The sequence below is a fragment of the Streptomyces sp. AC558_RSS880 genome (assembly GCF_019049255.1).
Lineage (GTDB): Bacteria > Actinomycetota > Actinomycetes > Streptomycetales > Streptomycetaceae > Streptomyces.
In genome coordinates this window covers 1-55,262 of record NZ_JAGMUJ010000020.1, presented here as the reverse complement: position 1 = coordinate 55,262, position 55,262 = coordinate 1, and the positions used below count along the sequence as shown (strand labels likewise).

Sequence of the window (55,262 nt, the reverse complement as noted above, 5' to 3'; positions counted from 1 at the left end):
GGATCGCGGCCTCCTGCCGCGCCAGGTCCTCGTCCAGCTCCGTCAGCACCTCGACGAGGTCCTTCCCCGCCTCGTCCGCGAGCACGTCCCGCACCTCGGTGAGCCCCAGCCCCAGCTCGGTCAGCCGCCTGATCCGCGCCAGCACGACGGCGTGCCGCAGGGTGTAGTCCCGGTACCCGTTGCCCAGCCGCTCCGGCTCCGGCAACAGGCCCAGCTGGTGGTAGTGCCGCACCGCCCGCGTGGTGACACCGACGGCCGCGGCGAGTTCTCCGATCCGCATGACCCCAGTAGAAACGTTGACGCCGCGACAGGGTCAAGCGAACCCCGTCGAGTGAACGACTTCCGTCCGTCCCCGAAGCGAGCCCTCCCTGCGCCAGTCTGACCGGCGACCGAAAGCGAGGCACAGCAGCGTGATCACATACGACCCGATCTCCGAGAACCTCCTCCTGGACTGGTTCACCGGTCTGAACACCCCGGAGGGCTTCCGGGCGGAACTCATCGAAGGAGAGTTCCTCCTCAGGCCACTGCCGGACGGATCGCACGAGCACTGCCTCAGCCGGATCGCGAGCCGGATCCACACCGGCTCCCGCACCGCCATGGCCTTCTCCGGGAACAAGGGCCTGAAGCTGAAGAGCGCGCACGCCTGCCCGCAGGACCATGCGATCCCGGACGGCACCCTCGCCCCCAGGGACCTACGGCTCTACAGGGGAGCCGGTCCCTGGATGCCCTGTGCGGGTGTCGCCATGGTGGTGGAGGTGACCGATGCCAGACCCGAGACCGACCGCGAGACCAAGCCGCGCTGCTACGCCCGCGGCGACATTCCCCTCTACCTGCTCGTCGACCGCGAAGCCTCCGCGATCACGCTGTTCAGCGCCCCGGAAGGGGACGAGTACCACGAGCGCCGCACCCGCCCCCTGGGGAAACCGCTGCCCCTCCCCGCCCCTTTCGGATTCGACCTGGACACCGCCGACTTCCTCTGATCCCCTGTGGGGCGGGGGTGCGCGGTGACGGACGTACGGGAACAGGCTCGCTGGACCAGGGCGCGGCTCGGCCGGTGCGGTCCTCCCCTCGACCTCCTGACCGCCCGCTTCAACCGGCACGAGTACGCCCCCCACGCCCACGACGAGTTCACGGTCGGCGTCACCGTCGGCGGCCTGGAGACCATCGCCTACCGCGGCGGACGCATCGTGTCCGGACCGGGCTCGATCGTCGTCCTGGAACCCGGCGAGACGCACACCGGCGGCCCCGCCGCCCCCGACGGCTACTCCTACCGCGCCCTCTACGCCGCCCCCGCCCTCCTCACCGACGGCACCCTCGGCGGCGGCCTCCCGCACTTCCGCGAGCCCGTCCTCGACGACCCCGAACTGGCCGCCGCCCTGTGCCGTGCCCACACGGACGTGAGCTCCCGCCCGGACCCCCTGGAGGCGGAGTCCCGTATCCCCTGGCTGCTCACCGCCCTCGCCCGCCGCCACTCCACGGCCCGCGCGGACGACACGGCGGTCCCCGGCGCCGGCACCGTCGCCCTCGCCGTCCGCGACCGCCTCGCCGACGAACTCCTCGCCCCGCCCTCCCTCGCCGCCCTCGCCGCCGACTTCGGCCTCTCCCGCTACCAGCTCCTCCGCGCCTTCCGTACGGAGATGGGGATGCCCCCGTACGCCTGGCTCGCCCAGTACCGGGTGACCCGGGCCCGCGCGCTGCTGGAGGCCGGAGCACGCCCCGCCGAGGTGGCCGGACTCGTCGGCTTCGCCGACCAGGCCCACCTGACCCGCTGGTTCCGCCGCGTCCTGGGGGTGACACCGGCGGCGTACCGCAACAGTGTTCAAGACGGCGCCCGCTGACCCGGCCGACAATCACCGCATGACTGCACGCGGTTGGGCCCTGTTCTCCCTGATGGGAGTGGTCTGGGGCATCCCCTATCTGATGATCAAGGTGGCGGTGGACGAGGTGTCCCCGTCGGCGGTGGTGTTCACGCGCTGCGCGATCGGCGCCGTCCTCCTGCTCCCCTTCGCCCTGCGCCAGCCGGGTCTGGCCCGTAACGTGCGGGCGCACTGGAAACCGATGCTGGCGTTCGCGGTCATCGAGATCGTCGGCCCCTGGTACACCCTGACCGACGCCGAACGCCACCTGTCCAGCTCCACGGCGGGCCTGCTGATCGCGGGCGTGCCGATCGTCGGCGTCCTGCTGGCCCGCTTCTTCGGCACGGCGGAGTCGCTGGGCGTCCGCCGGATCACGGGCCTGGCGCTCGGTCTCGGCGGCGTCGGCGTCCTCACCGTCCCCCACCTGACCGGCGGCGACGCCCTGTCCCTGGCGGAGGTCCTGGTGACGGTGGTCGGCTATGCCACGGCCCCCCTGATCGCCGACCGCCACCTCAAGGACGTCCCGACGCTGCACCTCATCACGCCCTGCCTGGCCCTGGCCGCCCTGGTCTACGCCCCCGCGGCGGTCGCGACCCGCCCGGCTGCCCTGCCCTCGGCCGAGAGCATCGCCGCCCTGGCCGCCCTCGGCGTCGTCTGCACGGCGATCGCCTTCGTCGCCTTCCTGGAACTGATCAAGGAGGCCGGCCCCCTCCGCGCGTCGGTGATCACGTACGTCAACCCGGCGATCGCGGTGGCCGCCGGCGCGCTCTTCCTGGACGAACCCCTGACCGCCCCCGTCCTGGCCGCCTTCGCCCTGATCCTCACCGGCTCGGTCCTGGCGACGGCCGCCGCACCGAAGCCCCGCCCGCGCCCGGTACCATGGTCGGCACGGCAGACGAGCCGGGCGGGCGGCCGCGTGGAGTCCCTCACGGGACTTCCCGAGGAACGTCCGGGCTCCACAGGGCAGGGTGGTGGCTAACGGCCACCCGGGGTGACCCGCGGGACAGTGCCACAGAAAACAGACCGCCCGGCGCTCAGGCGCCGGGTAAGGGTGAAACGGTGGTGTAAGAGACCACCAGCGCCTGAGGTGACTCAGGCGGCTAGGTAAACCCCACCCGGAGCAAGGTCAAGAGGAGACGCCTCTTCGGAAGAGAAGGCGTCTCTGCGCGGACGTTCGAGGGCTGCCCGCCCGAGTCCGCGGGTAGACCGCACGAGGCCGGTGGCAACGCCGGCCCTAGATGGATGGCCGTCGCCGGCGGGCCCGCGAGGACCCGCCGGAACAGAACCCGGCGTACAGCCCGACTCGTCTGCCGCTCTCCGCGGTCCGCTCTCTGCGGTCCGCTCCCCGCTTTCCGCTCCCCGCTTTCCGCTCCCCGCTTTCCGCTCCCCGCTTTCCGCTCCCCGCTTTCCGCTCCCCGCTTTCCGCGGTCCGCTCTCCGTGATCACGGAAACTTCACGATCAGCGGCATTCCCACACTTCGGCGCCTCGGCCATCACGACGCCCTGGGAGCGAAAGGGACCCGGCGCTCGCATAGTTGGCCGAAATTAGTTAGCTCGTTCGAGTGATGGGGTCGGTGGAGCCCCACGGTCGAGGCGGTGTGACGTCGCGTCGGTGCCCGCCCTGTCCGTGTTCCCGGCCCTCCGGCCGGGCCCGCCGGTGTCATCCCGACTACCACAGAGGGACGCACGAGCGATGGGTTCCCGACGAACTCGGATTGCTGACGGACTGTGCAACAAGCGGGGCCTCCTCGTGCGTCCGGGTGATTAGCATGAGCCGTACGTGGTCGGAAGATCGCCTTCCTGTTGGCTGACCTCCTTTCCGACCTGCGGCTGCGTCGTGCCGCCGCCCCGATTCCCCTGCTCTCACGACCGAGGGACCGCTCCATGCCAGTGCCTGCCTCGCCCAGCCAGCACCGACCGGTGGGGGCGCCGCGCACCTCGTTCGCCCCACGGTCGGCCGTGCTGGTGACGAGCGCCGCCGCCGGCGGCGCGGCGGTCGCCCTGGCACCGTCCGACGCCTCCACATGGGCCCTGGCCGTGGTGGTGGCCGGCTGGGTGTGCGTGGCCGTCACCGTCCTCGTCGACCACCGGCTCGTCCACCGGGCCCGCCGCGCGGCCGCCGAGCGGGAGTCGGAGAACAGCCGCCTCAAGGCGGAAGCGGCCCGGCTGTCGGCCGAGATCTCGCACCTGGCCGGTGTGACGCTGCCCGCCGTGGCCCAGCGGCTGCGGGAGGGCGCGGGCGCGGCCGACGTGCTGGGCAGCGTGCCGCCGTCGTCCGACCCGCAACTGCAGCGGATCACGCACACCTTCGCCGCCACCGTCGAGGAGGACGTGCGGCGGGCGGTCGCCCTGGACGGCGAATACCGCAGGATGCGGGACGAAGTGGAGCAGGCGGCGGCCGAGTACGAGCGCTTCGTGAGGGAGACGCTGCCCGCCGCGGTCGCCCGGCTGCGCGACGGCCGGTCCGCCGACACCGTGCTCGCCGAAGCCGACCTGCCCCAACTGCCGGCGTTGCGCACCCCGGCCGAATCGTTCATCCGCGAACTCGCCCACAGTGAGCGGCGCGCCGCCGCGGCACAGGCCGCCTCCGCCAAGGCGCTCAGCCGCGTCCAGGCCAAGGCCGTGCGGATGCTCGCCGACCTGCGGGAGATGCAGGAGCGGCACGGCGAGGAGGTCTTCGGCGACCTGCTGAAGCTGGACCACAGCACCTCCCAGCTCGGCCTGATGACCGACCGGCTGGCGCTGCTCATGGGCGGCAGGTCCAGCCGCGCCTGGAACAAGCCGATCGTGATGGAGAGCATCCTGCGCGGCGCCGTCGGCCGCATCGCCGCCTACCAGCGGGTACGCCTGCACTGCTCCACCCGCGCCGCGGTCTCCGGCTTCGCCGCCGAGGGCGTGATGCACCTGCTCGCCGAGCTGATGGACAACGCCGCGAACTTCTCCCCGCCCATCGACGAAGTGCACGTCTACGTCGAGGACCGCAGCGCCGGCATCGTCGTCACCATCGAGGACAGTGGCCTGAAGATGGCCGACGCGGCGATGCGCCGCGCCGAGGAGGCCGTCAGCGGCCGCGTCACCGACCTCGCGTCGCTGCAGGGCACCCGGCTCGGCCTGGCCGTGGTGGGACGGCTCGCGGTGAAGTACGGCATCAGCGTCAACTACCGCCCCTCCTCCCGCGGCGGCACCGGCGTCGTCGTCCTGCTGCCCCTGGACCTGCTCGCCCAGCAGCGCGACCTGGTCCCGCACGAGACGGCCCCCCGGCCCGACGCGGTGCCCGCCGCCCTCGCGCCCGCCCCGCTGCCCGACGCCACCGTCCGTCCCGCGGCCGCGGCACTGCCCCCGGCCATCGAGCACTCCGCCGCACGGCCCGAACTGCCCGACGCCACCGTCCGTCCCGCGGCCGCGGCACTGCCCCCGGCCACCGGGCGCCCCGCCGCACGGCCCGAGCTGCCCGAACCGGGCCGGCACCGGCGTCCCGACGGCACCACGCCGAACGGTCTGCCGGTCCGCGCTCCCGGCCGCACCATGGCCGAGGCGGAACGCGAACGCGAACAGCGCCAGTCGACGTCCGCCCAGGCCGGTGACACGGCGTCGACGCGGCGCCCGGCACGCGACGCGGGCTCGCGGTTCGGCGCCTTCCACCGCGCACGGCAGTCCGGAGACGGCACCGCCGGCCCGGGTGCCCGGCCCGGGTCGCAGCCGCCTGCGGCCCCGTAGTCCCACCCCTTCCCGTACGGCGTCGGTCCCCCTTCCCGTACGGCGTCCGGGGCGACGGCGCCCCTTCCCGCTCGAGCTCGTGAGATAGGAGGAACGGGCCGGTGACCGGTCAGCCGGACACCACCGTCCCATCACCCACCATGCAGACCACCGACAACAGCCTCACCTGGCTCCTGCAGGGCCTCTTGGAACAGACCCCCGGCGCACGTCACGCCCTGGTCCTGTCCCGGGACGGCCTGAAACTCTGCTGGAGCGAGCACCTGACGCTCGACCGGGCCGACCAGCTGTCGGCGATCTGCTCCGGCATCCAGGCCCTCGCCCAAGGGGCCTCCATGGAGTTCGGCGACGGCACCGGCGGCGTCCGGCAGTCGATGACCGAGTTCCACGGCGGCCTGCTGTTCATCGTGGAGGCCGGCGAGGGGGCGCACCTCGCCGTCGTCGCCCGGGAGGACGCCGATCCCGGAGTGATCGGCCACCAGATGACGGAGCTGGTCGAGCAGCTCGGCGAGCACCTGCGGGCCGAGCCGCGGGACCAGTCCAGGGGGAGCGGCACGTCGTGATGCGCAAACCCGTCGACACGGGTGATCCGGACCGGCTCTACACCGTCACCGGCGGACGCAGCCGCGCCGACGAGTCCTTCGACCTGGTCACCCTCATCGTCAGCGAGAGCGGGCCGGTGCCGGGGATGCAGTCGGAGCACGCCCGGATCCTGGAGCTGTGCCGGCACCCCATCGCCGTCGTCGAGATCGCCGCGGAGCTCGGGCTGCCGGTCACGGTGGTGCGGATCCTGCTCGGCGACCTGCTGGACACGGGCCGCATCACCGCCCGCCATCCGCGCGCGGCGCCGTCCGTCGCCTCCCTGCCTGATTCCGCCCTACTCCAAGAGGTGCTCCATGGGCTCCGCAACCTCTGAGCTGCCCTCCCACCGCACACCGCTGAACGACACCGCGGAGACCGGTCTGAAGATCGTCGTCGTGGGCGGGTTCGGCGTCGGCAAGACGACCCTGGTCCGCTCCGTGAGCGAGATCCGGCCGCTCAACACCGAGGAGGTGATGACCCAGGCGGGCGTGGGCGTCGACGAGACCGGCGCGGTGACGTCGAAGACCACCACGACGGTCGCGTTCGACTTCGGGCGGATCAGCCTCAACGACCGCATGGTGCTGTACCTGTTCGGAGCGCCCGGCCAGGAGCGCTTCTGGTTCCTGTGGGACCGGCTGTTCTCGGGGACGCTGGGCGCCGTGGTCCTCGTGGACACGCGCCGGATGGACGACTCCTGGTACGCGATCGACCGGCTGGAGCACCACCGCACGCCCTTCGTGGTCGCCGTGAACCGGTTCGACGACGACACCGACCGGTACTCCCTGGACGAGATCCGCCAGGCGCTCGCCCTGCCCGCCCACGTGCCGATGGTCGACTGCGACGCCCGGGTCCGGCACTCCGGCAAGGACGTGCTGATCACCCTCGTGAACCACCTCCACGCCATGGCCATCGCCGAGGAGGCGACACTGTGACCGACCCAGGCGCCCCCCTCGCGCACCCGGCGCCCCCGGGGTGCCCCGCCCACTCCGGCGCGGTGAGCCTGACGGGGCTCGAGTACCAGCAGACGCCGTCGCAGCTCTACCGCGCGATGCGCCGGGAGCACGGTCCCGTCGCGCCCGTGGTGCTCGACGGCGGCATCCCGGCCTGGCTGGTGCTGGGCTACTCCGAGGTCACGTACGTGACCGGCCACGACGAGCTGTTCGCACGGGACTCGCGGCGCTGGAACCAGTGGGAGAACATCCCGCCGGACTGGCCGCTGCTGCCCTTCGTCGGGTACCAGCCGTCGGTGCTGTTCACCGAGGGCGAGGATCACCGGCGACGGGCCGGGGTGATCACCGAGGCGCTGGAGGGGGTCGACCAGTTCGAGCTGTCCCACGACTGCCTGCTGATCGCCGACGACCTCATCGCCCGGTTCGCCGGCAGCGGCCAGGCGGAGCTGATGGCCGACTACGCGCACGCCCTGCCGATGCGCACCGTGGTGCAGCTGTGCGGGATGCCCACCTCGGGCGAGGACACCCACCGGCTCGTCGACGACCTGCGGATCTCCCTGGACGCGGGCGAGGGCGACGACCCGGTGGCGGCGTACGGGCGCGTGGGCGAGCGGCTGCGGCAGCTGGTGAAGGACAAGCGGGCCGCCCCCGGCCCGGACATCACCTCCCGCATGCTGACCCACCCGGCCGGTCTGACGGACGAGGAGGTCGTCCAGGACCTGATCTCCGTGATCGCGGCGGCGCAGCAGCCGACGGCGAACTGGATCTGCAACACGCTGCGCCTGCTGCTGACGGACGAGCGGTTCGCCGTGAACGTGTCGGGCGGCCGGCTCAGCGTGGGTGAGGCGCTCAACGAGGTGCTGTGGCTGGACACGCCGACGCAGAACTTCATCGGGCGGTGGGCGGTGCGGGACGTCCAGCTGGGCGGCCGGCAGATCCGGGCCGGCGACTGCCTGGTGCTGGGGCTGGCCGCGGCCAACACCGACCCGCAGATCTGGCCGGAGGGGCACGTGGGCGCGGAGAACGCCGCGCACCTGTCGTTCAGCAACGGCGAGCACCAGTGCCCGTACCCGGCTCCGCTGCTGGCGGACGTGATGGCCCGGACGGCGGTCGAGACGCTGCTGGAACGGCTGCCCGACCTGGTGCTGGCGGTGGACCCGCAGGAACTGACCTGGCGGCCGTCGATCTGGATGCGGGGGCTGTCGGCGCTTCCGGTGCGGTTCACCCCGGTGGTGCGGTAGCACGGGTGTCCGGGCCCACGGCTATGGGCCCGGATTCCGGCGAGCGGGCGGAGGTGCGTACCGGCCGGTACGGGTCAGCCGCCCACGGGCGTGAACCGCACCGGCAGGCTCTGCGGTCCGCGGGTGAACACGCCCTGCTCGGCCGGTTCGAACCCGTCGGCGAGACGTACGTCGGGCATGGCGTCGAGGAGCTGGCCGACGCCGATCTCCACCTCCGCCTTGGCCAGCAGCGCGCCGACGCAGAAGTGCCGGCCGAGTGCGAACGCGAGGTGGTCGGCGGCGGCGGAGAAGGCGGTCGTGGTGGTGAGGTCGTCGCGGAAGACGTCGAAGCGGTCGGGGTCGCGGTAGCGGCTCTCGTCGCGGTTGGCCGCGCCTATCAGACAGGTGACGGTGGCGCCCGCGGGCACGGTGCCGCCGCTGAGCGTCACCTCCGTCGCCGACTGCCGCATGATCATGTGGACGGGCGGGGTGAACCGCAGGGTCTCGGCGAAGGCGCGCGGGATCAGCGAGCGGTCCGCGCGGACGGCGGCGAGCTGGTCGGGGTGGAGCAGCAGGTTCGCGAAGATGCCGGCGATGGCCTTGTCGGTGGTCTCGCCACCGGCGGCGAGCAGCAGGCTGCAGAACGCCTTGACGTCCTCGTCGCTCATCCGCACCCCGTCGACCTCGGCGGCGCACAGCACGGACAGCAGGTCGTCGCCCGGCTCCTCGCGGCGCTCCCGGATGATCGGCAGCATGTACTCGGCGAACTCCACCCGGGTCCGCTCACCCGCCGCCGTCACCTCGGGGTCGCCCGACAGGTTCCCGAGGAAGGCGATGACGGCCGTGTACCAGCGGTGGAAACGGGGGTGGTCGGCCTTGTCCAGGCCCAGCATGTCGGCGATGACGTTGACCGGGAAGCGGGTGGCGTAGTCGGCGACCAGGTCGGCGGAGCCGGTGTGCCGGAAGCCGTCGATCAGCTCGCGCGAGTTGCGCTCGATGACCGGCAGGAACTTCCGCTCCAGGTCGCTGCCGCGGAAGGCGGGCGCGACGAGGGCCCGGCGCACGGCGTGCTCCCGCCCGCTGAGCTGCAGGATCGTCTTCCCGTGCACGGGCTCGAGCTGCCAGGCGTAGTTGTCGGTGGTGAACTCGCCGGCCTTGTCCTTGAAGACGCGCTCGACGTCCTCGTAGCGCGAGACGATGTAGCTCTTCGTCGCCTCGTGCCAGATGAGGGGCGCGGTCTCCCGCATCACCCGGTAGGCGGGATAGGGGTCGGCCGCGAACTCGGGCGAGAGGATGTCGGGCACCTGCTGGGCGGTGGACATGGAGCTCCCTGCGATCGTGACTTCGTGTACCGCACAAGGTTATTGATCAACCATCAGGTGCGACAGAGCGTCCGGGAACCTTCCGTTCCGGAAGCGGGTATCGGCCGAAAACCGCCCCTCGCCGGTGCCGTCGGCGAGGGGAGACGTCTGCGAGTGCGAGGGCCGGGGCGTCACAACCCGGCCCTCATGCCGCGTCGCCGTGCGCAGGTCACTGATCGTCGGGTCAGAGGCGGAAGGCGGCGTGGCCGGTCAGGGGGCGCATGGTCCGGAAGTGGCGACGGTCCAGGGTCAGTACGGCATCCGTCCGGTACTCGGCTGCCATGACGACGTTCATGGTGTCCGTGAGGCCGATCTGCGGGTAGCGCCGCATTGTGACGAGCGCGGTCGACAGGTGCGGTTCGGTCTCGGGCACCGCGTACCGTCGTACGGCGACACGGTCGCGGATGTGGGCGAGCGCACCGTGCGCGGCGGGGCCGATCCTCGTGGTCAGCAAGTAGACGAGTTCGGCCAGCATCAGGGGTGTTACCACCAAGTGCGCGGCGCACGCCCCCGCGGCGCGGCACTTCCTGCGCTCCGGGTCGGTTCCGTCGTAGTAGGCGAACAGTCCGGATGTGTCGGCGATTAACACGGTCACGCCCCGAACCCCTCCAGGTACGTGCTGCGGCCCGCCGACCAGTCCACGGGCGAGACACTGTGGAACACAGGAGCCTTGTCGTCCTCACCCATGGGGTCGGTCGGGAAGGGGGAGACGGGTACCGTCTCGTCGCTCACTGGAGCGAGTATGGCGACCGGCCGTCCGTTCTTGGTCACCGTGATGCGCCCGCCATGTTCCGCGACAGCGAAGATCTTCGAGGTGTTCTGATTGAATTCACGGGCGGTCGTCTCCATGTGGTACCTCGTAGTACAGGTGTCACGTTGACCAAATGGTGTGGGCTGGCGAGTGGTTCCCCTGGTCCGGGGCGTCGGGTCAGGAGCGCTCAGGGCGTGCGGCCGTCTTCTTCACGGCTGTGGGCCGGGCCCGGCGGATGGACGCGGCACCGACGACGCGTTGAGCCAGCGCCCGCCATTCCGGTTCGTTCACGCCGTGCTCGTCGCTCGTCCAGACCAGGGTGCCGTTGAGGCCGCCACCGTCCTTTTCGGGCAGCACTCCCTGGTCGGCGTACCACTTCAGGCGCTGCCGCCACCTGGCGGCATACTCCGGATCGTCGAGCATACCGAGGTGCTCCCAGAAGACGGGGGGGCCGGAAAGCGGGGTGATGGTGAAGTCCGGCAGCACCGTGCGGCCGTCCTTCCCCTTGAACGGTTGCTCATACGCCCACGCGCCGGGAGCGAGCTGTTCGAGGAGGCCGGCGACGATCACCTCGTTCTTGCTGCGCACCATCACGCCGTTCACCGCCACATGGACGAGCCGCGCGTCGACCCGCCCGCAGTTCGCGCCGCTGGGTGTCGTCACGGTGCGCGGGTCCGGGGTGACCATGAGGTCGGTGAACCGCCGGGCGGTGTCGGATCCGGTGGCCCGGGTCAGCTCAAGGAGATCGTCGAGGGGCCCCTCATGGCAGATGATCACCTTCCTGGTCTGCCGGGTGAGCGCGGTGTACAGAAGCTCCCGCGAGGTGCTGCGGACCCCCGCGGGCAGGATCACGACGACGGTCTCGAACTCACTGCCCTGGCTCTTGTGCACGGTGAGAGCCCAGGCCAGCTCCAGGGGCACGTCTTCCTCACCGCCGGAGCGCCCGTACTTGTAGCGCTGTCCGGGCTGGGAGGAGAACTCGACTTCGGTGGTGCGAGGCGCCCATTTCATGCGCCCGCTCTTCAGCTCACCGGTGACCACACCGAGTTCGCCGTTGGCGACGTAGCCCTTCGTGTTCTTCCCCTCGGACTGGGACCACGCGGGGAGCGTCCCGTTGCGGGTGTGCACGACCTTGTCGCCTAGCACGATCTGCTCCGCGCCCAAGGGCTTGGGAACCCTGCGGTGTCGGGATCCCTTGAGCGCGTTCTCCAGGGAGGCGCCGCGGTAACGTCGCTTGAGGTGGCGGTTGAGTTCCACGGTTCCGTGCGCCGTGCCGCGCACGGGGCTGAGAATCTGCCAGCGTCCGCAGGCCGCCGGGGCGGTGAAGTAGTTCGGGTAGACCGTGTTCCCGTGTTGAGTGGTGCCCGCGCCGTACGAGGTGGCGAAGCTCAGGCCCGTGGCGTCCTCCACCACCTGGAACTCGTCCCGCAGCACGTCGTCGACCACCTGTGTCGCCGTGCGGCCGTTCCAGGGGACCGCGCGGAGCGTTGTCATGTTCTGCCCCTGGCGCAGCCGCTGCCAGATCTCATCGCTGTCGGCCCCGTGCTCGTCACCGCTGTACCAACGGGCCAGCATCAGGTCGTGGCGTACGTTTCCCAGTCCCCGTTGGCGGCGCAGCACCGTCAGCTCCGCCCAGCCCTGGGCGACCCGCGGCCACGAGCCGCTGTGGTTCTGCCGGGCGGCACGCTCCAAGTCGACGAAGGGCCGGCCCGCTCCGATGGGCGGAAGCTGGCGGGGATCGCCCACGAGGATCATCCGTTGCGGCGTCTCCAGGGCGTCCAGCAGCGCCGCGAGCATGTCCTCGGTGAGCATCGAGGCCTCGTCGACGATCACCGTGCCGTACTGCCGCTCCCGCGGCGTCCGGCCGGTGATCCGGTACCGGGCGCTGTCGGCTTCGTAGCGGTCCGACTTGCTCAGGAACTGGGCGAGGGTCTGCGCCTGATGGCCCACCTTGTCCTGCAACTGAACTCGTGCCTTGCCCGTAGGAGCGAGTAACAGCACTCCGCCCGACAACACTTCGGGGCGTTGCACCAGCGCCTTGACCAGGGTGGTCTTGCCGGTGCCCGCCGGACCGTTGAGCACGGTGAACCGGCTTTCGTACATCTCCCGCAGGGCCACGAGCTTTTCCTGCCGGGCCCGCGACTCCTCGGCACGGTCGGCGTCGGCGATCTCGTCCCCCGTGTCGAGGGCGGCGTCCAGGGTGGCCCCGAAATCCTTGGGCGCCGTGTGCCGGGCGGCGGAGCGCAGCTGGTCGACGACCTCCCGGATCGTGTGTTTGCGCCACAGGGCGGAGCGCAGTTTGTAGGCGGCTGTACCGTCGGCGATCCGCGTCCTGCACAACTGCGGCCAGGCGAGGCCGAGATCATCATCGAGGTCCTCTGCCCGCAGCTCGTGGGCTGCCAGAACCGCGTCGCTGGGGCGCAGCGGTTTGACGGAGCTGAGTCCTTCCAGACCCTCCAGCATTTCTTCGAGCGGCAGCAGCGTGTGCCCCTGGCTCTGTGCACGCAGCAGCACGGTCGCCATGGCGGCCTCGACACGCCGTTTGTCGTCGGGGTCCGTGAGCGGTTGCGAGACCGGCAGCGGGTGCCGGGCCGTCAGCTGCCGGTCGGGGAAACAGCCGCGGTCGACGGCTTCGAAGGGGATGGGGTTCGCGTCGTCGATCGTGCAGGTCACCAGTGAGTACGGGTCCGCGAGCAGCTCGGACACCGGCAGGGGCACGGTGGTCTTCTGGTGGTACACGTCGCGCACCTGGTCGGAGGTCAGGTCGAAGCGAGCCAGCAACCGCATGGCCTGACGGTCTTCCTGACCGAGTGCCTTCCATACCTTCCGGCGCGTCGGCGTGGCCAGCGACGTGACGGTGTCCGGGCCGCCGCGTCCGGCCAGTGCCCGCTCCAGCACCGGCCAGGGGTCCTCTCCCTCACCGACGGCAGCCGTCACCTCACGGGCCGCGAAGGTGGGATGCGGCACGCTCAGGAGATCCAGCACCGCAGGAAGACCGGGGGTGGTACCGCGGCGCAGCCAGGCACGGTCCAACTGCTCGTCGAGCCAGTCGAAGGAGCGCTCCGGCAGTCCGCAGCCGAGGGCGACGGCAGCTTCGGCGGCGCGCTTCAGCTCCAGGAGCGAGGCCACCGCCGTGTCCGCCGGTACGTGTTCGGTCCCGTACGAGAACTCCCAGCGTTTTTCAGGAGCTTCGGCCAGGGCGTCCGAAACGTCGGTGCCGTCGGCCGCGAGCTGTGCCAGGGCCTGCATCGGCAGCAGGATGCCTCCGGTGCCGTCTGGTCGCAGCGTGTGCCGGACCACCGTCTCCCACATGTGGTTGGGAAAGGGGACGGGACCGTCGGTCGGCCATCTGCCGGGCCGGGTGACCGATGCGACCAGCGCGGCCCCGACGAGCACGCGGCGGGGATGGTTCTCGAACGGAGCGTGCTTGAGGTAGAAGAAGACCAGGGACCGACCATCGGCGACGTCCTGGAAGAACGTGTCGATGGCCGCCTTCTGGTTGTCCCCGTGGAGCACCCAGGCAGGCGCGAAGTCCAGTGCGGAGACGGCACGGTCTTCCGCGTCCGTGCTGTAGCCGTCCACAGGTTGCTGTTCCATGACGTCATCGAGGAGGTCCCGGTTGAGCCAGCGGAACGGAATGGCGTGGACCGACCACGCGGGCAGGGGCACGGACGCACTTCGAAGAGCCTTGAGCGCCGGGTTGTGGCCGTAGGGATGGGACGTCCGCAGCACCTGGTCCCGGCTGCTCAGGAAGCCGCCCCGCTCGCCGGCGCACGGGGGCAGACCCCCCGGAAGTGCCTCGAATGCCTGGCCGACGTGGCGGACCTCGAGCTCGTCGTCGCGCCGACGCCCGATGTTCTCCAGCAGCACGCAGGAGGCGTTACCCAGCGGATCGTCACAGATCCGGCCGTCCCAGCCCCTGTCGTGCCAGGGGATCCGGACCGAAAGATGCTGCACGTACGCCACCGCGTTCCCTCCCGCACTTCTGGCAGTCACTCATCACTCTAGGGTCGGGCACTGACACCTGTCCGCGACGAGCGGGTATCCGTGCCTGGCGGAAGGACGGGTGTCCGAACGGCCCGAACGGATTCGCCCTATCGAGCCCCGTCGAGGATCCGCCAGACCGTCCGGTAGGCCGGGCCCTTGGCGCCCAGGGCCGACCGCCAGGCCGTCTCGGGCAGCGCGGCGAGCCGACTGCGCGCCGCCGCGGGGCCGCCCGCGGGGGTCCCGTCGGTGATCGTCGCGGCCATCCGGGCCGCCGCCGACCGCGGTACGCCCGCGAGCCGCATCGCGATGGCGTCCTCGGTGCGGACGCCGTAGTAGGCGTACGACGGGATGTTGCGCAGCTCGCGCTGGGTCTCGGCCAGCAGGGTGGCGAAGTCCTTGCCCAGGGTGAGCGACTGGAGCGCCGACAGACCCCAGGAGACCGTGGGCGCCAGCTCGCCGAACAGGCGCTGGCAGCACTTGGTGATCGCCTTGAGTTCGTCTCTCGTGCCGGCCTTCGTGAAGTGGTTGGCGGCGAGCTGCCGCATCGACGCGCCGTTCACCCAGTCCTGCATGACGCGGGCGATGAAGTCCCCGCTGCGGCCCTCGTGCTCGGTGGTCACCTCGACCAGGTTGTCCCTGAGTTCGGGAACCTCCAGCATGACGCCGATGAGCTGGGCGAGCGGGCGGCGATCGCCCTCGAACAGGGGCTGCTCCCACACGTCGCGGCCGATGCGGGCGTCGCTCAGCCGGCCCAGGGTCGCCGACACGCTCTCCCACGAGAAGCCCGTGCTGTCGACGAGGGCCAGCGGTTGCCCGGACAGCCGCTCCGCGTACGCCCGCACGCTGCGTGTCAGCTCCGCTGCCCAGCCGCGGTCCGTGCGCCGCAGGTCCTGGAAGCCCAGGGTGCCGCGCAGGATCTGCTCGATCTCCTCCGCGAACTCCTCGGCGTCCCCGATCTGCCGGTAGGTGTGGGCCAGGTACTGCACGAACGCCGACCACTGGGGGAGGTGGGCCAGGACGCGCAGGTCCAGGTGACCGTAACTGCTCAGGGCCGTCCGCACCATCTCGACGAGGGTGGAGTTCAGCTCCGTCACCCGGCGGCCGACGAACGCCCGCAGTTTCCCGGCCCGCACCTCGTCCGTGGCCGCCAGCGCGATCAGGCCGACCTCGCCCTGCTCGACCCGGCCGGCGCGACCGGCCAGGTTCCAGAAGTCCGGGGCGGGGATGTCCTCCCCGTACGGGAACTGGTGGGAGGCCAGGACGACGTTCGCCACGGGGAAGTTGACGCCCTGGGCGATGGTGGTGGTGGAGACCAGGTGGGTCAGGTCGCCGGACTCCATCAGGTACTCGGTGAGGGTGCGGATGTCGTCGGGCAGGCCGCGGTGGTGGATCCCGATGCCCTTGGCCAACAACCCCACCAGTGGGAAGTCCGGGCCGAACTCCTCCGCGACCACGGCCTGGACGGCCCGCAGGTCCTCGCCGGCGTCCGGTACGTCCTCCCGGCCGCCGGCGAGCAGCTTGGCGATCGACCAGGCGTAGTCCGGACGCCCGGCCAGGGTGATGGTCTGCCCCCGCTCGGCCAGCACCGACGCCGTCGCGGCGGCCAGCTTGGTCGGACTGCCCGCCTGCGACCAGGTCAGTCCGAGCGGCCGGTGGCCGTCCAGCGGCAGGGTGTCCGGCACGCTGAGCGTTCTGCGACTGGTGACCAGCGTCTCCAGGGCGACCCGGAAACCGCCGGCGCCCGGGGTGTGCTCCCGCAGGGCGAGCGCGAGGATGCGGTCGTTCGGGGCCCAGTCCACCGACAGCCCGACCGACTGCCGGCTGCCGCTGTCCAGCCACTCGGCGATGACGTCCCCGTTGTCGATGAACGGCGTCAGCAGCAGGAACCCGGCGTCCAGGGCCTCCCGGTTGACGGTCGCCAGCAGCAGTTCCAGCTTGATCGCGCGCTTGCCCTCGCCCAGCTGGTGGGCCTCGTCGGCCACCACCAGGCAGAGCGGACGCCCGATTCTCTCCTGCCATCCCGACCGCAGCAGCAGGTCCAGTTTCTCCGGAGTCGACACCAGCACCCGGAACCGCCCCTCGCCGCGGTCCGTGAGCATGTCCTCCTCCAGGCCGTCGAACTCCAGGGCGGGACTGACCCGTTCCACCCCGATGCCGAGGCCCGCGAAGTCGCGGCGCAGCCGCCGCGTCACCTGGTTCACCAGCGCCCGGTTCGGGGCGACGTAGGCGACCCAGCCCTGCTGCTTGTCGTAGGCGTTGAGCGCCTGGAGGATGCGGAACTGGGCGATCAGCGTCTTGCCCGCGCTCGTCGGGAGACTGACCACCACACTGCGGTGCGCCGTGCGGATCAGACCTTGCTCCGCGAGGGCCACTCGCTGCGGCGGCAGCACCTCGAAGATCGGGCGCGGCCGGTCCCGGTCGACCAGTGAGGCCACGAAGGCGTTCACCTCCGGGCTGACCGCGCGCGCCACCGTCCACAGGCTGTTGTCGATGATCTGGTCGGCGGTCGCGGTCAGTAGCCGTACGAGCACCTCCAGGTCCGGGTCGGCGGAGGCCATGGCCGCCTCCAGCGCGCGGTCGCAGTGCGACTGCACGCGTTCGCGCACCCCGTAGTGGCGGCTCGGCCGACGGCCCCGCATCAGCGCCCCCGTGGCCAGGTACTCGGCGAGCAGCTCCGCCGTCTTGAGTAGGTGGTAGTGCGCGGCCAGCGACCAGGCGGCGGGACGCGCGTCGTCGCCCGCAGCCGAGAGGTACGGCTCCTCCAGCCCCGCCTGCTCCCACCGCAGCCGCACCAGGAGCTGGTCCAGCGCATCCAGATCGTCCCACCCGCGCTTGCGCAGCAGCAGCAGCCACGCGTCGGCGGTGCCGCGCCGCACCCGGGACTCCCAGTCGTCGGCCATCCGCGGCTCGGAGGGCAGCTCCACGTCCGCCAGCAGCCGGGCGGCGAGTGGTGTCTCGTCCGCGATCCAGCCCAGGCACGCCGTGCGCAGCAGTTCCAGCCGGGCCTCCGGCGAGTCCCAGGCGGGCAGCCGGGCCCGTGCCAGCGCGAACATCTGCCCGCACAGCCGCCGCGTCGACTCCGCCTTCGGGTCCTCGGCGATCGCGTCCCAGGCCAGCAGGTCCAGGGCGTCCACCGCGAAACCGACCGCCTCGTGGCCCTCCTCGGGGCCCGGCGGGACCTCCCCCTCCACGGCGCGCAGCGCGGACCCGATGAGTACGCGGTGTGCTCGCTCGTCGGCCTCGGACACGAGGGCCGGGTCGAGCACGTCGTCCAGCCAGCCCAAGTCAGCCATGGTCGAGCACCCCCACGTGGTCGGGCCACGAGGTCATGGCCACGGGGAGATACCAGGCCGTGAGCAGCGCGTGCATGGGCTCCACGACCGTCTTAGCCAGGTCCTTGGCCCGGTTGCTCAGGTCCTTCGGCTCCGGGGCGGTGTCGCGCACCAGGCAGCCGAAGAGCTGGATGTCCTTGCCCATCGACTTCACCCAGCGGCCGGCCGCCGTCTGGTAGGCGGCCTTGTGCTCCGGGGTCAGGCACCGGAAGCGCAACCACTTCATGAGCGTGAGGTGGTCGTCCTTCGTGGACAGCTTTCTGAGCTGGTTGATCATGCCGTCCGCGCCGTTCATGACGCCCGGCGGGGCGGACTGCTCGGAGGACGACTTGACCTCGCCGAACAGCAGTCGCGCCGAGCCGTCCGCCACGCACAGGCCGACCAGGTCGGCGCCCGGCAGGCTCGCCTTGCGCGTACGCCGGTCACGGGTGCCGTCCCACAGCCACAGCGCCCCGTGCCAGTGCTCCAGCAGCACCTCGGCGAGGGCTTCGCCGACCTGCCAGGGGAGGGGCTCCGGCTCGCTCGCCAGGAGGGCCTTGAGGGTGTCGGTCTCCATGTCCGTCGTGGCGAGGCCCCGTAACTCGGTCAGGAAGTCGCGGGTGGCGGCGAGGTCACCGACCCGCTCGGCCCACGGCCCCCCGCGTAACTCCCGCATCACGTCGGCCGTCAGCTCGACGCCGCTCCACGACACGGCCCCGTCCTTGCCGGCGTACACCTCGATCCCCTGCGAGATGCGCGGCACGGCGCCATCTAACGCGCTGTTCTCCCTCACCCGTACGTCCCCTCCCCACAGTGTGATCGGAATTCTCTCCACCTCCCCGGGGCGTTGTCCACGGTGTGTGCCCGCCTGTGAACGGACTGTCTCGCATTCCCCGTCAGGAGAGCGGGAGACATGCCCACACGGTCTTCCCGGAGGGTGGATAGGGCTCCCATCCCCAGCGGGTGGCGAGGGTCTCGACGAGGAGCAGGCCGCGACCGGATTCGGCGGCGGGGCCGGGGGCGGCCGTACGGGGTCGGGATGCGTGGTCGCCCCGGGCGTCGGTGACCTCGACGCGGAGCGTGCCGGTGCCGGGTGCCTCGACGGTGAGCGTGAGCCGGAACCCACGGCCTTGCGCGCGGCCGTGGGTGACCGCGTTCGCCGCCAGCTCGGCGACGACTAGCGCGGCGGACTCGCTCACCGCGCAGGCCGGCGGCCAGCCCCACGCGTCGAGCTGCTGCACGGTCAGCAGACGGGCGAGCCGGGCGCCGCGCGGGGTGGCGCTGAGGAGCTGGCTGAATCGAAGGGAGGAGATCTGCATCTTCACGTCACCGAGCGTGGTCGGCCCGCTCTACTCTGACCAGGACATCCCCCGGTACGGAGGGTGCCCGTACCGAAACGGAAGGTGCCGTGTGCGGGGTGTCGGTGGTGACCTGGGGAAGGGGGCAGTCGTGTCCGAAACGGCGGTGGAGGCGCAGGGGGCCTACGATGAGGGGGAGTTGAGCGGTGACCTGATGCGGGCGGTGGGCAAGCAGGTCAAGCTGCTCCGGGAGCGGGCCGGGTTCACCCAGCGGGAGCTGGGGGAGCGGCTCGGGTACAGCGAGGACCTCGTCTCCTCGCTGGAGCGGGGGAGGCGGACGCCGCAGCGGGAGTTCCTGGAGGCGGCCGACGAGCTGCTGGGGGCGGGCGGGCTGCTCCGGACCACGATCGAGGACGTGGAGAGGGCCAAGGCGAAGGCACGGGTTCGGCATCCGGCTTGGTTCCGGGACTATGCGCGGTTGGAGCGGGAGGCGGTTGAGATCAACGATTACAACTGCCATGACATTCCGGGTCTGTTTCAGACCGAGCGCAGGATTCGAGCGCTGTACGAGATGCGCAAGCCGCTCCTGGACGAGGAGACGATCGAGCAGCGGGTTGTCTCTCGGCTGGCGCGACAGGAGATCCTGCTCCATTGGCCGTTGCCGGTGATCACCTCGGTCATCGAGGAGCGTGTGCTGACGCGTCCTCTCGGAGGTCGAGAAGTCCACAGAGAGCAGTTGGAGCAGCTGCTTCGACTGGCTCAGCTGCGCAATGTAGAGCTGCAAGTGATGCCGAACGACCGCACTCAGCACGCAGGGATGGGCGGCTCTTTCATCCTGCTGACTCCCAAGGGGAAGAGCCAACTTGGGTACACCGAGGCTCAGAGCTCCAGCCGACTGATCACGGATGCCGAGGAAGTCCGTATCCTGGCCGCACAGTACGGCAGCATCAGGGCGCAGGCGCTTACGATGCAGGAGTCCCTTGCCTTGATCGAAAAGATGGTGGCTGAGCTATGAGTACTGCGGAATCCGCTCCCCTCGCCTGGTTCAAGAGCAGCTACAGCGGCAACGAGGGCGGTGCATGCCTCGAAGTCGCCGTCACGCCCGGCGCCATCCACGTCCGCGACTCCAAGGTGCCCGCCCGCGCTGAACTCACCGTCTCCGCCACGGAGTGGGCCGCGTTCGTACGGTTTGCCGTCGCACGCTGACCCACCCGCAGGCGTCAGGTCTGTGTGTTGTCGGGGTGCTCTCCGATGTACCCCACGTAGACGAGCCCTGTGCCGGCTCCGTCGTCATGGAAGTAGAGCCGGGGTGACACCGTGTTGCCCCCGCCGATCCGCAGGTGGGCCTGCATGAAAAGCTTGCCCTCCTTGGCGACGGACGTCGGCACGGGGAACGTGCGCTGGCGACGCCACTTCGTGTTGTTCCCGACCGTCTCGGACTCCTTCATCTTGACCTTGGCGGACGGAAAACGGTTCGAGGATCCGTCCGGAAGGTTGTCGCACCAGTGGCGGAAGTCGCCGCCCGTCGTTCCCGCGGCGGACGCTGCGGCGTAGTCGTTCAGCGTGTGCAACGCGTCCCAGGCGACGGTCACCCAGTTGACGATGCACTGGGCGTCCAGATCCTTGGTCTTCTTGGGGTTCCCGGTGAATCGCAGGTATGTGAACTCGTCCATGCGGTCGAGGATCTTTGCGAAGGTGGCCGGCTGGTCCTCAGGCTCCGGGGGCGGTGTGTGGGCCAGCGCGTGGAGGCCGGCCTCTTCGAGCTTCTTCTGCAGGAAGCGGACCTTGCGGTGGGCGTCCTGGAAGTCCCGGTAGAGCTGGTCGTTCTCGACGATCTGCTCGAAGTCCCGGTCGTCCGCCTCCTTGACACGAAGGCGGAACTCACGGATCTGCTGGTCCTTCGACTCCTCGCGCTGCTCCGCCTCCTGGCGCTGGGTGTCGACCTTGCGCAGCTCCTTGCGAAGCTCTTCCAGGCTGGACGTGTCGACAACCGGGCGGGGGCGGCTGCGCTGGAACGGCAGGGTGTCCAGCGGTTCCGGGAGGGGGTGGCTCAGCGCCAGGCGCTGGGGAAGGGATGCGAGGATCGCCGCCGCTCGTCTGACGTTCGCCTCGATGGTGGACCGGGACATCACGGGGTGACGCTGGGCGTCGGGCTGCCAGGCCGGGTCCACGCCAGGAAGGTAGGTGCGGACGCCACCCCCGAAGACCGGGTGGTGTTCGAGGGTCGCGTTGAAGGACTGCTGGGCATCCGGCCGGAGGACGTACATGACGGCGAGACCGCTGAGGTGCCGGAAGACCGGTTCGACGACCCGTTTCGTCCAGGCTTCCGCATCCTGCCCGTACGGAACACTTGCCACGACGACAGGAAGTCTGCGGTCCTGTTCGCAGAGTTCCTCGATCACCTCCTCCACGTCGTCCTGTTCGATGAACTTCGGAACCGTCCCGACTTCGGCGAGGCCGTCCTGTGCGGGGACAGCGTCGAGGAGGAGTTTGGCTATGCCGGGCGTGTTCGCACGGATGTGTGCCTGGCCGGGAGCCGGCTGGTACTCGATGTCCACCTGGAGCCAGGTGCGGCGGGAGTCCTTGCCGTTGTCCGAGCGGACCACGACGGTGGACTGCCAGGTGCCCTGGTTGTCCGGCCGGTTCTCGCGGAGTCGCCAGCGGGAGTACGAGCCGTGCCGGCCCGCCGCCGCGTCGTGGTCGAGGGTGACGCCCTCGGCTATCTCATTGCGGCCCTTGTCCAGGGCGGAGGTGTCATACCGCTTCATCGTGCCTAGCCAGTGGTGCAGTTGGCGGTCGGCTTCGGCGGAGGTGGTCACGAAGTCCTGCGCGGTCGAGACGACCATGCGGTAGTTGCGCGGTTCCATAAGCGGCTGCCTGTGCGGTGAGGTGGGCGGGCGGTGGTTGCGCCGAGTACGGCGCGACACCCGGGAGGGGCGGCGCGCCGGTGGGGGTGCTCAGGCGGGGCGGTCAGGTCACGCCGGGTGGCGGGGGCCCTGGCCGGGAGGTGGGTCGAGGCCGATCCGCGTCGGCCTTTCCGTCACCCTATGGCGCCGGACGCGCGTCCCGTCCGCCAGTGGGCGAGGGCGGGGAGCGGGACGCGTTAGCAGGAGGCGTTCAGCGCGGCTCGGTCTCCTCGGAGGTGGATCGCTGTGCTGGGATGCCCCGCACGGGAACTCCTCGGGCTGTTTCCTCCGGTGCTCCGCTGTCGCGGCGGGCGTGTGTGAGGGCTTCGGCGGCCGGTCGGAGGGTTGGGTGTGAGATCAGGTACTACGCGTCGATCGACAATGAAGACGACGTGCCTGTCCTCCAGGACGTGGGGACACGTTTCGGAGATCTGCATGTGGTCTACGCCGAACCCGAGGGCACTGGCACCTTGGAAGGACTGAGAATCCTCCTGGAACGGGCGACGGGGCAGATGTGCGAGATCGGCTACACGATCGGCGGTGACTGGACCGTCAACTAGTGGTACCAGCAGGTGTGTCTGGCCGACTTGGAGTACTGCTGAATAGTTCTTTACCTTTGCCTGGCAAGTACTTGTGTGCCTCGTTCACGTGGTGATCGCCGCGTACTGCTTCGCATTTCCTCGGTGACAGTTTTCTCCGAGCTGACGTCAATGCCCCGTCCGCACGCCGTGGTTACCGGGCAGGCGGAAAACCGTGTGCGGTGATCTGCCCCTTGTGGCAAGGTCCTTGCTGTTCGAAGGGGGGCCCGACATGGCGAAGCTGAACCAGATCATCGCGGTCGAGAAGGGTGTCAAGAGCAAGTCGCTCCAGGACATCAACGCCGCGCACACCAAGGTGCAGAAGCCGGCGCTGCTGGCCGGTATCTCGCGCACGTACCAGCCGAAGGACGAGGAGGGCGAGCAGCTGCCGCCCGAGTCGACGCGGGTGCAGGTGCAGGCCGAGGACGTGCTGCGGGAGATGTCCGCGTCGCTGACGCGGCTGTTCGACGTGACCGCGACCAAGGACTGGGCGAACTGCGGGGCCCGCGCGGACGTCACCGTCGACGGACGGACCGTCGTGGCCGACGTGCCGGTCAGTTACCTGCTCTTCCTGGAGAAGCAGCTCGCCGACCTGCACACCTTCGTCAAGAAGCTGCCCACCCTCGACGCCGCCGAGTCCTGGTCCCACGACCCGTCCACGGACTGGTGGAAGACGGACCCGGTCCGCACGATCCGTACGAAGAAGGTCCCGCGCAACCACGTCAAGGCGGAGGCGACCGAGAAGCACCCGGCACAGGTCGAGGTGTACTACGAGGACGTGCCCATCGGGTACTGGACCACCGTGAAGTTCTCCGGCGCGCTTCCGGCGCGGCGGGTGAACGAGCTGGTGGAGCGGGTCGAGAAGCTCCAGCAGGCCGTGAAGTTCGCCCGCGAGGAGGCCAACGGCGCCGAGGTCACCGACCAGCGGGTCGGCGACGCGGTGTTCGGCTACCTGTTCGGCTGACGCCGGCCGAGGTGGCCACCATGATCGCCCCCGCGTGCGAGCGCGGGGGTGCGCGACAGCGCGGGCCGGACATGAGGACCGGTTCGCGTGACGAGCGCAAGCTGACACTGAAGTTCAGCCTGAAGAAGCGGTCCGCCGAACCGGCGGCCGCGGTCAATCTCAGACTCTCGCTCCAGTCTCAGCATCGCCGCCGATCGCCGGACCGACCGGGGACGGACGAACGCCGTCGGATGCGAGTTCGACTCTCGCCTGCGCCTCTCGCCTGGCGCGGTAGTTCAAAGGAAGAACACGACGGCATGATGACTGATCCGTCCTCTTAAACGCCGCCGGCGTGCGCAATTGGGTGGCATCCCCAGGGGCCCGGGAGCTGGATACGACTCCCGGGCTCCGCCACGTCCGGTGCCCCCGCGGCGGGCCCACCGTTCTGGAAGGGGCCCGTGACCGTCCACCCACCCGGAGTCCCGCTCCTTGGAGGGGCACAGCCGACGGCAGGTACGCCACAGCATCACTGCACGTGATCACTGTGCGTGCGCATAAGGTTCGAATGGGTGAAAATGCCGATGTCCCCTACGTGACGGAGGTCGGATGTCCTGGCACTCTGCGCGGCTGCGGCTGCGTCTGCTGCTTCCCCTGGTGATCACGGGTTTCCTGCTGCCTGCGGAAGGCTCCGTGGCGTACGCCGGCGGGGGTGCCCCGGCACCGCACCGCGGTGCCCGGGTCGTCGCCGAGGAGGACGTCGGTGAGCGCCTGGTCGACCTCACGGTCGACTCGCCCGCCCTGGGGCGCACCGCGAAGGTCCGGCTCCTGACCCCGGACGGCTGGGAGGACCGCCGGCCGGACCGGAGCTGGCCGGTGCTCTACCTCCTGGTCGGCGGTGACGGCAACTACAAGGCGTGGACGGAGGACTACGACGCCCGCCTCCAGGAGTTGCCCGAACTTCGGGACGTGCTCGTGGTGATGCCCGAGATGCCGCTGTTCGGCTTCTACAGCGACTGGTACAACGACGGCCGGGGCGGCCCGCCCGCCGTGGAGACCTTCCACCTCCGGGAGGTGCGCCCCCTCCTGGAACGCCACTACGGCGCCGGCACCCACCGCGTGGCCGCGGGTGAGTCGCAGGGCGGATTCGGCGGGCTCTCCTACGCCGGCCGCCACCCCGGGCTGTTCCGGGCGGTGGCGAGCTACAGCGGTTACGTGCACCCCTTGCAGCATCCGCACGCGGTCCGGGCCGGGATGACCGCCCTGGGCCTGGACTGGAAGGCGGTGTGGGGAGACCCGGTCGCCCAGCGCGTGAACTGGGAGGCCCACGACCCGTATTACCTGGCCGACCGGTTGCGCGACACTCCCGTCCACCTCTCCAGCGGCGACGGCAGGGCGGGCGTGCTCGATCCGCCGGGCACACAGCCCGACCCGGAGGTTCCCGGGCTGGAGGACCCGTCCGACCCGTTCCCCGACGACGTCATCTCACCCACCGAAACGATCATGGAGCGCGAGTCCCGTGCCCTGGCCGCACGCCTGGAGTCCGTCGGGGCCCCGGTGACGACGCACTTCTACCCGGGCACGCATGACCCGCCGTACTGGGTACGGGAGTTCCGCAGGTCCCTGCCCATGCTCCTGCGCGCCCTGCGCGACGCCACCGGTCACGACGGCTGAACGGCCACGGTGCCGACCCCGAGTGGTGGGCCGGTGGCGGGTGGAGGAGCCTGCTCGGGCGCAGTGTCCGGTCGTCGGGTCACCTCGTCGGAGGCGACCCGACGAAGTCCGTCACTCCTGGGCGGGCAGGTTCGCAATCGCCTCCGTCAGACAGGCAGCGGGATCCTCTTCCTCCGTCACGCAGGTGATGAGCGGCTCGACCAGTTCGAGGAGTTCGTCGCTTGAGACTTCCTCCAGAACGTCGACCCGGTCCAGTAGGAGAGGCAGCTGGTCCAGTAGCAGAGGTACCTGGTCGAGCAGGAGAGGCAACCGGTCCAGCAGGAGAGGTACCCGGTCGAGCAGCAGAGGTACCTGGTCGAGCAGTCCGAGGAAGCACTCGCCCATGTCCTCGGGTGCCTGCGCTTCGGGGCAGAGCGCGTTGCCGAGCGGTTGTGGATGCTGCGCCAGAACGTGTTCCAGGGTCGCGCGGACAGCCTTCTCGCCGGCCTTCACCGCGGCAGGGGCGGGAATCACCAACTCGGTCTCGGGGAAGATCCAGTGGCCGATGTCGCTCCCCTTGCGCCCGTGGTCCCGCGCGGTCTTCTCGATCGCCTTGGCATTGGCCCCGAAGACGGCCCACCACTTCATTCCGTCGCCGTAATGGCGGTCGGCGATCTCCCACAAGGTGTTTCCGCGTGCCACGGTGTGGGTCTCGTGACGCGCCTGATCCTTCGAGGGCCCGGTCGTGGCCGCGGCCGACCGGTGCGGCCGGGCCCCGTCCTCCATGGGCGCTGCTTGAGCTGCCTGACTCGCGCCCAAGAGCATCGAGCCGGCCGCCAAGCCGCTGACCATGGCCAGAGCCGGACCGCGGCGGCATATGTGCCGCATATCTCACCTCCTGCGGTGAACGCATACTGTGACAAATCCTCACGCTAGGTCGCGGCGTGTGGTGCGGCGCGGCCACTGAGCCGATCGGCCCTGTGCGCCGGTTCCCTTTGCGTGAACCCTTGACCGTTCCCGGTTCATCGGTATGGTCTAGACCTAGTCGCTGAGGTCTAGACCTCTCTTCCATTCACCCCAACCCCGGTCAGGCCGTCGGTCGGGCGAAGGTGCGGGGCGCGTGCGGCGGCGCCCACGGCACGGTCGGCAGGGCCGCCCCCGCGGGCGGCGTCGACGCACACCGAAGGAAAGGGATATGTCATGAGCACGAAAAGACGAGTGGCGGTCGCCGTCGGAGCGCTGGTCGCTCCTCTGCTCGCCCTCAGCCTCCCGACGGGCCCGGCCTACGCCCACGGCTGGGTGACCGACCCCGGCAGCCGGCAGGACCAGTGCGCCGAGGGCGTCGTCGACTGCGGCCAGATCCAGTACGAGCCGCAGAGCGTCGAGGGCCCGAAGGGCCTGCGCAGTTGCAGTGGCGGCAACAGCCAGTTCGCCGAGCTCGACGACGACAGCAAGGGCTGGCGCGTCACCCCGGTCGGCACGAGCCACACCTTCAACTGGCACCACACCGCCCGGCACGCCACCGACACCTGGCAGTACTTCATCGGCAACACGAAGATCGCCGAGTTCGACGGCCATGGCGCGCAGCCGCCCGCGGACGTCGCCCACCAGGTGAACTTCGGCGGCTTCACCGGCCGTCAGAAGGTCCTCGCCGTCTGGAACGTGGCCGACACCGCCAACGCCTTCTACGCCTGCATCGACGTCAACATCGGCGGCGGCGGTGACGGCGGTGGCGGTGACGGCGGCGGCGAACCGGGCGACTGCGCCGCGCCGGTCTGGAACGCCGCGAACGTCTACACCGGCGGAGACACCGTCTCCCACGACGGCCGCACCTGGCGCGCCAAGTGGTGGGTGACGGGCGAGGAACCCGGCACCACGGGGGAGTGGGGCGTCTGGGAGGACCTCGGAGCCTGCTAGCCGTCCCCGCCGAAGCGGACCGGTGCGGCGCGCGCCGCACCGGTCACCCCTTGCGGGGCCGTGCTCCCGGCGACGGCCGCACCGTCGGGATCTGCCGGGCCTGGCCCACCGGGCCGTCCGCGTGGTGCAGGACCGTGCTGGTGAGGTCCTGGCCGGAGGGACCGAAAGGGCTGAAGGGGCCGAAGGGACCCAAGGCGACCGCGGTGTCCAGGCCGGTCCAGGTGCCCGTTTCAGTCGCCGAGCGAGCGGTGCGTGACCCGGGCCAGATGGTCGGTGAAGACCTCGCGGGCGTCGGGGGTGAGGGTGCGCAGGGCGATCAGCGCCGTGACGGCGACGTCGCACAGCTCCGACCGGACGTCGTCCCAGGTGTGCGTGATGCCCTTGCGCGGGTTCTGGCCGGTCGCGCCGATCACCGCCTCGGCGACCTCGCCGACCTCCTCGGACAGTTTGATGATCCGCAGCAGCAGGCCCTCCCGGCCGTCGGCCGGACGGTTGGCGTCCAGCCAGCCGCACAGGTCGTCGATGGAATCCCAGAGGTCGGCGGCCGGGGGAGGGGGAGGGGGCGGGGGCAGGTGGTCGCTCATGAGGGCCGAGCCTGGCACACGGCACTGACAGGCCCCGGCGCCGAGTCGGCGGCTTGCCTTCGCGCGCGCTCCAACTCCTAGCGTTCCGGGGCATGGAGACCACACGGACACTGGGACGCAGCGGTATCGAGGTCAGCGCCGTCGGGTTCGGCTGCTGGGCGATCGGCGGTGAGTGGCAGGATGCCACTGGACAGCCCCTGGGGTGGGGCAAGGTCGACGACGAGGAGTCGACGCGGGCGATCCGGCGCGCACTCGACCTGGGGGTCACCTTCTTCGACACGGCCGACGTCTACGGGACGGGGCACAGCGAGTATGTCCTCGGACGGGCCCTCGGGCGGCGCCGGGACGAGGCCGTCGTCGCCACCAAGTGGGGCAACGTCTTCGACCCGGACTCCCGCACCCTCACCGGCGGCGACGACTCCCCGGAGCACCTGCGCCGGGCCCTGACCGCCTCGCTGCGCCGCCTCGGCACCGACCACGTCGACCTGTACCAGCTCCACCTCGCCGACGCCGACCCCGAGCGGGCCGCCCGGCTGCGGGACGCCTGCGAGGAACTGGTGGCGCAGGGGCTGATCCGGGCCTACGGCTGGAGCACCGACGACCCGGCCCGCGCCGCCGTGTTCGCGAAGGGGCCGCACTGCACCGCCGTACAGCACGCGCTCAACGTCCTCACGGACGCGCCCGAGATGCTGCGGCTGTGCGAGGAGGCGGACCTCGCCTCCGTCAACCGCAGCCCGCTCGCCATGGGCCTGCTCACCGGGAAGCACTCCGGCCGGCGGACGCTGGAGGCCGGGGACATCCGCAGCCGGCCGCCCGCCTGGCTGCGGGGTTTCGGTGCCGGGTCCGGCGCCGACCCCGAGTGGCTCGCGCGCGTCGACGCGCTCCGGGACGTACTCACCAGCGACGGCCGCACCCTCGCCCAGGGCGCCCTGGCCTGGCTGTGGGCGCGCAGCCCGCGCACCGTGCCGATCCCCGGTTTCCGGTCGGTCGCCCAGGCGGAGGAGAACGCGGGGGCGCTGGAGAAGGGCGCGCTCACCGACGCGCAGATGGCCGAGGTTGAGCGGATCCTCGCCGCCCGGTAGCGAGCCCGGTCGTTTCGCGCGGCAGCCGTTCCACCCACCGGTGCGCACCCGCGGTCCCGCGCGGGTCCACCCCCCACCCGGTGGCGTGGAACGGCTGCCGCCTCCCCCCTGGACATGGCCTGCGGAAGCTGCCCATTCCAAGTGTGAAGCTTTGGTGTAGGAGAGTTGAGCACAAGTCCGCTATCGGCCGCAATAGTGCGGACGTTCAAACTCCGTTTGTGCAGGGTCAGTGCACCGGCCGCGCTCAGCCCCGGCCCACGTACGGCATCGTCGTCGCCAGGACCGTCGCGAACTGCACGTTCGCCTCCAGGGGCAGCTCCGCCATGTGCCGCACCGTGCGGGCCACGTCCGCCACGTCCATCACCGGTTCCGGGGCGGTCTCCCCGTTCGCCTGGAGCGCCCCGGTCTCCATGCGCCGCGTCATGTCGGTCGCCGCGTTGCCGATGTCGATCTGGCCGACCGCGATCCGGTACGGCCGCCCGTCCAGCGACAGGGACTTGGTCAGGCCGGTCAGCGCGTGCTTGGTCGCGGTGTAGGCGACCGAGAGGGGGCGCGGCGCGTGCGCGGAGATCGAGCCGTTGTTGATGATCCGGCCGCCCTGCGGGGCCTGCTCCTTCATCTGCCGGTACGCCGCCTGCGCGCACAGGAACGCCCCGTTGAGGTTGGTGTCCACCACGTGCCGCCAGGCCTCGTACGGCAGTTCCTCCACCGGCACCCCGCCGGGGCCGAACGTCCCCGCGTTGTTGAACAGCAGGTCCACCCGGCCGAACCGCTCGACGGCGGCCGCGAACAGGGCGCTCACGTCCTGCGGGCGTGACACGTCCGTCCGTACGACGAGCGACGCGCTCCCGGGCCCGCCGCCGGGTTCGCGTACGTCCGGCGACGCGCCCCCGGACCCCCGCGCCGCCGTCTCCTCCAGTGTCTCCTCGCGGCGCCCGGCCAGCACCACCGACCACCCCCCGCGCACCAGCTCCACCGCCACCGCGCGCCCGATGCCGGAGCCCGCCCCGGTGACCACGGCGATCCCTGTCCGTCCGTCCGTTCGCTTGGCATTCATGGGCCCGCAGCGTACGGGAGGGTCCGTCATGCGGACCTCATACGACCGTCATGCGAATTCCGTGTACGCGTCAATGCGCGGTCGTCCCCGGCCACTCCAATTCCTCCCGCATCCATACGCCAGGGGAGGAACGGATGACATCCGAGGCCCGTCAGTCACAGCACGCCCCCGAACTCCGCGCGGCCGCCCGCCACATCGGCCGCCGCCGGTTCCTGACCGTCACCGGCGCCGCCGCCGCGCTCGCCTTCGCGGTCGACGTGCCCGGCGCGGGCACCGCGGCCGCCGCCGAACTCGACGCCGCGCAGCTCACCGACGACCCGTTCACGCTCGGAGTCGCCTCCGGCGACCCGCTGCCCGACTCCGCCCTGCTGTGGACGCGCCTGGCCCCCGCCCCCTACCAGGCCGACGGCGGACTGCCCGCGCGACGCGTCACCGTCGGCTGGGAACTCGCCCTGGACGAACGGTTCCGCCGCGTCGTCAGACGGGGCGAGGCCACCGCCCACCCCGAGTTCCACCACACCGTGCACGTCGAGGCCGGCCACCTCGCCCCCGGCCACGTCTACTACTACCGCTTCCGGGCCGGCCGCTTCGTCAGCCCCGTCGGCCGCACCCGCACCGCGCCCGCGACCCGCGGCAGGGCCGACGGCCTCACCTTCGGCGTGGTCTCGTGCCAGCGCTACGACCAGGGCTACTACACCGCGTACCGCCACCTCGCCGAGGAGGACGTGGACGTCGTCTTCCACCTCGGCGACTACCTCTACGAGTACGCCGTCAACGCCGTCGCGGGCTCGCGCGCCTACCCCGCCGGCACCCTGCCCGCGCTGTTCGGCCACGAGACGGTGACGCTGGAGGACTACCGCCTGCGGTACGCCCTCTACAAGTCGGACCCCGACCTGCGGGCCGCGCACGCCGCGCACCCCTTCGTCGTCACCTGGGACGACCACGAGACCGAGAACAACTACGCCGGCGACGCCCCGGAGAACAGCGTCCCGCCGGAGGAGTTCCTGCTGCGCCGGGCCGCCGCCTACCGGGCCTACTGGGAGAACATGCCGCTGCGGCGCCCGCAGTTGCCCGAGGGCCCGGACCTGAAGCTCTACCGCCGCCTGCACTGGGGCCGGCTGGCCCAGTTCGACGTGCTCGACACCCGCCAGTACCGCTCCAACCAGGCGTACGGCGACGGCTGGCAGTACCCGGGCCCGGAGTCCGAGGACCCGTCGCGCACCCTGACCGGGGACGCCCAGGAGCGCTGGCTGCTCAACGGCTGGCACCGGTCGGACGCGGTGTGGAACGTGCTGCCCCAGCAGGTCACGTTCTCCCAGCGGTTCAACTCGAGCACGGCGCCCTCCAAGGTCTCCATGGACTCCTGGGACGGCTACCCGGCCTCCCGCGAGCGGGTGCTGGCCGGCGCGCAGGCCGCCGGCGTCGAGAACCTCATGGTCCTCACCGGCGACGTGCACGTGCACTACGGCTTCGACATCAAGCGCGACTTCTCCGACCCGGACTCCCGGACCGTGGGCACGGAGATCGTCACGACCTCCGTCACCAGCGGCGGCAACGGCTCGGAGAAGCCCTCCAACTGGGACACCTACATGGCCGCCAACCCGCACATGAGGTTCTACAGCGGGCTCCGCGGCTACACCACGGTGTCGCTCGGCCGTGAGCTGGCGCGCGCCGACTTCAAGACGGTGTCCCACGTGACCACGCAGGGCGCGCCGCTCACGACCGCCGCCTCCTTCGTCACGGAGGTGGGGGAGCAGGGGCTCAAGCCGGCGTGACGGCCTGCCGGTCCTGCTCCGTCTCTCCCGGGTAGCGGACGCCGACGCGGTCCCGGATCGCGTCGAGCGTCCGCATCACGGCGAGGGTGCCGTCGAGCGGGACCAGCGGGGACTCGGTCTCGCCGGCCCGCAGGGCCCGCATCGCCTCGACGGCCTCGTGCCTGAGGCTGTCGCGGGGACCGTCGGCCGGGTCGGCCGTGAACTCCTCGGCGTCCCGGCCGTCCCGGTGCAGCACGAACCGCTCCGGGAAGAAGAAGCCGGACGGAATGTCGATGCGGCCCTCGGAACCGGTGATCGAGGCGTAGGTCGCCGTACCGCCCACGATGGAGCAGTGCACCGAGGCGAGAGCGCCGCTCTCCCACGAGAGCAGCGCCCCCGTCTGGAGGTCGACGCCCTCCTCCGAGAGCATCGCCCGCGCCGTGACGTCCGACGGCTCCCCGAGCAGCAGCTGCGTGAACGACACCGGGTACACGCCCAGGTCCAGCAGGGCGCCCCCGCCCAGCGCCGGGTCCCGCAGCCGGTGCGACGCCGGGAACGGACCCGAGAGGCCGAAGTCCGCCTGCACGTGGCGCACCTCGCCGATCGCGCCGTCGTCGACCAGTGCCTTCAGCCGCCGCACCATCGGATGGCAGTACGTCCACATGGCCTCCATCAGGAAGCGCCCGTTGCCCCGCGCCAGCGCGACCAGCTCCTGAGCCTCCCGCGCGTTCAGCGTGAACGGTTTCTCGCACAGCACGTTCCGCCCGGACTCCAGCATCAGTCCGGCCGCCGCGCGGTGCGCCGAGTGCGGAGTGGCGACGTAGACGATGTCGACCTCCTCGTCGAACGCCAGCGACTCCCAGTCGCCGTACGCCCGCGGTATCCCGAACCGCTCGGCGAACGCCTTCGCCGGCTCCACCGACCGCGACGCCACCGCCACGACCTCCGCGTCCGGCACGTCCACCAGGTCCGCGGTGAACCTCGCGGCGATCCCACCGGTCGCCAGAATGCCCCAGCGCACCTTCTGCTCCGTCATGCGTCCCACCCTGCTCGTGTCGTTCGTCACATCCTGAACGGATGTGGATGGAAGCGCTCCCATGACATCGCCGTTGACGCCGAGCACTCCGTACGAGCTGAGAGCATAGGGAGCCGATGGCATGGAAAGGGAGGGGCCACATGCCCGAGGGTGGGGCGTCCATATCGAACCCGGCAGCGAATCCGGCGACGAACTCGACAGCGAACCCGGCAGCGAACCCGGGTGTGAGCAGGGCACCGGAGACGGCCGTCCCGGGCCCGAGGGCGGACGGGGCGGCGCTCCGCGCGACCGCCGGCCGCCGCACGAGCCTCCTGGTCACACTGGTCCTCGGCGGCCTGACCGCCACGCCCCCGCTGGCGATGGACATGTACCTCCCCGCCCTGCCGGCGGTCACCCAGTCCCTGCACGCGCCCGCCGCCACCGTCCAGCTGACGCTCACCGCCTGTCTGGCCGGCATGGCGTTCGGGCAGCTGGTGGTCGGCCCGATGAGCGACCGGTGGGGCCGCCGCCGGCCGCTGCTCGTCGGCCTCGTGGTCTACGTCGTCGCCACCGCGCTGTGCGCCTTCGCGCCGACCGTCGAACTCCTCGTCGCCTTCCGGCTGGCGCAGGGCCTCGCGGGCGCGGCCGGCATCGTCATCGCGCGGGCGGTCGCCCGCGACCTGTACGACGGCGTGGCCATGGCCCGCTTCTTCTCCACCCTCATGCTGATCTCCGGGGTCGCGCCGATCGTGGCGCCGCTCATCGGCGGGCAGATCCTGCGGGTGACGGACTGGCGGGGCGTGTTCGTCGTCCTGACCGGCGTCGGGGTACTGCTGACGGCCGTCGTCTGGGCGAGGCTGCCGGAGACACTGGCCCCCGCCGACCGGCACGACGGAGGCGTCGGCGAGACGCTCGGCTCGATGCGCCGGCTGCTCGCCGACCGCGTGTTCACCGGCTACACGCTCACCGGCGGATTCGCCTTCGCCTCCCTCTTCGCCTACGTCGCCGCCTCCCCGTTCGTCATCCAGGAGATCTACGGCGCCTCCCCGCAGACGTTCAGCCTGCTGTTCGGGCTCAACTCGATCGGGCTGGTGGTCATGGGGCAGATCAACGGCAAGGTGCTGGTCGGCCGGGTCCGGCTGGACAAGGCGACCGGTCTCGGGCTGGCCGTGGTGGTCGTCGCGGCGGTCGCGCTGCTGCTGATGTCGCTGGGCACGTTCGGCGAGGTGGGGCTGGTACCGGTGGCCGCCGCGCTGTTCGTGCTGATGTCCGCGATGGGCATCACCCTGCCCAACACGCAGACCCTCGCCCTGATGCGCACCAGGCACGCCGCCGGCTCCGCGTCGGCGCTGCTCGGCACGACGTCCTTCCTCATCGGCGCGATCGCCTCCCCGCTGGTCGGGATCGCCGGGGAGGACACCGCCGTCCCGATGGCCGTCGTCCAGCTGGTCGCCGCCCTCGTGGCGCTGGCCTGCTTCCTGGGAATGTGCCGTCCGTGGAGCGGATCGGCCGGTGCGAAGGGCGGGGGCGTCTGAGCGCGCCGCGACTGCGTGACGGCACACCGGAGCGGGCCGGGCTCGACACGCGGGAACTACGTCACCTGGTCCGGGAGGTCCACGCCCGCACCGGTGGCGAGCGGCCCTGGGCGGCGGGCGCCGTCGTGGTCGTCGGGCGCGGCCCGGTGCTCGCCGTGCAGGAGGCGGCGGGCTGGGCGGTGCGCTACGCGGCGTACGACGAGGAGACGGACGCCCCGGTCGAGCTGCCGCCGGCCGAACGCGTCCCGATGACCGTGGACACCCCCTTCGACCTGGCGTCCCTGACCAAACTGTTCACCTCGGTGGCGGTGGTGCAGCAGATCGAGCGGCGCACGCTGGGCATCGACGCGCGCGTGGGCGCGTACCTGCCGGACTTCACGGGCGCGGCGCGGCACGGGATCACCATCCGCCAGCTGCTCACCCACACCTCCGGGCTGCGCCCCGAACTCCCGTTGTACGACTGTGCCGACGACGCGGAACGGCTGGCGCTGCTGCGCGCGGAGCGGCCCGTCGGGGTGCCCGGCACGTACTGCTACTCCGACCTCAACATGCTGCTGCTCCAGCACGTCCTGGAGCGCATCACCGGCCGCCCGCTCGACGTCCTCGTGCGCGACGGCATCACCCGGCCGCTCGGCATGACCGCGACCGGCTTCGGGCCGTGCCCGGACGCGGCGGCGACGGAGGACCAGCGGCGGCCGTGGGCCAAGGCGGACCGGGGGATGCTGCGGGGCGAGGTGCACGACGAGAACGCGTGGGCGCTGGGCGGGGTGGCGGGCCACGCCGGGCTGTTCTCCACGGGGCGGGACCTGGCGGTCTTCTGCCGGACCCTGCTGGCGGGCGGTTCGTACGGCCCCGCCCGCATCCTCGGTCCCGACTTCGTGGACCTGCTGTTCACCCCGCCCGGCCTGGGCTTCGCCCTGGACCAGCCGTGGCTCATGGGGGAACTGGCGGGGCGGGGGGCCGCGGGCCACGCCGGCTTCACGGGCACGTCCCTGGTCCTGGACCGGGCCACGGACACGTATCTGATCCTGCTGGCCAACACGGTCCATCCGCGCCGCCCGGTCCCGCCGGACAGCACGCCGAGGGCGCAGGCGGCGACGCGGGTGGCGCGGGCGGTGCGGGGGAGGTGAGCGACGTCCCCGATGGTGAGCGACGTCCCCGATGGTGAGCGACGTCCCCGATGGTGAGCGGTGCCCTCGATGGTGAGCGACGTCCTCGATGGTGAGCGGTGCTGCCGCCGGTGAACGATGCTCCCCGACGTGAGCGACGCCCCACCCTGACGCGTCCTCGTAGAATCGCCGGGTGAACGCCCTCGCCTCCCCGCCCACCGCCGAGACTCTCCGTACCGCCCTCGCCGGGCTGCTCGACGGGCTTCCGGCGCGGCAGGCCGCGCAGGCCGTCGAGCGGCTGATCGCCAACTACCGGGGCGCCACCCCGACCGAGGCGCCGATCCTGCGGGACCGGGCCGACGTGGCCGCGTACGCCGCCTACCGGATGCCCGCGACGTTCGAGGCGGTGCGGTCCGCGCTGGAGGCGTTCGCGGACGCCGTGCCGGGGTGGGCGCCCGGCGACCACGTGGACGTCGGCGGCGGCACCGGCGCCGCGGCCTGGGCGGTGAGCGCGACCTGGGACGGGGAGCGCCCCGTGACCGTCCTCGACTGGGCCGAGCCCGCCCTCGCCCTCGGCCGGGAACTCGCCGCCGCCAACCCCGCCCTGCACGGCGCCCGCTGGCACCGCTCTCGTATCGGATCGGAGCTCACCCTCGAGAGCACCGATCTCGTCACCGTCTCCTACGTCCTCAACGAGCTCACCGCCCCCGACCGCGCCGCCCTCGTCGACGCCACCGCCGGCGCCGCGCAGTCCGTCGTGATCGTCGAACCCGGCACCCCCGACGGCTACGCCCGCGTCATCGAGGCCCGTGACCGCCTGGTCTCCGCCGGCTTCCACGTCGCCGCCCCCTGCCCGCACAGCGCCGCCTGCCCCATCGTCCCCGGCACGGACTGGTGCCACTTCTCCGCGCGGGTCAGCCGTTCCTCCCTGCACCGCCAGATCAAGGGCGGCTCCCTCGCCTACGAGGACGAGAAGTTCAGCTACGTCGCCGCCACCCGCCTCCCGGTGACCCCGGCCCCCGCCCGCGTCGTCCGCAAGCCGCAGATCCGCAAGGGCCAGGTCCTCCTCGACCTGTGCGAGAAGGACCCGGCCCTGCGCCGCACCACCGTGACCAAGCGCCACGGCGATCTCTACCGGTCGGCCCGGGACACCGACTGGGGCGACCCCTGGCCGCCGCGCGCCGACGCCTGACCGGGCGACGTCCCCTTCCCCTCGTCCGCCTCCTGCCGCTTCTCCTGCAGCTTGCGCAGCAGTTCGCGCTTCTGCGCCTGCGGGTCGAGCCCGCCCCCGACACGCCCCCCGCGCCCGCCCCCGCGCAGGGCCTCGCGGCCCAGGTGCTGTCGGGTGCCGCCGACGCCCAGCATGTTTCCGGCTCCGCCTCGGGTCATGGTGATTTCCCTTCATCAGTACGAGACGTATCGTCTCGCTGTCGACGCCTACCACTGTCCGGCGAGACGCGCCGTCTTGTCAACTGGTAAATTCGGTCCCATGGCCGCACACCAGTCCGCCCCCGACACCACCCGCCGCAGCGAGCGCTCCCGGCGGGCCATCTACGACGCCGCCCTCGCCCTGGTCGTCGAGGTCGGCTACCCGAAGACCACCATCGAGGGCATCGCCTCCCGCGCCGGAGTCGGCAAGCAGACGATCTACCGGTGGTGGTCGTCGAAGGCGGACGTGCTCCTCGAGGCGTTCCTCGACATGGCCGAGCGGGCGGCAGCGACGGCCGGCCAGGTCCCGTACGCCTTCCCGGACACCGGCGACCTCGCCGCAGACCTCAAGCTCGTCCTGCGCGCCACGGTCGACGAGCTGCGGGACCCCTCCTTCGAGGCCCCCTCCCGCGCGCTGGCCGCCGAGGGCGTCGTCAACGAGGAACTCGGCCGAAGGCTCGTCGCCCGACTGCTGGAACCCCAGCTCCAGCTGTACGTCGAGCGCCTGCGCTCCGCCCAGGACGCCGGGGACGTCCGCCCCGACGTCGATCCGCGCATCGCCCTGGAACTCTTCGTCTCCCCCCTCGCCCAGCGCTGGCTCCAGTACACGGGCCCGATCACCTACGACTACACCGACACCCTCGTCGACTACGCCCTCAACGGCCTCGCACCCCGCTGACCGGCCCGGACGGCCGACGGCCTCACCGCCCCGGCGCCGCGCTCACCCTCCCCGGCACCCGCGCCGGATGCCGGGCCAGCCGCCCCGGCGCGTCCGTGATGACGCCGTTGCAGCCCAGCGCCAGGGCGCGGTCGCGCTGGGCCGGGGTGACGACCGTGTGGGCCCACACCCGGGGGATGCCGGAGCGCACCGCGCGCCGCAGATCGGCGTCCCGCGCCTTGACGTCGACGTCGAGCAGGTCCACGTAGGAGCGCCAGCGCTCGGGACGGTCGGTGCGCAGCTGGCGGGCCGAGCGCCACAACTGGGTCAGCAGGCCCATGCGGTGGACGCGGAGGGCGACCCCGGGGTCGTTGGTGTTCACGAACACCGAGCGGGTCAGGCCGCGGGCACGGATCAGCGCGGCCAGCCGGTCGACCCCGCGCGGATCCTTCGCCTCCAGCGTCAGCACGATCCGCCCGCCGAACCGGTCCAGCACCTCGGCGACCGTCGGCGGCCGCTCCGAACGCCAGCTCCCCGGCAGCCGGTCGCGCGGACGCAGCCGTACGCCCCGCCACTCCCCGGCGTCCAGGCCGCGCACCTCGCCGCCCAGAAAGGTCGTGCGGTTCAGGGTCGCGTCGTGGAAGACCACCGGCGTGCCGTCCCGCAGCACCCGCGTGTCGAAGTCCAGCACCTGCGCCGTACCGCGCCGGTACGCCGCCATCAGCCCCGACATGCTGTTCTCCGGCACCTCGCGGGCCCCGCCCCGGTGGGCGGCGTACGGGACGCGGGGCAGCGAGTCCACCGTCAGCGGCCCGGCCCCCCACTCCAGCGGGCGGCCGCCGCCGTGGCCCGTGAGCGTCAGCGAGACCACGGAAGCCACGGCCGCCAGGCCCGTCAACGCGACGCTTGTGACCATGACGACCACGGTAGGTCCGCGGATCACCGCGGACCGCCCGACGGCACCCGAACCGGTGCACGCCCCCTCGCCGCGTGTACCCTTCGTCACCCCTCGTCCCGTCGGTGCTCCCTCGTCCCACCTGCGCCGATTGTGGGCTCCGGCCCCCCGAGGCGCACGATCGTGGGACCATAGGGCATGCTGTGTGGCACGACGGCGAGGCGAGGGGATAGATGAGCGCGGAGTTCGGCGGCCGGACCGGCCGGCAGGGCAGGCTCTCCCAGTGGCTGCGCGGACGCCGCCCGAAGCAGGCCGCCGACGAGGGCGGCCGTGAGGCCCTGCTGCTCGCCGCCGCCGAAGCGGGACTGCCGCTCGCGCCCGCCGCCCACCCCGCCACCGGATACGGCTGCTCCTGCGACCGCGTGGGCTGTCCCACCCCCGCCCGGCACCCGGTGTCGTTCGCCTGGCAGACGCAGTCCACCACCGACCGCGCCCAGATCGAGCGCTGGGCCCGCCACCAGCCGCAGGCCAACTTCATCACCGCCACCGGCATGGTGCACGACGTCCTCGACGTCCCCCTGGACGCCGGCCGCGAGGCGCTCACCCGCCTCCTCGACGCCGGCGTCGAGGTCGGCCCCGTCGCCGAGAGCGACGACGGCCGGATGCTGTTCTTCACCCTCACCCGCGGCACCCCCGAGGACGAGGACGAGTGGTGGCCGTGCGAGCTGGACTGCCACCCGGAGACCATGGACGAGCACCCCGGCCTGCGCTGGCACTGCCGTGGCTCCTACGTCCTCGTACCGCCCGCCCGCCTCCCCGGCGACGACGACCAGTCGGTGCATTGGGTACGCGGCCCCGAGCACCCGCTCCCGGACCCGCTGAGCCTGCTGGAGGTCCTCACCGACTCCTGCGCCCGCCACGTCGGCGAACAGCCCGACCACGCAGGCACGGCCTGGCCCCTGCGCCACTGAGCCCGGCCCCTGTGCCACTGGGCCACTGAGCCCGGTTCCGGAAGAGGCTTACTCGCCCTGCGCCGACGTCAGTCCCTGGATCCGCCCCAGGACCTCCACCTCACCGTCGGCCGGGTCCAGCGCCACCTCGTTGGAGACGAACTCCATCGTCAGCGACTGCCGTATCTCCCCGGTCGTCAGCGCCAGCACGTCCTTGTTCGGCGTCGGCACCGACGCCCCGGCCGCGGCGGTCTGCTTCTCGAAGTGGCGGGTGGTGAAGAACACCAGCGCCCCGCCGTCCTTCGTGCGCAGTGCCAGCGGCGCGTAGTCGCCGTCCGTCACCGGCTCGTCGATGTACTGCGTGGCCAGCCCCGGCCGCGACGACTTCTTCGCGCGCTGGGTCCGCCACCCGCTGGTGTGCGGGCCGTCCGAGAAGGCGTCCCCGCCGTCCTTGAGGAACGACGTGTATTCCTCGCTCAGTTCGCCCGGCGGCACGGTCACGTCGGACGTGTTGGCGGGTACCGCCTCGGCCCAGCCGTCCTCGTCGGTCTTGAACTCCGGTATGTCCTCCGGGAGGACCAGCGTCAGATACGCCGCCTCCCAGGTCTCGTCCAGCCCGTTGCGGGTGAACACCAGCAGCCAGCGCGACTCGCCGCCCTTGTTGCCGGCCGCGTCGGCGAGGAACCAGCGCGGCCAACCGGCCTTCTTGGGGATGGTGAACTTCGCGTCCGTCAGCTCCAGCGGCGTGTGCGAGGCGTTGCCCTCCGGACTGTTGGCCCGCCCGGCCTTCAGCCGCGCCTCGTCGATGTCGGCGAGGGCGCCGGTGGTGTGGTCGGCGTCCAGGGAACTGTCGTACGCCTTGTCGGCCTCGTTGTACGCGGCCGTGAACTCCTCGAGCGCCTTGGCGGCTTCGGCGCGGGTGGTGGCCGGGAGCACCTCGCGCTCACCGTGCACCACCACACAGCCGCTCGCCGTCACCGACAGGGCGACCACGAGCACGCACGTGTCGATCCTGCGGTGCCTGAGGTGCCTGCGGAGCCTTCGAAGGCCGAGATCCCTGGTCATCCGGTTCCTTCCCCCTTCCCGGAGGCGAACCCTACCGGGACGAGGAAAAGCGCGAGCGCCGGGACCGGGTACAGCGGCCACACCGTGACCTGGAGGACGGCCGGATCAGGCGGAGGCCGATCCGTCCCGCGCGGGAAGCACCAGGACCGCCCCCGTGCGGGGGTGCGGGAACACCTCGACGGGCTGCTCGTACACCTCCGACAGCAGCCGCTGCGTGAAGACGTCCTCCGGTGGCCCGTCGGCCGCGACCCGGCCCGCGCGCAGGACCGCCACCCGGTGCGCGTGGGCCGCCGCGAGTCCCAGGTCGTGCAGGACGACGACCACCGCGTCACCGGCCCGCGCCCGCGCCCGGCACAGCCGCAGCACCAACTCCTGGTGCCGCAGGTCGAGCGCGGCGGTCGGTTCGTCGAGCAGGAGGAGGGGCGTGCGCTGGGCCAGCACCCGGGCGAGCGCGACCCGGGCCCGCTCGCCGCCGCTGAGCGCGGAGAAGGGGCGGGCGGCGAAGCCGGTCACCTCGGTGGCGGCCATCGCCCCGGCCACGGCGGCCTCGTCCTCGTCCCCGCCCTTGTCCCCGTCCCCGTGCTCGTCCTTGCCGGGCCGGGCGGCGGCGGCGGCCCAGGGTGCCCGGCCCATGCGGACCACCTCCTCGACCGTGAACGGGAAGGAGAGGGACGCGGACTGGGGCAGGACGGCCCGGCGCAGCGCGAGTTCGGGCGCGGACCAGCCGGACGCGGGACGCCCGTGGATCCGCACGGTGCCGGTGGTGGGCGGGAGATCGGCGGCGAGGGCGCTCAACAGGGTGGACTTCCCGGCTCCGTTGGGGCCGACGAGGGCGAGGACCTCGCCGGCGCGGACGGTGAGGTCGACACCGGCGAGCACCACACGGGCGCCGAGCCGTACGGAGAGCCCCTCGGCCTCGGCGAGTACCTCACCGGGCTCGGGGGCGGCCGGCGGAACGGGACGGTTGCGCAGGCGGATCATGCCCAGGGGACGGCTCACGCCCAGCCTCCCTGCCTGCGCCGGGTGCGGCGCAGCAGCCAGAAGAAGAACGGGCTGCCGAGCAGCGCCGTGAGGACACCGAGGGGGAGTTCGGCGGGCTCGGCGACGGTACGGGCCGTCAGGTCGGCGGCGAGCAGCACCAGCGCGCCCAGCAGCGCACTGCCCGGCAGCAGGAACCGGTGCCCCGGCCCGGCCGCCATCCGCAGCAGATGCGGTACGACCAGCCCGACGAACCCGATGATCCCCGACACGCTGACGGCCGCCGCCGTCAGCAGCGCGATGACCAGCACCAGCACGATCCGCAGCCGCTCCACGTCCACGCCCAGGTGCCGGGCCGGCCGTTCGCCGAGCGCCAGCAGGTCGAGCCGGCGGGCGTACAGGGGCGCGACGGTCAGCCCGAGCGCCGCGCACGGCAGGACGGCGAGCACCTTCGGCCAGGTGGCCTGGGAGAGCGAGCCGAGCTGCCAGAAGGTGATCTGGTTGATGGCGGCGGTGTCCGCGACGAACAGGAACAGCCCGATGAGGGCGCCCGCGAAGGCGTTCACCGCGATCCCGGTGAGGATCAGCGTCACCACCTCCGTACGGCCGCCCGAGCGGGACATCGCGTACACCAGCAGGACGGTGGCGAGCCCGGCGGCGAACGCGAGGACCGAAACCGTCCAGTTGCCGAGGAAGTCCAGCCCGAGCGCGATCGCCGCCACCGCGCCCACCGCCGCGCCGGAGGAGACCCCGATGACGCCCGGCTCGGCGAGCGGATTGCCGAACACGCCCTGCATCAGCGCACCGGCGCACCCCAGCGAGGCCCCGACGAGCAGCGCTAGCACGATCCGCGGGAACCGTACGTTCCACAACACCGACTCGGCGACCCGGTCCAGCTCGCCACCGCCCAGCCCGAGCCGGTGCTGCACCGAGGTGAGGACGTCACCGACGGGCACGGGGTAGGCGCCGGTGCCGGCGGCCACGGGGACGAGGACGAGCAGGGCGGCGGCGAGTGAGGCGGTCAACAACCAGGCGGTGGTGTGCCGTTGCCTGCCGACCGGGGGCGCCGGCTCCCGCAGGGTCTTCTCCAGGACGGTCACGCGCCACCGCCGTACAGCCGCGTGGCGACCGGCTCCGGCACTCGGTCCGTACGTGGCCCGGAGCCCTTGCCGCCGATGAGGTGGACGGAGGCGGAGCCGCCTCCGTACGCGGTCGCGGTGAGGGTGAGGGCGAGCACGGGCAGCGGTGCTCCCGCCGGTCGACTGCGCAAGCGTCGCACGGTCCCGTCCGTTCCTTCCGTCCGTGGCGGATGTTGTCCGAGGGGTAGCTTAGGTTAGCCTTACCTACATTCGCTACCGGCTGTCGTCTCCGGAGGGCCCGCCGAGCCCACCCGTCCGCGTGCCCTGGTGACCGCGCTCCGCGCGGCCGTCCTGGGCGCACTCCTCCCGGCCGCCACGGCACACGCCGAGGGACGCACCGTTCGGGGCGGCCGGCTGGACCGGGGCATCGAGTCCTCCTTCCAGCGCTATGTCACCGGCCCCGTGGCGAAGGGGAGTTACTCCCTCACGGACGGCGCGGCGACCGTCGGCGGCAGCGGCTTCCGCTTCCACTCGGCGACGGGGACGTACCAGTTCGACCTCACCCTCAGCCGCCCCGCGGTGAGCACCTCGGGCTCCACCGGCACGCCGTACGTGGACGTCACCAGCAAGGCGAAGGGCACCGGGACGGTCACGACGTCCCCGCCAAGTGCCCTTCGCCTCCTTCTCCCTGGGCGGGATCGACATGCGCGGCGGCGGCACGTCCGTCGTCCTGAACAACCTGCCCGCGACGCTCACCGCGCAGGGCGCCGAGTCCTTCGCCGGGTACTACACGGCCGGGAGCACCCTCGACCCGGTCGACCTCTCGGTCGCCCTGACCGCCGACGCGAACCTGCCCGACGACAACGACACGGACCCCACCGCCTCCACCGCCCCCGCCCCACGTGCCTCTGCCAGACTGCTGGACATGGAGTTGATCGCACGGGGGCGGGACGCCGACGTGTACGCCCTGGACGAGTCCAGGGTGTTGCGGCGTTATCGGCGGGGTGGACCGACGGAGCGGGAAGCGCGGTTGATGACCCATCTGGCGGGCTGTGGGTATCCCGTGCCGAAGGTGTATGAAGTCACCGGCACCGACATGGTTCTGGAACGGCTGACCGGCCCGACGATGCTGGAGGCGCTGGCCCGGCGTCCATGGCAGGTCGGCTCCCTCGGCCGGGCCCTGGGTGGCCTCCACGACCGGCTGCACGCGTTGCCGGCGCCGCAGTGGCTGCCCCGGCGGTTCGCGACGACGGGCGACGACCGGGTGCTGCATCTGGACCTGCATCCGGGCAACGTGCTGCTGACCGGGCGGGGGCCTGTAGTCATCGACTGGAGCAACGCGGGCGCCGGCGACCCCGCTGCGGACGTGGCGATGACCATGGTGACCGTCGGCAGCGCGGAGGTCCCCGGACTGACCGTCCGCCTCGGACGGAGCCTGCTCACCCACAGCATTCGCAAGGGCTGCCGGACCGACCCTCGGCCACTCCTGCGGGACGCGGCCGAGGCCAAGCTGACCGACCCGAACCTTAGACCCGCGGAGGCGGCCTGGCTGCGGCGTCGCGTCGACGACCGGCCCCGCGGCCTGGGACGACCTCGCCGCCCGCGCGGTGCTTCAATGCCCCCGTGACTGATTACGACGTGCTGCGTGTCTTCTGCGGACCTCGCGGCGGGTACGGCAATGAACTCGGTGTCGTCCGCGACGGTTCGGTGATGCCCGAGCGGGAGGACCGGCAGGCGTTCGCCGCGAAGCTCGGGTTCAGCGAGACCGTGTTCGTCGACGACCCCGAGCGCGGGGTGATCGACATCTACACCCCCACCCTGCGCCTGCCCTTCGCCGGCCACCCCTGTGTCGGCGCGGGCTGGCTGCTCGACGTGCCCGAGCTGGTCGTCCCCGCCGGGGTGATGGGCGCCCGGCAGGACGGGGAGTTCTGCTGGATCGAGGCGCGGGCGGAGTGGGTGCCGCCGCGCACCCTGCGCCAGTACGCGAGCGCCGCCGAGGTCGACGACCTGCCCGTGCCGCCGAAGGGGGAGTGGATCTACGCCTGGGCCTGGCTGGACGAGCCGGCCGGCCGCATCCGGGCCCGCGCCTTCCCCGGCCGGGACGACGGCATCGACGAGGACGAGGCGACCGGCGCGGCGGCCCTCCTCCTCACCGACCGATTGGGCCGGGCCCTGAACATCACCCAGGGCACGGGCTCCCAGATCCTCACCGCCCCCCAGCCGGAGGGCTGGACGGAGATCGGCGGCCGGGTCTACCTGGAACGCTGACCGCTCCACTGCATGACGAAGACGCCCCAGACGTCACGGCCGAAGGGGAGCACCGGGCCGTCCGGGTTCTTGCTGTCACGGACGGGGGCGAGGGCGGGGACGTTGCGGGCGAGTTCCAGGCAGTCGCCCTGCCCGCCGCTGTAACTGCTCCTGCGCCATATCGCCGTGTCGGTGGTCGCACGGTTGAAGGCTTCGTGGCTCATGAGTGGTGCAGTTGTGCCCTCATCACGTCGGCACCGCCCACCTGCTGGTGCAGAACACCTTCCGCCAGCACCGCCCAGTACTCGATGGGGCCCTCACCGGCGAGCCGTTCCTGACGGGCGAGGCGCACCCGTACGAACTGGTCGATCTCCTCGGGCGTCTGCCATGCCCGTGAGGCAACCGTGACTGCCCGCCCGTACTCTTCCGTCTGCAAGAGCCCGGGGACCAGCTGTACCTGGTACGTCCGGATGCTGCTGCAGATGGCCTCCATCTCGATCTGATCGATGCAGGTGTCGCTGAGCTGCGCGAGGTGGCGGCGGTCATGGTCCGGACGGGGCAGAAGGTGCGGGTGTGGGGTCAGTGGCGCACCGTGCGGCGCGTGCGCGGCGACCAGTACGCGGCCGGCGGTCCCGCCGTGGTGCTGGAGTTCGACGACGGCCCCGTACTGCGGGTGCACGCGGCCGAACCGTTGGCCGTACGGACGGGGGAGTGCTCCGGATGATGTGGATCTCCGGCACCGGGCCGAATCCGCGCCATCGTCCAAGCCGTCCTGGTCCCCCATGACGTCTGGAACGAAAAGCGTCGAGAAGCCCCCGCTGCCCCACTCACTTGAAAAGCGCGAGCATTTCAGCCCTCACTGTCCACATGTCGCTCATCCGAGCGCCTGGCTGACATCACCCTGCCCACTGCTCACACTTTCGGCAGAAGGTGTTTCCCCCACCTCGCGTTGCTGTGGTGAGGTCACGGAAAAGCTCAGGGCGTCACGCCGACAGCGGGAACTCCTCGCCCAGTGCCCGGAACACGTCCGTGTTCAGTGCGAACGCCCGCTTGCACTCCGTCACGATCCGCTGCTTCTCCAGGTCGTCCGCCGGGACCGCGTCCAGGAGTTCGCGGTAACCCCGCTTGAAGGCCGCCGGGTTGGAGATGTCCTCGAAGACGTAGAAGCGGACGCCGTCGCCCTTCCGCTCGAAGCCCCACGTCTTCTCCGCCTTGCCGCGGATGATCTGGCCGCCGGAGAGGTCGCCCAGGTAGCGGGTGTAGTGGTGGGCGACGTAGCCGGACGGCCAGGTGCGGGCGCACTCGGCGACGCGGGCCGCGTAGGCGCGGGTGGCGGGGAGGGCGGTCAGCGTGGAGCGCCAGCCGGGGCCGCGCAGGTGGGCCAGGTCGCGTTCCAGGGAGGGCAGGCGGAACAGTTCCGGCTGGATGAACGGGCCCGCCACCGGGTCCGACGTCAGCCCTTGTGCGCCGGACTCCAGCGCCTCGTACACGAACCACAGCTGCTCGGTGTAGCGCGCGTACGCGTCCACGCCCAGCCGGCCTCCCAGCAGATCGCTCATGAACGTCGACGTCTCCGCCTCCATGTGCTGCTCGTGGGAGGCGGTGCGGATGAGGGTCGAGAAGGAGTCCATGAGTCCAGATCTTCTATGGTTAGGCTTACCTAAGTCAATGGCTTGCCGACGGGTTGTCGGTAACTTCCACTCTGCCACGGCATGGAAAAGCCCGCCCTCCGGAAGAGGGCGGGCCGAGGGGACCAGGAGGGACGGGGAAGGGCTACGGCAGCGTCAGGATGTCCGCGCCCGTGTCCGTCACGACCAGCGTGTGCTCGAACTGGGCCGTGCGCTTGCGGTCCTTCGTGACCACCGTCCAGCCGTCGTCCCACATGTCGTACTCGTGGGTCCCCAGCGTCAGCATCGGCTCGATGGTGAACGTCATCCCCGGCTGCATCACCGTCGTCGCGTGCGGACTGTCGTAGTGCGGGATGATCAGGCCCGAGTGGAAGGACGTGTTGATGCCGTGGCCGGTGAAGTCGCGGACCACCCCGTAGCCGAACCGCTTCGCGTACGACTCGATCACCCGGCCGATGATGTTGATCTGCCGGCCCGGCTTGACCGCCTTGATCGCGCGGTTGAGGGACTCCCGGGTGCGTTCCACCAGCAGACGGCTCTCCTCGTCCACCTCCCCGACCAGGTACGTCGCGTTGTTGTCGCCGTGCACCCCGCCGATGTACGCCGTCACGTCCAGATTGACGATGTCGCCGTCGCGCAGCACCGTCGTGTCCGGGATGCCGTGGCAGATCACCTCGTTGACCGACGTGCACAGCGACTTGGGGAAGCCGCGGTAACCGAGCGTCGACGGGTAGGCGCCGTGGTCGCACATGTACTCGTGCGCCACCCGGTCCAGTTCGTCCGTCGTCACACCGGGCGCGATCAGCTTCGCGGCCTCCTCCATCGCCCGCGCGGCGATCCGGCCGGCGGTCCGCATCGCCTCGACCGTCTCGGGCGTCTGCACCTCCGGACCGGTGTACGGAGTCGGGGCGGGCTTGCCGACGTACTCGGGACGACGGATGTTCCCGGGCACGGAACGGGTGGGGGACAGCTCCCCAGGGACGAGCAGCGACTGGCCAGACATGCCGGCGAGTCTAATTCAGCGGCGACGGGGGACCATCTTCCTGGCGAGACGGTGAGACGGTGAGACGGTGAGAGGAGCCGGTCATGCCCCTGTTCAAGAAGCGGACGGTCGGAAAGCCGGGCGAGTGGTACTACTGCCTGGAGCACAAGAAGGTCGAGGAGGGCCCCGACTGCCCCGGCAAGGACCGCTTCGGCCCGTACGCGAGCCGCACCGAGGCCGAGCACGCCATGGAGACGGCCCGCGAGCGCAATCTCCAGTGGGAGAACGACTCCAGGTGGCGCGACGCCCCCGCGGGCGAGCGGGACGAGGGCTGACCGCGCCGGGCGGCTACCAGCGCGTCGGCGGCGGGGCCGTCAGCAGGTCGGCCAGCCGCGACAGCCGGTCCCGGAAGCGGCGGGGGCCCCGGCGGGCCGGCAGGACGTCCTCGCCGGCCGCCGCGCTGACCAGGTGCTGCACGGTGTCCAGGTCCAGCTCGGAACCGTCGGGCACGGGCAGGACCTCGTGGGCCATCGCCGGGAGCTCACCCTCACCGGGGCCGAGGGACAGCACCGTCGCCCCGGCCCGGCGGGCGTCGCACACCCGGTCGAGGAGCGGGGCGGCCGTCTCCCCGGGCGCCACCACCAGCAGCGTCTCACCCCGCCGCGCCGCCGCCAGGCGCCCCAGGCCCACCGCCAGGTGTGCGGGGTCCGAGGGGCGCGCGTCGTGCCGTACGAGCGTGGGGGCCAGCTCCGGTGTGCCCGACCAGGCGGCCTCGTCCACCAGGTGCGCCGCCAGATGCCACGGCTCGTACTCCGGTGTGCCCACGAGCAGCAGCCCGCCCCCGTGCGAGACCACCGACCCGCGCAGCGTCCCCGCGAAGTGCCGGGTGGCGCCCAGCCATTCCGTCCCGGCGAGCACGTCCCGCAGCAGCGCGACCCGTACGGCATCCATGCGGCCGCATCCTTCCCCCAACCGCGCCTCCACGTCCCGGTGTTCGAACCGGGTTCGCCCGAACCGGGGACACGGCCCGGGCCGCGTGACGGGGCTCACGCCCGCCGGACGCGGTGCCGTCACGGACGTACAGTCGGGCCATGACCTCCAGTGACAGCGACAATGCACAGAAGCCCGCGAAGGCCCCCGCCAAGGACCCCTGGGACCTGCCCGACGTCTCCGGGCTCGTCGTCGGCGTGCTCGGCGGCACCGGACCGCAGGGCAAGGGCCTCGCGTACCGGCTCGCCAAGGCCGGCCAGAAGGTGATCATCGGCTCCCGGGCCGCCGAGCGCGCGCAGGCCGCCGCCGAGGAGCTCGGCCACGGCGTCGAGGGCGCCGACAACGCCGAGACCGCCCGGCGCAGCGACATCGTGATCGTCGCCGTGCCGTGGGACGGCCACGGCAAGACGCTGGAATCCCTGCGCGAGGAGCTGGTCGGCAAGCTCGTCGTGGACTGCGTCAACCCGCTCGGCTTCGACAAGCAGGGCGCCTACGCGCTGAAGCCGGAGGAGGGCAGCGCCGCCCAGCAGGCCGCCGCGCTGCTCCCGGACTCCCGGGTCACCGCCGCCTTCCACCACCTGTCGGCCGTCCTGCTCCAGGACCCGGAGATCGACGAGATCGACACCGATGTGATGGTGCTCGGCGAGGTCCGCGCCGATGTCGAGATCGTGCAGGCGCTGGCCGGGCGCATTCCGGGCATGCGGGGCATCTTCGCCGGGCGGCTGCGCAACGCCCACCAGGTGGAGTCGCTGGTCGCCAACCTGATCTCCGTCAACCGCCGCTACAAGGCACACGCCGGGCTCCGCGTCACGGACGTATGAGGCGATGGGGGACACTGGAGGCCGTAGCAGTGCCTCAGCAGTGTCCCCCCGACAGGAGCCCGCAGCCATGCCCCGCCTCGCCCTCTACGCCCTCGCCGTCTGCCTCCTCGCCGTCGCCGCGGCCGTCATCTCCTTCGTGCGGGGCAGCGTGTTCATCGGCATCGTCTGGGTGCTGCTGGTGGGCCTGTCGTCCAACATGACCTGGTACTACGTGCGGCGCGGGCGGGCGGTCGAGCGGGACGGCAAGCCGGTCACGGGCTGACCGAGCAGTACCCGCTCGTCTCCCGCCAGAAGCGGAACAGGTCGTAGCCGCAGTACGTGTCGAACTCGTCGATCCCCAGCGTCCCCAGCAGCGAGTCGATCACGTCGAAGAACGCGCCGTTCACCGACGGCACCCACAGCAGCGCGAACACGAACAGCAGACCGAACGGGGCGAACGGCTCCACCTGCCGCCGGACCTTGTACGACAGCCAGGGCTCGATCACGCCGTAGCCGTCGAGACCCGGCACCGGCAGGAAGTTCAGGATCGCGGCCGTCACCTGGAGCAGCGCCAGGAACGCCAGCGCGAACCGGAAGCCGGCCGGTACGCCGTCCAGCGCCCCCAGCCAGAACGGCGCCGTGCACACGACCGCGAACAGCACGTTCGTCAGCGGGCCCGCAGCGGAGATCAGGCTGTGCCGCCACCGCCCCCGGATCCGCCCGCGCTCGATGAACACGGCACCGCCCGGCAGACCGATCCCGCCCATGATCACGAAGACGACCGGGAGCACGATGCTCAGCAGGGCGTGCGTGTACTTCATCGGGTTCAGCGTGAGGTAGCCCTTCGCGCCGACCGATATGTCACCGCTGTGCAGCGCCGTGCGCGCGTGCGCGTACTCGTGCAGGCACAGGGAGACGATCCAGGCGGCCGTCACGAACAGGAACACGGCGACCCCGGGTTGCTCCGCGAACCCGGTCCAGGTGGCCCACCCGGTGACCGCCGTCACGGCCAGGATCCCCAGGAAGACCGGGCTGATCCTCCGGTCGCTGTGACGGGTGGCGGCGGTGGTCATGAGACTCCTCGGACAGTCGGGCACACGCGGGGACTGCCCGACGGTACCGGGCGCACGGTGAAAACGTCTCGCGCACGCCGCCGGTTCCACCCAGGGTGGGGGACGACAACGCCCCCCTCCCGGCCCCTGTGACCGTCCCGGCCGTCACCGGAGAGAATGGACCCCGTGCGCTACCGCATCCTCGGCACCACCCAGGCACTCCGTCCCGACGGCACCGTCGTCCCGGTCGGCGGGGCGCGGCTGCGTGCCCTGCTGACCGTGCTCGCCCTGCGGACGGGGCGCACCGTGCCCGTGGGCCTGCTGGTCGACGAGGTCTGGGACGGTGATCCGCCGGCCGACGCGACCGGGGCGCTGCAGGCGCTGGTGGGGCGGCTGCGCCGGACGCTCGGCGCGGACCAGATCGCCTCCGTCGACGGCGGCTACCGGCTGACCGCCGCACCCGACGACATCGACCTGCACCGTTTCGAGCGGCTGGCCGGCGACGGCCTGCGCGCCCTGGCCGACGGGGACGCCGCGAAAGCGGCCGCCGTCCTCGACGACGCCCTCACCCTGTGGCGCGGCCCCGCCCTCACCGGTCTGCCCGACCGCACCGCCGACACGGCCCGCCTGGCGACCCGGCACCTGGACGTACTGCGCGCCCGGCACACCGCCGCCCTCGCCCTCGGCGACGCCGAGCAGTCCCTGCCCGAGCTGACCGCGCTGTGCGAGGGCCACCCCCTCGACGAACCCCTCCAGGCGCTGCGGCTGCGCGCCCTGCGCGACACGGGCCGCACCGCCGAGGCCCTGGCCGCCTTCGAGGACGTACGACGCCTGCTCGCGGACCGCCTCGGCTCCGACCCCGGCGCCGAACTGCGCGCACTCCACGCCGAGTTGCTGAAACCCGGGCCGGCGCCCAGAACCCGGGTCGGTGCGCCGCCCGGCAACCTGCGGGCCCGGCTGACCTCGTTCGTCGGCCGGGAGGCCGACATCGAGACCATCCGCGCGGACCTCACCGCCGCCCGCCTGGTGACCCTGCTCGGGCCGGGCGGGGCCGGCAAGACCCGGCTGTCGCAGGAGGCCGCCGAGACCGTACGGCAGACCCTCCCCGACGGCGCGTGGCTCGCCGAACTCGCCCCGGTCGACGACCCCGACGCCGTCCCCGAGGCCGTCCTCACCGCCGTCGGCGCCCGCGAGACCGTGCTCTACGGCGCCGGCGCCGAGAGCATGCGGGCCGTCACCGAACGGCACGACGACCCGGTGGAGCGTCTCGCCGAGCACTGCGGACCGCGCCGCATGCTGCTGATCCTGGACAACTGCGAGCACGTCGTCGAGGCCGCCGCCCACCTCGTTCAGACGCTGCTGGAACGCTGCCCCGAGCTCACCGTCCTCGCCACCAGCCGCGAACCGCTCGGCGTGCGCGGTGAGTTGCTGCGCCCGGTGGAGCCGCTGCCCGAGCCGGTCGCGCTGCGCCTGCTCGCCGACCGGGGCGCCGCCGCCCGCCCCGGCTTCCGCACCGACGCCGACGCCGACACCGCGGCGGCCTGCGCGGAGATCTGCCGCCGCCTCGACGGACTGCCCCTGGCCATCGAACTCGCCGCCGCCCGGCTGCGGATGCTCACCCCGCGCCAGATCGCCGACCGGCTCGACGACCGCTTCCGGCTGCTCACCTCCGGCAGCCGCACCGTCCTCCCCAGGCAGCAGACCCTGCGGGCCGTCGTCGACTGGTCCTGGGACCTGCTCGACGAGGACGAACGCGACGTACTGGGCCGCCTTTCGGTCTTCGCGGGCGGCTGCGACCTCGCCGCAGCCGAGGCCGTCTGCGGACCGGTCGCCCTCGACGCGCTCGGCTCCCTCGTCGACAAGTCCCTCGTGGTGGCCGCCCCTTCGGGCGACGGCGAGATGCGCTACCGGCTCCTGGAGACCGTCGCCGAGTACGCCGGCGAACGCCTCGACGAGTCCGGCCGGCGCGCGGAGGCGGAGCGGGCGCACCTGACGTACTTCCGTGAACTCGCCCGCACCACCGAGCCGATGCTGCGCGGCCCGCACCAGGTGGCCGCCATCGCACGGCTGGAGCGGGAGTACGAGAACATCCGCACGGCCCTGCGCCACGCCCTCGCCCTGCGCGACGAGCAGGAGGCGCTCTGCATCACCCTGTCGCTCGTCTGGTACTGGCAGATGCGCGATCTGCGCATCGAGGCCCGCAACTGGTGCTCCGAGGTCATGGCCCTCGCCCCCGACCCGTTCACCGAACCGGTGCGGCCCGCCGCCCCGCTGTGGCAGCGCTGCACCGACGCCCCGCCCCCGATGACCGGCGAGCTCCTCGCCGAGGCCCGCCGCGGGGTGCACCTGGCCCACCTGGCCCACATGGACACCGAACTCGACGACTGGCAGACCCCGCAGGCACAGCACAAGCTGCGCCTCGTCGGCGCGACGTACGAGCCGGGCATGCCGCAGGTCTGCCGGCCGCCCGGCCTGCTCTGGGTGTTCGCCGTGATGCTGACCGGCGACATGGAGCGGCTGCGCCACGTGGTCGACGCGGCGATCCGCACCTGCCGGGAGAACCCCGGCTTCGAGTGGGAGCTGGCCTCCAACCTCCAACTGCGCGCCAACTTCCTGGCCAACCGCAGCGACTGGGCCGGCGACGCCCGTCGCGACGCCGACGAGGCCCTGGAGATCCACCGTCGGCTCGGCGACACCTGGGGCATCGCCGAGGCCCACTCCGCGCGCGGCGAGGCCCTCGAACGCGTCGGCGCGTACGAGGCCGCGGCCGCGGACTTCGAGGCGGCGATCGAGCACGCCGACCGCCTCGGCGCCCGGGCCCACACGGCCGTACTCACCGCCCGGCTGGGTGCCGCCCTGCTGGAGGCGGGCGACTCGGAGCGCGGTGAGCGGCTGCTGCGCGAGGTCATCGACGACACCAGGGGCCGGCACACCGAGGCGCTGCCCGCCGCCCGGCTCTTCCTGGCCGGCTGGCTCTCCACGACCGGGCGCACCGCGGAGGCGCGGGAGCACCTGCGGGCGCTGCGCGAGGAGTTCCGCCTCGCGCACTACGTCGTCTTCGACGCGTTCATCCTCGGCGCCGAGGGCTGGCTGGAGGTGGTCGACGGCAACGACGAGCGGGCCCTGACGATCGTCCGCGAGGCACTCCGCCAGGCGGGCGACCCGCTGTCCGCCGCCATGGCACCCCACATGCGCTCGGCGTACGTCACCACGGGCGCCGTCGCCCTCGCCGGAGTCGACGGCGGGCGGCGCGCCCGGGACGCGGCACGCTGCCTCGGCGCGGCCGACTCCTGGCTGCCGCCCGAACACCACGCCGGGCAGGTGGAACGCCAGGTGCGCGAACGCGCCGAGGCACGTGTCCGGGCGGCACTCGGCGGCGCGGCGTACGACACCGCGTACGCCGAGGGCGCCGGCCTCTCCCCGGAGGAGGCCGCCGCCCTGCTCGAACCGGCGTGATCAGCTCTTCGTACGGAACTTGTGGATCGCGATCGGCGCCATCACCGCCGTGATCCCCACCGACCAGGCCAGCGTCATCCACAGGTCGTGGGCGACCGGGCCGCCCACCATCAGCCCGCGCGCGGCGTCCGCCAGCGCGGACAGCGGGTTGACCTGGGTGAAGGACTCCAGCCAACCCGGCATCGACTGGGTCGGCGCGAAGATCGACGAGCCGAACTGCAGCGGCATCAGCACCAGGAAGCCCATCGCCTGCACCGACTGCGCGTTCTTCATCACCACACCCAGCGTGAGGAAGATCCACATCAGGGCCGAGCCGAACACCGCGGACAGTCCCACGGCCGCGAACAGCCCCGGCCAGTTGGTGATGTCGAAGCCGACGAGCACACCGACGACCATCAGGATGGCGGTGGCGATCAGCATCCGCATCATCTCGACGGAGATCTTGGCGAACAGCACCGAGCCGCGCCCGATCGGCAGCGACCGGAAACGGTCCATGACCCCGGTGTTGAAGTCCTGGTTGAAGCCGGTGCCCACTCCCTGGGCCATGTTCATGCCCATCATGGCCATCAGTCCGGGCACGATGTACTGCACGTACGCCTCCTGCCCGCCGCCCAGCGACTGCCCGATCGAGCCGCCGAAGACGTACACGAACAGCAGGGTGAAGACGACCGGGAACAGCACGGCGTCGAACATCGACTCCGGGTCCTGCCGTATCCACAGCAGATTGCGGCGCACCAGGGCACCGGTGTGGCGCAGATGCCCGCGCAGCGGGATGCGCGCGTCCGCGCGGAGGTCGGCGGCGGTGACGGCGGTGGTGGCGCTCATACGGCGACGACCTCCTCGTGGGTCTCGGCGGACACGGTGTCCTGCGGGGCACCGGCGCGGTGGCCGGTGAGGGACAGGAACACCTCGTCCAGGCTGGGCAGTTCGGTGGTGATGGAGCTGAGCGTGATGCCGCGCTCGGTGACCGCGCCGACCACGGCGGTCAGCTGCTCGTCACTGAGCACCGGGACGAGCACGGCACCCCGCTCGGTGTCCACGGTGGTCGTGGCGAGCCCGGTGACACCCAGCGCGTCGAGGGCGTCCGCCAGCGGGCGCAGCTGCAGCGGATCGGCCGGGCGGACCCGCAGCGTACGGCCGCCGACCTTGGCCTTCAGCTCCTCGATGCCGCCGCTCGCGATGACCTTGCCCCGGTCCACGACGGTCAGCTCGGAGGCGAGCTGTTCGGCCTCCTCCATGTACTGGGTGGTCAGCAGCACCGTCACCCCGTCCCCGACCAGCCGCTTGACCTCGTCCCACACCTCGTTGCGGGTACGGGGGTCCAGTCCCGTGGTCGGCTCGTCCAGGTACAGCACGGCCGGCCGGCCGATCATCGAGGCGGCCAGGTCCAGGCGCCGCCGCATACCGCCCGAGTAGGTGGCCGCCGGGCGCCGTGCCGCGTCGGTGAGCGAGAACCGCTCCAGCAGCTCGTCGGCGCGGGACCGGGCCTCCTTGCGGGACAGGTCGAGCAGCCGCCCGATCAGATACAGGTTCTCCCAGCCCGGAAGCTTCTCGTCCACGGAGGCGTACTGCCCGGTCAGCCCGATCACCCGGCGCAGCTGCCTCGGCTGACGGACCACGTCGTACCCGGCGACGGTGGCGTGTCCGGCGGTCGGCGTGAGCAGGGTGGACAGGATCCGCACCAGCGTGGTCTTCCCGGCCCCGTTCGGCCCGAGCACCCCCATCACGGTGCCCTCACGCACATCCAGGTCGACCCCGTCCAGCGCCTTGGTCTCCCCGTAGTGCTTGACCAGCCCCCGCACGGTGACGGCGTTCCCCGCGCCCCCCAGGTCATTGTCGTTTCGCTTCATGCCCCCGACTCTGCCGCCCCCCACCGACAAACCCCCGACATCCC

At 71.8% G+C, this 55,262-nt stretch carries 53 protein-coding genes, 1 other RNA gene and 4 pseudogenes (1 of these 58 running past the window's edge); 30 read left to right on the top strand and 28 right to left on the bottom strand.

The genetic code is table 11. From position 1 onward, the window contains the following. On the bottom strand, nt 1–280 hold the 5' end (the start) of the coding sequence (locus KUM38_RS07975) for a MerR family transcriptional regulator (RefSeq protein WP_217128573.1). The gene continues 476 nt to the left of window position 1, outside the view; only the first 280 of its 756 coding nucleotides appear in the window; it begins with the start codon at nt 278–280; its stop codon lies off the left edge, out of view. A 133-nt stretch (nt 281–413) separates the two neighbouring features. Between KUM38_RS07975 and KUM38_RS07970 the strand changes: the two genes are divergently transcribed. The 9 genes and pseudogenes from KUM38_RS07970 to KUM38_RS07930 all read left to right on the top strand — a co-directional run bounded on the left by KUM38_RS07970 (nt 414) and on the right by KUM38_RS07930 (nt 8,343). Beyond that, on the top strand, nt 414–980 hold the full coding sequence (locus KUM38_RS07970; RefSeq protein ID WP_217128606.1) for a Uma2 family endonuclease: 567 nt from the start codon (nt 414–416) through the stop codon (nt 978–980). Between the two features lie 24 nt (nt 981–1,004). Then, nucleotides 1,005–1,838 carry an AraC family transcriptional regulator gene (locus KUM38_RS07965; protein WP_217128572.1) on the top strand — a complete coding sequence of 278 codons (834 nt, stop codon included), beginning with the start codon at nt 1,005–1,007 and terminating at the stop codon, nt 1,836–1,838. Nucleotides 1,839–1,857: 19 nt separating this feature from the next. Next, nucleotides 1,858–2,637: pseudogene (locus KUM38_RS43530) on the top strand (DMT family transporter); the annotation flags it as partial. 115 nt (nt 2,638–2,752) lie between these two features. After that, an RNA gene (rnpB, locus tag KUM38_RS07955) (RNase P RNA component class A) lies at nt 2,753–3,166 on the top strand. Nucleotides 3,167–3,740: 574 nt separating this feature from the next. Further along, the gene (locus tag KUM38_RS07950) at nt 3,741–5,573 is read left to right on the top strand and encodes an ATP-binding protein (RefSeq protein ID WP_217128571.1); all 1,833 of its coding nucleotides are present in this window, start codon (nt 3,741–3,743) and stop codon (nt 5,571–5,573) included. A gap of 140 nt (nt 5,574–5,713) precedes the next feature. Further along, the gene (locus KUM38_RS07945) at nt 5,714–6,133 is read left to right on the top strand and encodes a roadblock/LC7 domain-containing protein (protein ID WP_217128605.1); all 420 of its coding nucleotides are present in this window, start codon (nt 5,714–5,716) and stop codon (nt 6,131–6,133) included. Continuing rightward, complete coding sequence (locus KUM38_RS07940; RefSeq protein ID WP_217128570.1) at nt 6,130–6,486, top strand: DUF742 domain-containing protein; 357 nt, start codon at nt 6,130–6,132, stop codon at nt 6,484–6,486. Before KUM38_RS07945 ends, KUM38_RS07940 begins: the two co-directional genes overlap by 4 nt. Next, entirely contained in the window at nt 6,467–7,084 is a 618-nt protein-coding gene (locus KUM38_RS07935) for an ATP/GTP-binding protein (RefSeq protein ID WP_217128569.1), read from the top strand. Before KUM38_RS07940 ends, KUM38_RS07935 begins: the two co-directional genes overlap by 20 nt. Beyond that, nucleotides 7,081–8,343: a cytochrome P450 gene (locus KUM38_RS07930; RefSeq protein ID WP_217128568.1), complete on the top strand. Its 1,263-nt coding sequence runs from the start codon at nt 7,081–7,083 to the stop codon at nt 8,341–8,343. Before KUM38_RS07935 ends, KUM38_RS07930 begins: the two co-directional genes overlap by 4 nt. 74 nt (nt 8,344–8,417) lie before the next feature. On the opposite strand, the gene KUM38_RS07925 is transcribed toward KUM38_RS07930, so the two are convergent. The 7 genes from KUM38_RS07925 to KUM38_RS07895 all read right to left on the bottom strand — a co-directional run bounded on the left by KUM38_RS07925 (nt 8,418) and on the right by KUM38_RS07895 (nt 19,051). Continuing rightward, on the bottom strand, nt 8,418–9,644 hold the full coding sequence (locus tag KUM38_RS07925; protein ID WP_217128567.1) for a cytochrome P450: 1,227 nt from the start codon (nt 9,642–9,644) through the stop codon (nt 8,418–8,420). Nucleotides 9,645–9,867: 223 nt separating this feature from the next. Further along, entirely contained in the window at nt 9,868–10,278 is a 411-nt protein-coding gene (locus tag KUM38_RS07920) for a PIN domain-containing protein (protein WP_217128566.1), read from the bottom strand. Further along, entirely contained in the window at nt 10,275–10,532 is a 258-nt protein-coding gene (locus tag KUM38_RS07915) for a type II toxin-antitoxin system Phd/YefM family antitoxin (RefSeq protein WP_217128565.1), read from the bottom strand. Before KUM38_RS07915 ends, KUM38_RS07920 begins: the two co-directional genes overlap by 4 nt. A 79-nt stretch (nt 10,533–10,611) precedes the next feature. Then, nucleotides 10,612–14,391 carry an AAA family ATPase gene (locus KUM38_RS43235; RefSeq protein WP_308408922.1) on the bottom strand — a complete coding sequence of 1,260 codons (3,780 nt, stop codon included), beginning with the start codon at nt 14,389–14,391 and terminating at the stop codon, nt 10,612–10,614. 137 nt (nt 14,392–14,528) lie between these two features. Then, nucleotides 14,529–17,714, bottom strand: coding sequence for a DEAD/DEAH box helicase (locus KUM38_RS07905; protein ID WP_217128563.1), 3,186 nt, complete (start codon nt 17,712–17,714; stop codon nt 14,529–14,531). Then, nucleotides 17,707–18,525: a hypothetical protein gene (locus KUM38_RS07900; protein ID WP_217128562.1), complete on the bottom strand. Its 819-nt coding sequence runs from the start codon at nt 18,523–18,525 to the stop codon at nt 17,707–17,709. The genes KUM38_RS07905 and KUM38_RS07900 overlap by 8 nt, the downstream gene beginning before the upstream one ends. A 103-nt stretch (nt 18,526–18,628) precedes the next feature. Beyond that, complete coding sequence (locus KUM38_RS07895; protein ID WP_217128604.1) at nt 18,629–19,051, bottom strand: ATP-binding protein; 423 nt, start codon at nt 19,049–19,051, stop codon at nt 18,629–18,631. 193 nt (nt 19,052–19,244) lie between these two features. On the opposite strand from KUM38_RS07895, the gene KUM38_RS07890 reads away from it, so the two are divergent. Both KUM38_RS07890 and KUM38_RS07885 read left to right on the top strand, forming a co-directional pair. After that, on the top strand, nt 19,245–20,045 hold the full coding sequence (locus KUM38_RS07890; RefSeq protein ID WP_217128603.1) for a helix-turn-helix transcriptional regulator: 801 nt from the start codon (nt 19,245–19,247) through the stop codon (nt 20,043–20,045). Then, complete coding sequence (locus tag KUM38_RS07885; protein ID WP_217128561.1) at nt 20,042–20,236, top strand: DUF397 domain-containing protein; 195 nt, start codon at nt 20,042–20,044, stop codon at nt 20,234–20,236. The genes KUM38_RS07890 and KUM38_RS07885 overlap by 4 nt, the downstream gene beginning before the upstream one ends. 14 nt (nt 20,237–20,250) lie before the next feature. Here KUM38_RS07885 and KUM38_RS07880 read toward each other — a convergent pair whose 3' ends face one another. Next, entirely contained in the window at nt 20,251–21,897 is a 1,647-nt protein-coding gene (locus KUM38_RS07880; protein ID WP_254396840.1) for a hypothetical protein, read from the bottom strand. Nucleotides 21,898–22,346: 449 nt separating this feature from the next. On the opposite strand from KUM38_RS07880, the gene KUM38_RS07875 reads away from it, so the two are divergent. The 3 genes from KUM38_RS07875 (at nt 22,347) to KUM38_RS07865 (ending at nt 25,128) form a co-directional block, all read left to right on the top strand. Further along, nucleotides 22,347–22,496 (top strand): hypothetical protein, encoded by a 150-nt coding sequence (locus KUM38_RS07875; RefSeq protein WP_217128560.1) that lies wholly within the window; start codon nt 22,347–22,349, stop codon nt 22,494–22,496. Nucleotides 22,497–22,746: 250 nt separating this feature from the next. Next, entirely contained in the window at nt 22,747–23,478 is a 732-nt protein-coding gene (locus KUM38_RS07870; RefSeq protein WP_217128559.1) for a hypothetical protein, read from the top strand. A gap of 585 nt (nt 23,479–24,063) precedes the next feature. Continuing rightward, nucleotides 24,064–25,128 carry an alpha/beta hydrolase family protein gene (locus KUM38_RS07865; RefSeq protein ID WP_217128558.1) on the top strand — a complete coding sequence of 355 codons (1,065 nt, stop codon included), beginning with the start codon at nt 24,064–24,066 and terminating at the stop codon, nt 25,126–25,128. A 111-nt stretch (nt 25,129–25,239) separates the two neighbouring features. Here the strand turns inward: KUM38_RS07865 and KUM38_RS07860 are convergent, their stop codons facing one another. Further along, the gene (locus KUM38_RS07860) at nt 25,240–25,893 is read right to left on the bottom strand and encodes a LysM peptidoglycan-binding domain-containing protein (protein WP_217128557.1); all 654 of its coding nucleotides are present in this window, start codon (nt 25,891–25,893) and stop codon (nt 25,240–25,242) included. Between the two features lie 414 nt (nt 25,894–26,307). Between KUM38_RS07860 and KUM38_RS07855 the strand changes: the two genes are divergently transcribed. Beyond that, entirely contained in the window at nt 26,308–27,024 is a 717-nt protein-coding gene (locus tag KUM38_RS07855; protein ID WP_217128556.1) for a lytic polysaccharide monooxygenase, read from the top strand. Between the two features lie 230 nt (nt 27,025–27,254). On the opposite strand, the gene KUM38_RS07850 is transcribed toward KUM38_RS07855, so the two are convergent. After that, entirely contained in the window at nt 27,255–27,608 is a 354-nt protein-coding gene (locus KUM38_RS07850; RefSeq protein ID WP_217128555.1) for a MazG-like family protein, read from the bottom strand. Between the two features lie 92 nt (nt 27,609–27,700). Here KUM38_RS07850 and KUM38_RS07845 point away from each other — a divergent pair, with 92 nt between their 5' ends. Then, nucleotides 27,701–28,690 carry an aldo/keto reductase gene (locus tag KUM38_RS07845; RefSeq protein ID WP_217128554.1) on the top strand — a complete coding sequence of 330 codons (990 nt, stop codon included), beginning with the start codon at nt 27,701–27,703 and terminating at the stop codon, nt 28,688–28,690. Nucleotides 28,691–28,934: 244 nt separating this feature from the next. Here the strand turns inward: KUM38_RS07845 and KUM38_RS07840 are convergent, their stop codons facing one another. After that, nucleotides 28,935–29,747 (bottom strand): SDR family oxidoreductase, encoded by an 813-nt coding sequence (locus KUM38_RS07840; protein WP_217128553.1) that lies wholly within the window; start codon nt 29,745–29,747, stop codon nt 28,935–28,937. A gap of 134 nt (nt 29,748–29,881) precedes the next feature. On the opposite strand from KUM38_RS07840, the gene KUM38_RS07835 reads away from it, so the two are divergent. Further along, nucleotides 29,882–31,522, top strand: coding sequence for an alkaline phosphatase (locus KUM38_RS07835; RefSeq protein ID WP_217128552.1), 1,641 nt, complete (start codon nt 29,882–29,884; stop codon nt 31,520–31,522). Here the strand turns inward: KUM38_RS07835 and KUM38_RS07830 are convergent. Further along, on the bottom strand, nt 31,509–32,537 hold the full coding sequence (locus KUM38_RS07830) for a Gfo/Idh/MocA family protein (RefSeq protein ID WP_217128551.1): 1,029 nt from the start codon (nt 32,535–32,537) through the stop codon (nt 31,509–31,511). The genes KUM38_RS07835 and KUM38_RS07830 overlap by 14 nt on opposite strands. 140 nt (nt 32,538–32,677) lie before the next feature. Here KUM38_RS07830 and KUM38_RS07825 point away from each other — a divergent pair, with 140 nt between their 5' ends. The 3 genes from KUM38_RS07825 to KUM38_RS07815 all read left to right on the top strand — a co-directional run bounded on the left by KUM38_RS07825 (nt 32,678) and on the right by KUM38_RS07815 (nt 36,352). Next, a complete protein-coding gene (locus tag KUM38_RS07825; RefSeq protein ID WP_217128550.1) occupies nt 32,678–34,051 on the top strand; it encodes a multidrug effflux MFS transporter in 1,374 nt (457 codons plus the stop codon). Beyond that, complete coding sequence (locus KUM38_RS07820; RefSeq protein WP_217128549.1) at nt 34,003–35,181, top strand: serine hydrolase; 1,179 nt, start codon at nt 34,003–34,005, stop codon at nt 35,179–35,181. Before KUM38_RS07825 ends, KUM38_RS07820 begins: the two co-directional genes overlap by 49 nt. Nucleotides 35,182–35,353: 172 nt before the next feature. Then, the gene (locus KUM38_RS07815) at nt 35,354–36,352 is read left to right on the top strand and encodes a small ribosomal subunit Rsm22 family protein (RefSeq protein ID WP_217128548.1); all 999 of its coding nucleotides are present in this window, start codon (nt 35,354–35,356) and stop codon (nt 36,350–36,352) included. Here the strand turns inward: KUM38_RS07815 and KUM38_RS07810 are convergent. Next, nucleotides 36,292–36,549: a DUF6243 family protein gene (locus KUM38_RS07810; protein ID WP_217128612.1), complete on the bottom strand. Its 258-nt coding sequence runs from the start codon at nt 36,547–36,549 to the stop codon at nt 36,292–36,294. The genes KUM38_RS07815 and KUM38_RS07810 overlap by 61 nt on opposite strands. Nucleotides 36,550–36,649: 100 nt before the next feature. Here KUM38_RS07810 and KUM38_RS07805 point away from each other — a divergent pair, with 100 nt between their 5' ends. Beyond that, complete coding sequence (locus KUM38_RS07805; protein WP_217128547.1) at nt 36,650–37,267, top strand: TetR/AcrR family transcriptional regulator; 618 nt, start codon at nt 36,650–36,652, stop codon at nt 37,265–37,267. A 22-nt stretch (nt 37,268–37,289) separates the two neighbouring features. On the opposite strand, the gene KUM38_RS07800 is transcribed toward KUM38_RS07805, so the two are convergent. Continuing rightward, nucleotides 37,290–38,162: a glycerophosphodiester phosphodiesterase gene (locus KUM38_RS07800; RefSeq protein ID WP_217128546.1), complete on the bottom strand. Its 873-nt coding sequence runs from the start codon at nt 38,160–38,162 to the stop codon at nt 37,290–37,292. A 212-nt stretch (nt 38,163–38,374) separates the two neighbouring features. On the opposite strand from KUM38_RS07800, the gene KUM38_RS07795 reads away from it, so the two are divergent. Next, nucleotides 38,375–39,112, top strand: coding sequence for a bifunctional DNA primase/polymerase (locus tag KUM38_RS07795; RefSeq protein ID WP_217128545.1), 738 nt, complete (start codon nt 38,375–38,377; stop codon nt 39,110–39,112). Between the two features lie 48 nt (nt 39,113–39,160). Here the strand turns inward: KUM38_RS07795 and KUM38_RS07790 are convergent, their stop codons facing one another. From KUM38_RS07790 to KUM38_RS07775, 5 genes and pseudogenes are all read right to left on the bottom strand, one after another. Then, nucleotides 39,161–40,156 carry a hypothetical protein gene (locus KUM38_RS07790; protein ID WP_217128544.1) on the bottom strand — a complete coding sequence of 332 codons (996 nt, stop codon included), beginning with the start codon at nt 40,154–40,156 and terminating at the stop codon, nt 39,161–39,163. Next, nucleotides 40,119–40,266, bottom strand: a pseudogene (locus tag KUM38_RS41650) (iron transporter); the annotation flags it as partial. The pseudogene KUM38_RS41650 and the gene KUM38_RS07790, both read right to left, overlap by 38 nt. Continuing rightward, nucleotides 40,262–41,137: a heme ABC transporter ATP-binding protein gene (locus tag KUM38_RS07785; protein ID WP_217128601.1), complete on the bottom strand. Its 876-nt coding sequence runs from the start codon at nt 41,135–41,137 to the stop codon at nt 40,262–40,264. The pseudogene KUM38_RS41650 and the gene KUM38_RS07785, both read right to left, overlap by 5 nt. Nucleotides 41,138–41,151: 14 nt before the next feature. Beyond that, the gene (locus KUM38_RS07780; protein WP_254396846.1) at nt 41,152–42,213 is read right to left on the bottom strand and encodes an iron ABC transporter permease; all 1,062 of its coding nucleotides are present in this window, start codon (nt 42,211–42,213) and stop codon (nt 41,152–41,154) included. Nucleotides 42,214–42,230: 17 nt separating this feature from the next. Continuing rightward, complete coding sequence (locus tag KUM38_RS07775) at nt 42,231–42,404, bottom strand: hypothetical protein (RefSeq protein WP_217128542.1); 174 nt, start codon at nt 42,402–42,404, stop codon at nt 42,231–42,233. A gap of 133 nt (nt 42,405–42,537) precedes the next feature. On the opposite strand from KUM38_RS07775, the pseudogene KUM38_RS07770 reads away from it, so the two are divergent. The 3 genes and pseudogenes from KUM38_RS07770 to KUM38_RS07760 form a co-directional block, all read left to right on the top strand. Continuing rightward, a pseudogene (locus KUM38_RS07770) lies at nt 42,538–43,037 on the top strand (HtaA domain-containing protein); the annotation flags it as partial. A gap of 101 nt (nt 43,038–43,138) precedes the next feature. Next, nucleotides 43,139–43,840: a phosphotransferase gene (locus KUM38_RS07765; protein ID WP_217128600.1), complete on the top strand. Its 702-nt coding sequence runs from the start codon at nt 43,139–43,141 to the stop codon at nt 43,838–43,840. Continuing rightward, nucleotides 43,837–44,481, top strand: coding sequence for a PhzF family phenazine biosynthesis protein (locus KUM38_RS07760; RefSeq protein WP_217128541.1), 645 nt, complete (start codon nt 43,837–43,839; stop codon nt 44,479–44,481). Before KUM38_RS07765 ends, KUM38_RS07760 begins: the two co-directional genes overlap by 4 nt. Here the strand turns inward: KUM38_RS07760 and KUM38_RS07755 are convergent. Both KUM38_RS07755 and KUM38_RS07750 read right to left on the bottom strand, forming a co-directional pair. Continuing rightward, complete coding sequence (locus tag KUM38_RS07755; RefSeq protein ID WP_217128540.1) at nt 44,466–44,684, bottom strand: DUF397 domain-containing protein; 219 nt, start codon at nt 44,682–44,684, stop codon at nt 44,466–44,468. The genes KUM38_RS07760 and KUM38_RS07755 overlap by 16 nt on opposite strands. Nucleotides 44,685–44,686: 2 nt before the next feature. Continuing rightward, nucleotides 44,687–44,983 (bottom strand): annotated as a pseudogene (locus tag KUM38_RS07750) (DUF5753 domain-containing protein); the annotation flags it as partial. Between the two features lie 21 nt (nt 44,984–45,004). Here KUM38_RS07750 and KUM38_RS07745 point away from each other — a divergent pair. Next, nucleotides 45,005–45,184, top strand: coding sequence for a hypothetical protein (locus KUM38_RS07745; protein WP_217128611.1), 180 nt, complete (start codon nt 45,005–45,007; stop codon nt 45,182–45,184). Between the two features lie 259 nt (nt 45,185–45,443). Here KUM38_RS07745 and KUM38_RS07740 read toward each other — a convergent pair whose 3' ends face one another. Then, nucleotides 45,444–46,091, bottom strand: coding sequence for a heme oxygenase (biliverdin-producing) (locus KUM38_RS07740; RefSeq protein WP_217128539.1), 648 nt, complete (start codon nt 46,089–46,091; stop codon nt 45,444–45,446). Nucleotides 46,092–46,233: 142 nt separating this feature from the next. Further along, entirely contained in the window at nt 46,234–47,091 is an 858-nt protein-coding gene (gene map / locus KUM38_RS07735; RefSeq protein ID WP_217128538.1) for a type I methionyl aminopeptidase, read from the bottom strand. A gap of 83 nt (nt 47,092–47,174) precedes the next feature. Between map and KUM38_RS07730 the strand changes: the two genes are divergently transcribed. Continuing rightward, nucleotides 47,175–47,405: a hypothetical protein gene (locus KUM38_RS07730; protein ID WP_217128537.1), complete on the top strand. Its 231-nt coding sequence runs from the start codon at nt 47,175–47,177 to the stop codon at nt 47,403–47,405. Nucleotides 47,406–47,418: 13 nt separating this feature from the next. Here the strand turns inward: KUM38_RS07730 and KUM38_RS07725 are convergent, their stop codons facing one another. Further along, the gene (locus KUM38_RS07725) at nt 47,419–48,021 is read right to left on the bottom strand and encodes a hypothetical protein (RefSeq protein ID WP_217128536.1); all 603 of its coding nucleotides are present in this window, start codon (nt 48,019–48,021) and stop codon (nt 47,419–47,421) included. Between the two features lie 140 nt (nt 48,022–48,161). Between KUM38_RS07725 and npdG the strand changes: the two genes are divergently transcribed. Together npdG and KUM38_RS07715 are read left to right on the top strand one after the other, a co-directional pair. Then, nucleotides 48,162–48,881 carry an NADPH-dependent F420 reductase gene (gene npdG, locus KUM38_RS07720; protein ID WP_217128535.1) on the top strand — a complete coding sequence of 240 codons (720 nt, stop codon included), beginning with the start codon at nt 48,162–48,164 and terminating at the stop codon, nt 48,879–48,881. Between the two features lie 4 nt (nt 48,882–48,885). After that, nucleotides 48,886–49,143 carry a hypothetical protein gene (locus KUM38_RS07715; RefSeq protein ID WP_217128534.1) on the top strand — a complete coding sequence of 86 codons (258 nt, stop codon included), beginning with the start codon at nt 48,886–48,888 and terminating at the stop codon, nt 49,141–49,143. On the opposite strand, the gene KUM38_RS07710 is transcribed toward KUM38_RS07715, so the two are convergent. Beyond that, nucleotides 49,133–49,933, bottom strand: a complete 801-nt coding sequence (locus KUM38_RS07710) for a site-2 protease family protein (protein ID WP_217128533.1) — start codon at nt 49,931–49,933, stop codon at nt 49,133–49,135. The two genes, KUM38_RS07715 and KUM38_RS07710, sit on opposite strands and share 11 nt — an antisense overlap. Nucleotides 49,934–50,089: 156 nt before the next feature. Here KUM38_RS07710 and KUM38_RS07705 point away from each other — a divergent pair, with 156 nt between their 5' ends. Then, nucleotides 50,090–53,368 carry a BTAD domain-containing putative transcriptional regulator gene (locus KUM38_RS07705; RefSeq protein WP_217128532.1) on the top strand — a complete coding sequence of 1,093 codons (3,279 nt, stop codon included), beginning with the start codon at nt 50,090–50,092 and terminating at the stop codon, nt 53,366–53,368. Here KUM38_RS07705 and KUM38_RS07700 read toward each other — a convergent pair whose 3' ends face one another. Together KUM38_RS07700 and KUM38_RS07695 are read right to left on the bottom strand one after the other, a co-directional pair. Continuing rightward, complete coding sequence (locus KUM38_RS07700) at nt 53,369–54,193, bottom strand: ABC transporter permease (protein WP_217128531.1); 825 nt, start codon at nt 54,191–54,193, stop codon at nt 53,369–53,371. Beyond that, entirely contained in the window at nt 54,190–55,218 is a 1,029-nt protein-coding gene (locus KUM38_RS07695) for an ATP-binding cassette domain-containing protein (protein WP_217128530.1), read from the bottom strand. Before KUM38_RS07695 ends, KUM38_RS07700 begins: the two co-directional genes overlap by 4 nt. Nucleotides 55,219–55,262: the final 44 nt, after the last annotated feature.

Coding starts and splice junctions, on each gene's coding strand:
- KUM38_RS07765 (WP_217128600.1), top strand. CDS start 43,139: ATGGAGTTGATCGCACGGGGGCGGGACGCCGACGTGTACGCCCTGGAC.
- KUM38_RS07795 (WP_217128545.1), top strand. CDS start 38,375: ATGAGCGCGGAGTTCGGCGGCCGGACCGGCCGGCAGGGCAGGCTCTCC.
- KUM38_RS07695 (WP_217128530.1), bottom strand. CDS start 55,218: ATGAAGCGAAACGACAATGACCTGGGGGGCGCGGGGAACGCCGTCACC.
- map (WP_217128538.1), bottom strand. CDS start 47,091: ATGTCTGGCCAGTCGCTGCTCGTCCCTGGGGAGCTGTCCCCCACCCGT.
- KUM38_RS07825 (WP_217128550.1), top strand. CDS start 32,678: ATGCCCGAGGGTGGGGCGTCCATATCGAACCCGGCAGCGAATCCGGCG.
- KUM38_RS07905 (WP_217128563.1), bottom strand. CDS start 17,714: ATGGCTGACTTGGGCTGGCTGGACGACGTGCTCGACCCGGCCCTCGTG.
- KUM38_RS07740 (WP_217128539.1), bottom strand. CDS start 46,091: ATGGACTCCTTCTCGACCCTCATCCGCACCGCCTCCCACGAGCAGCAC.
- KUM38_RS07830 (WP_217128551.1), bottom strand. CDS start 32,537: ATGACGGAGCAGAAGGTGCGCTGGGGCATTCTGGCGACCGGTGGGATC.
- KUM38_RS07840 (WP_217128553.1), bottom strand. CDS start 29,747: ATGAATGCCAAGCGAACGGACGGACGGACAGGGATCGCCGTGGTCACC.
- KUM38_RS07950 (WP_217128571.1), top strand. CDS start 3,741: ATGCCAGTGCCTGCCTCGCCCAGCCAGCACCGACCGGTGGGGGCGCCG.
- KUM38_RS07800 (WP_217128546.1), bottom strand. CDS start 38,162: ATGGTCACAAGCGTCGCGTTGACGGGCCTGGCGGCCGTGGCTTCCGTG.
- npdG (WP_217128535.1), top strand. CDS start 48,162: ATGACCTCCAGTGACAGCGACAATGCACAGAAGCCCGCGAAGGCCCCC.
- KUM38_RS07855 (WP_217128556.1), top strand. CDS start 26,308: ATGAGCACGAAAAGACGAGTGGCGGTCGCCGTCGGAGCGCTGGTCGCT.
- KUM38_RS07890 (WP_217128603.1), top strand. CDS start 19,245: ATGCGGGCGGTGGGCAAGCAGGTCAAGCTGCTCCGGGAGCGGGCCGGG.
- KUM38_RS07745 (WP_217128611.1), top strand. CDS start 45,005: ATGGTCCGGACGGGGCAGAAGGTGCGGGTGTGGGGTCAGTGGCGCACC.
- KUM38_RS07835 (WP_217128552.1), top strand. CDS start 29,882: ATGACATCCGAGGCCCGTCAGTCACAGCACGCCCCCGAACTCCGCGCG.
- KUM38_RS07725 (WP_217128536.1), bottom strand. CDS start 48,021: ATGGATGCCGTACGGGTCGCGCTGCTGCGGGACGTGCTCGCCGGGACG.
- KUM38_RS07710 (WP_217128533.1), bottom strand. CDS start 49,933: ATGACCACCGCCGCCACCCGTCACAGCGACCGGAGGATCAGCCCGGTC.
- KUM38_RS07865 (WP_217128558.1), top strand. CDS start 24,064: ATGTCCTGGCACTCTGCGCGGCTGCGGCTGCGTCTGCTGCTTCCCCTG.
- KUM38_RS07700 (WP_217128531.1), bottom strand. CDS start 54,193: ATGAGCGCCACCACCGCCGTCACCGCCGCCGACCTCCGCGCGGACGCG.
- KUM38_RS07870 (WP_217128559.1), top strand. CDS start 22,747: ATGGCGAAGCTGAACCAGATCATCGCGGTCGAGAAGGGTGTCAAGAGC.
- KUM38_RS07715 (WP_217128534.1), top strand. CDS start 48,886: ATGGGGGACACTGGAGGCCGTAGCAGTGCCTCAGCAGTGTCCCCCCGA.
- KUM38_RS07730 (WP_217128537.1), top strand. CDS start 47,175: ATGCCCCTGTTCAAGAAGCGGACGGTCGGAAAGCCGGGCGAGTGGTAC.
- KUM38_RS07805 (WP_217128547.1), top strand. CDS start 36,650: ATGGCCGCACACCAGTCCGCCCCCGACACCACCCGCCGCAGCGAGCGC.
- KUM38_RS07885 (WP_217128561.1), top strand. CDS start 20,042: ATGAGTACTGCGGAATCCGCTCCCCTCGCCTGGTTCAAGAGCAGCTAC.
- KUM38_RS07785 (WP_217128601.1), bottom strand. CDS start 41,137: ATGATCCGCCTGCGCAACCGTCCCGTTCCGCCGGCCGCCCCCGAGCCC.
- KUM38_RS07790 (WP_217128544.1), bottom strand. CDS start 40,156: ATGACCAGGGATCTCGGCCTTCGAAGGCTCCGCAGGCACCTCAGGCAC.
- KUM38_RS07915 (WP_217128565.1), bottom strand. CDS start 10,532: ATGGAGACGACCGCCCGTGAATTCAATCAGAACACCTCGAAGATCTTC.
- KUM38_RS07845 (WP_217128554.1), top strand. CDS start 27,701: ATGGAGACCACACGGACACTGGGACGCAGCGGTATCGAGGTCAGCGCC.
- KUM38_RS07935 (WP_217128569.1), top strand. CDS start 6,467: ATGGGCTCCGCAACCTCTGAGCTGCCCTCCCACCGCACACCGCTGAAC.
- KUM38_RS07860 (WP_217128557.1), bottom strand. CDS start 25,893: ATGGAGGACGGGGCCCGGCCGCACCGGTCGGCCGCGGCCACGACCGGG.
- KUM38_RS07810 (WP_217128612.1), bottom strand. CDS start 36,549: ATGACCCGAGGCGGAGCCGGAAACATGCTGGGCGTCGGCGGCACCCGA.
- KUM38_RS07945 (WP_217128605.1), top strand. CDS start 5,714: ATGCAGACCACCGACAACAGCCTCACCTGGCTCCTGCAGGGCCTCTTG.
- KUM38_RS07925 (WP_217128567.1), bottom strand. CDS start 9,644: ATGTCCACCGCCCAGCAGGTGCCCGACATCCTCTCGCCCGAGTTCGCG.
- KUM38_RS07895 (WP_217128604.1), bottom strand. CDS start 19,051: ATGCAGATCTCCTCCCTTCGATTCAGCCAGCTCCTCAGCGCCACCCCG.
- KUM38_RS07850 (WP_217128555.1), bottom strand. CDS start 27,608: ATGAGCGACCACCTGCCCCCGCCCCCTCCCCCTCCCCCGGCCGCCGAC.
- KUM38_RS07880 (WP_254396840.1), bottom strand. CDS start 21,897: ATGGAACCGCGCAACTACCGCATGGTCGTCTCGACCGCGCAGGACTTC.
- KUM38_RS07705 (WP_217128532.1), top strand. CDS start 50,090: ATGGACCCCGTGCGCTACCGCATCCTCGGCACCACCCAGGCACTCCGT.
- KUM38_RS07755 (WP_217128540.1), bottom strand. CDS start 44,684: ATGAGCCACGAAGCCTTCAACCGTGCGACCACCGACACGGCGATATGG.